The sequence below is a fragment of the Bradyrhizobium sp. URHC0002 genome (genome assembly GCF_054059515.1).
Genome location: NZ_JBSSCF010000001.1, coordinates 4,771,138 through 4,825,880, shown reverse-complemented (window position 1 = coordinate 4,825,880; position 54,743 = coordinate 4,771,138). Strand labels below are relative to the sequence as shown.

The following is a 54,743-nucleotide window of genomic DNA, read 5'->3' as shown; positions in this document are numbered from 1 at the left end:
CGAATTGATGCCGCGGGCTGCGAACGGCACGTCGTTTTCGAATGCGCGTGCCGCATCTCGGATATTGCCGGCGAAGCGGCCGACGAAATCGGCGCCAGAGCGCTGTTGTTCATGCGCGTGTTCCTGGACACGATCCGCGGCTCCGGCTGCAGCCTCCTTGGCGGCATCGGCCGCCTCCTTGAATTTGTCGCGTGCGGTGTCCGTCGACGCCTTCAGTACATCGCCGGCGCGCTGTTTGATCTCAGCGCCGGCATCAGCCACCTGGTCCTTCAGGTTCTGGGACGAGCCGGTATTCTGGTTCTGGGAAAAATTCTTGTTGCGGGTGTTAAGATCCATATCGCTCATGATGGCCTCTATTAGCTGTGCGGGTTTCGGGAAGGATCGAAGGCCGTCGTCACGACGTCGTCGGCCACCTCTTTGAGTTTTTCGGTCACGTCCTCGGTGATGCGGCTGGCGTGGCCACCGAGGTCGGCTTCGGAAACGCGTTTGGCCGCGGCGTCAGCTGCCGACAGCACCGTGTCCTTGGCCGCCTCGAAGCCGGATTGAGCCGCAGTGCCGGCCGCGCGCTTGACCTGATCGCTGGCCTTACCGACCACGCTCGCTTCGACCCTGGTGCTCGGAAGGGAAGCAGCAAGGATCGCACCGATCGCAACGCCGAGACCGCCGATCAATGCAGCGTTGTCCCGGATCACCTTGCTGGCAGTGGCGGGAGCGTTCGTAGCGGTCGAGCGAACACGCTCCATCTGCTCCCTTGCGATCTCCGAAGCGGCATCCATGCCGGACCTGACCTTGCTGGTGACGGCATCGGCGGCCTGCGTCGCGCGATCCCTCAGGTCGCCAGCCACGCCGCTCGCCGCATCTGCCATTCCTTCTGCGGTTTCCTGCGCTTCGTCGGCCATATCAGCGGCCTGACGCTCGGCGTGGGACATCGCTTTCCGCATGCTGTCGCCCAGGGACTGCGCGCGTTCCGTCGCCTCGTCGATGACCTCCCTCGCCTTCTCGATTCCCGGCGATGCCGCTTCCGCGGCGCGCTCGCGAACGGTCTTCGAAGTCAGGGCAAGGCCGGCGCCGATCATCAAAAGCGGCAGCGGAAAGCCGCGGGCCAGGCGCAGCGCGGGCACGGCGATCGCAGTGCCGGCCGCGATCGCCTGCATCGGATTGTCCATGGCCTGCTGCTTCAGCGCATCCATCCAGCCGTGGGTCTTGTGACTGATGAAGCCGCTTACCTCAGCCTTGATGTGTTCCGGCGAGACCTTGTAGCGGATGTCTTCCGCCGTGTCGGCGATCTGCTCCCTCAACCGGTCGACGGTTGCCGCAAGCTGCGCGCGGCTTTGCTCGGAGTCCCGTCGTAGCTCCTCTACGGATCGTGTCATGTCGTCAGCCCTGTGGGTTTGCGTTGTTTTGAAACGAACTCAGGCGCTGTTGAATTGTTCCTCGCGCTCCTTGCGCGCCGTAGGATTACGCGCGTCATCGATCGCCTTCGTCAGTTCGGCGCCGAACAGAAATATCTGCGCGGAGTAGTAGACCCAGAACATCAGGACGATCAGCGCACCCGCCGCGCCATAGGTCGAGCTCGGCGCTGCCTGGCCGAGGTACCATCCGATCAGCGATTTTCCGACGGTGAACAGCAGCGCTGTGACAAAAGCGCCCAGGAGAAGATGTCGCCAGTAGATCGTCGTATCCGGCAGTACCCGGTAGATCGCTGCGAACAATAGCGTGAAGATACCGAGCGACACGACGGTGTTAAGCGCGCTGAGCACGGCCGTGCCGGCAGACCACTGTTCCAGGGCTGATAGCCCGGCGCTCGCGGCCAGCGAGACGATCAGCATGAAGCCCAGTGCGGCGACGAGGCCGAGACTGGCCGCCCGGCTCCGGATCAAGGAGAAGATTGGCTCGTCCGTCGGCTTGGCCTTGAACGTTGCGTTCAATGCCGTGCGCATCTCGCCGAACACGCCGGATGCCGTTACCAGCACTGTGACGACGCCGACGAGGGTTGCGGTCGCGCCGGACGTCGGATCGGTTGATCGCGCCAGGATGGATTTAATGAAGTCGCCGCCGGTCGATCCCAACAGCCGGCCGAGCTCGTCGCTGATGGCGGCGCGAGCAGCGTCCTGACCGAACGCCAGGCCAGCGATCGCAACGACGATCAGAAGTACGGGTGCCAGGGACGTGGCGGCATAGAAGGCAATGGATGCTCCCCGGCTCAAGGCGTCGTTCGCAACGAACCCGAATACCGCCGCCTTCAGGACCCGCCACAAGAGTCCCATGGGTCGTCCCTCGCCTCCCTTGCAGCAAACAAGCCGCGCGCTGTGCCGGTAACGCGGGAGTTCATGGAAGTTTCCTCGGGCCGCTGAAAGGCATCGCACGGTCCGGCGATACGGCTGCGCGCTTTGGATTTCACCCTTCCTACGCCCGCGCTTCTCCCTCAGGCAGTCTGTCCCGGAATGACGAAACTGAACCCGTCCGCTTGCGCCGCGTGAAAGCGCGGCCGCCGGCCCATGCTATCCAGTGAATCGGAAGGCGTGCCCGCCGAATCGGTCGCCCCGAGGGCGGGACCTTGCCGGGTCGCTCGTTATCTTCGGAATTACGCTAAGTATTTGATTTAGCTGGCAGGAGTGGCAGGGCTCGAACCTGCGACCCCCGGTTTTGGAGTTCGGCAACTGCCGTCCATTCGCGTCCCGTTCAATCCATAATAGCACTGATCTATATGATGTTTCCCTAATTGCGGTCCCAAGCGTTCCTGCTCCTTCCCGCCCATTTGGGTAGCAAAATGGTAGCAAGCGGCTTACGACGCAGATTAATCTTTCAAGTCGGATCTGCCCACCCGATCCTAGTCCATGCCAAGCATTCGGTACCGCCGGGCTCCACGTCTTACCGTTGTAAGGCCCGCCGGGACAATCCCGCCTTCGACGGCGCGCTAGCCGTCGCCTTGAGGCTTGTTGAGAACGTAGCGGTTGCCCTGCGCCTTCTCGGCGTAACAATTTCACTGTGTCCTTCGAGTTACAGCAATTTATGCGAATCCTTATTTCTCTGGTGGCTACACCGAGGCTCATCGCACCGGCTTCGGTAGCTACCTGACCACTGCGAACCTTCCGACCGGCGTCGGCCTCTCAGGTGGCACGAACAAGGGCTGGTTTCTCGGTTCTGGTATCGAACACACGGTTAGATGGATTCCGGGCCTGACCTGGAAGACCGAGTACCGATTCTCCGAATTCGACCGCCGCGATAACGCCGAGTTTGTCACTGTGACGGGTGTGCTCACCGGAAACGTGAGCCGCGACAGGATGTTCACGCAAACTATCACATCGACCCTGTCCTACCGTTTCAACTGGGGTGGCACGCCGGTCGGCGCGAATTACTGATCTCTGCTAAATCAGCAAGCTCAAAAGCCCCGGCATCGTCCGGGGCTTTTTGTTGGCGTGAGCAAAACTCGCCTGCCGGGGTTAACCAAGCGTCCTAGATGCTCTAGAGCCATCCGCTTTGTTGACGCACAGCCATATCCAAATCTCCCGAGCGGACCTGGGACATACGCGCTCGTATCCTTCGTAGGTGAGTCCGGCCGCCGGTCGATCGGCGCCAGCGCATGGGCGAGTCTGGGCCGCTGGTGCGTACGAGCTTGTGCCACGCAGTGCCCGCAAGCACTGAAACCTACGGGTGGCTGTGTCCGTAACTCGATCGGCAGGTGGCAGGAATTGCCCAATCTCCGCACGTCACCTGTTAACGGCCTCAGCTCCAGCGCGCTGGGGCCGTTTCTTCGACGCTCGGGGAGTGCGCTGAGATCGGTTTGCCGGATCTTGGTTTAAGCAACGCGGATCTCAGCGAAAATTTCATCGCAATACTCGCTCAGTCGCCTGACTCTCTGCTGTTCCGGTCGAAACTTGGCGATCACTGCCGCAATATCTGCACGGCCAGAGGCGGCAACTTCTTGAAGCAACATAAGGGCATCTAAGGTTACGCGTTCGAGACCGGACTCCATTTTAGACCCTCCCGTTGGTTCTTAATCCTTTCATTGATTGGGACGTCTGAGGGCGTGTTCGAGGCGCTTTCTAGAGTATTCATGGTAAAAAATGGCCAAGACTAAGGCCGTCGGGCGTTTCGGGCGATGCACCAGGTGCCCAACACGAAAAACGCGGGGTCTCGCCCCGCGTCCTCATTCTATCGCTTGAGCCGGCGGCGGTGGCTCATCAGTCACTGCCGGTTGCGTTTCCTGTGCGATCGGCGCCGGCGCACGGCTCCCCCCCTGCGGTGATGTTTAGGCGGCGGTCGGACGAAACCATTTTTCAATCGCTGCGAAGCCGCCCGGAAATAAACACCAGCTAGTATTGGAGCGGTTCCGCGTTGCGTGAGTGGTGATTTATGTCGAGTTCTTTTCACAGCGCAGACAGACGCACCTACCGGAAAGTTATGCTGGTAGGCTTGTTATTTTGCGCGGCGTTTGTGGTGTTCAGTTTTTATGCCAGAGAACAGCCGGAAAATACCTACGTACTGAAAAAGGCGGACAAGTTGGTTCGCACCGCTGGCTCAGGGGCCCCTGCCAATTAATGCCGAAGAGAAAGCCCGCCAGCGTGAACCGGCGGGCCTCGATTTCGTGAGCAATCAAACGTCCAAGGCGGCCGCTTACTAGCGAGTAGCACACATGTACATGTTGATTTCCATCTCCAGTCAATTCTTTTGAGACAAATGTGGCCGGCCGAGATCCGCAGGAGCGGGCGCGCGCCCAGGTCGAAAAAAGCCCCGCCTGGGTGGGACGGGGCTCAGGTACCTTGCTCTACTGGATATGATCCCTCCGCGTGTGGGATCAACCGGAGGCTATCATGCCGGACGGTCCCATCAAACAACGCCTAGGTGCGTTCTTCGCGATGATTTCGGCTCACCGACACCGTCAGTTGCCCGGAAATTCCTGATAGCTGAAATCTGAGCCGGCGTCCCACTGGACGCTTACGCGCCCTCCATTCGCGTCGATTGTCCGCGTCGCTGGGCAGGTAGCGGGCGCGTCCGTGGACTCGATGAAACGGCTTGAAAGCCGGCTGTTGTCGCGGCGGAATATCCTGACGATAGCCGTCGGCCTCCATGAAAAAGCCCGGCGCCGTTCTCCGCCGCAATCACCTCAGCGGCTTCGCTGCCCTCCAACTCCAGACGGCTGAGGAGCTCGCCGTGCAGCGGGCGTGCGCGGTAGATCTGCAAACTCTGACGAATGGTAGTCTCGGCCTTCGGGAGTGGTGATGTGGATGTCGTAGCAGCCCGTTTGCGACATCTCGCGAGCCTTCTTCAGCGCAGCCTCGGGGGTCTTCCTCCGATGCAGGATTTCGCCGTCCTTGCACTTCGCCTTTATCGAGAATCTCATTTCTTGTTTTTCTTGTTCTTTTTGTTCTTCTTCATGATTTCGGCCTGAACTCTGAAGGCCTGGGCCAAAGACTTCATCTGATCGACCACAATCGCGTCAGCCGAGCTCGCCGCTACCCGTTCTGCGGTGACTGCCTGCTGCCGGATTGCTTTGGCCATCTTCATGAAAAGTCCAATTGCTAGCCCAGCGCGTAGTTCCAAGCAGAAGCGGCTTTCGGTCCCCGGAACGACGGTCGAATGAGGCCGAGCCGGCTCACGGGAGTTGCATCGAATGCCAGCCTAACTCTCAAAGGTACAAATGATGAGCGCAGGTTGAACGCTCGAACCATTTCCTATCGCATGGCGGCAACATCTCCGCGGTTTCCATCGCGGAACAGAAAACTGGACTCCTCATGCATTAAGGTTTGGATCAGTCTTTAGAAACCGGAGCCGGCGGTTCGTCATTTCATCATCGATGCATTTACCCGGCTAAAGCCGCAGCGCGCCAATGCCTGCGGCTATTTATTGCCTGAGCGTTACTGTCCTCGCTTCAGAAATCAAAACGGCCCCAGCGCCCTGCTCGCCTCTTGTAATCAAAGCGTCACGAACCTGCGACAGACTTAGTGAGCCGGCATTTTAGGAGCCGGCCAGGGAAATGCCACTGCCGCCGAGCGAAGATGTTCCGCTCTGGCCAGCCTTGTGGCCTTAAGCAAGAAAATAAACCCACTCGTCAAAGGACGACGATAGATGATTGATCAACAGTTGGCTCGCTTGCGTACCCATCGCAGTAATATTCAACGCTATCGCAACCTATTGCAGACCAGCCTGACAGAACTTGAACGGCAGTTTGTCCAAAAGCGCCTGACCGAAGAGCAATCAAATCTGGAGAGCTTGGCTACCTCCGTCCCCGATCAGTTTCGCGGGTCGAAAGCCGGTCCTCCGGACAGCCGCTTGGCTTAGGCGGTCTGGGCCCGTGCCTTGCAACCAGTATTCCTGGTTGGGGTCAGCAAATTGTACTGGAACTTTGGTTCCCCAAAAAGCGTTATGGCCAGCGAGGCAGGACCCTCTGGAGGAATCCTCATGCTGCGGCGTCATCAGGTGAAGCACACAGCTTCATTGGAAGAGCGGATCGCGGAACGGATCGACGAGATTAGAGCAAAGGCCGAAGCCCTTCCTTTGGATAGCAGCGAACGTGCACGCATGGAGCGTAGGGCAAGGCAGGCCGACACAGCCAACCACATCACCGAGTGGCTGACATCCCCGGGATTGAGGCCGCCAGATTAAAAGGCGAACAATGCGTTTGAAACGCGACAACGCGCTTAGGAAATACTGGGGTCGAAGCGGTTTGAAGGCAGGAAGTATTGAGTTTCGCGGGCTGAGGATCGCCTGTCTCGTCCGGAACCAATCCGAGACTGGAGCCACGTTGGAGGTAGTCAGCGCGAACGAGCTTCCGGCACAATTTACATTGCTGGTAGCCACTGACGGCACCAGGCATAGGTGCATAATTATCTGGCGAACGGGAAAGATGATCGGCGTCAAATTCCTTTGAAAGAAAAGCCAATAAACGGCCCTGGCGCACTCCACACACGCCAGAGCCGCCAACCCGGGCTCGGTCACGGGTTTTCTTCCGGTCGCATATCTACCGGAAGCCTGAATCGACTCCAGCAAGGCTACATCGTTCCAGCAGTAGGGCTCAGTCGAGACTGGTAAGCCCGCCGGTGGGGGTTTGGTTTGCGGGCTGCAATGTGCCGGTCGGTCGGCGCCAGCGCATGGGCGAGTCCGCAGGCAATAGGAACGCGAGAACATTTGGCAAGTTCTTCCACCAGTTCACCCGCCTGAGGCTGAAAGTATGACCGCCCTGTCATCGATCGAATACCCCCACTGGCTGATGATAGCTGGCGCCCTTTTGCTAATGCTGGGCTTCATCGGACTCGCATCGCGCCGACGAGGCGTTGACGCTGAACCGGACGCCATCGCGAGTGAAGAGTCATCCGAGCCGGAAGCCGACCTGAACGACGTAGAGGTTTACAATCGCACGGCGAAGGCGAAGCGCAGGGATCGGTGGGCTGAACGGCTCGCCGACGAGGAACCGATCGATGCCAAGTCGGAATCCAGGGCTTAAAATGACCGTGCTGATCTACGTGGATACGAGCAAGCAGGTCGGAGACCTTAATCACCTCAAGGTTTTTGCGAATGCTGACGCGGCGGAAACGTGGTTCGAGGAAAACGACCCGGAGGGCGTCGCATTCGAGTATGAAGTTCTGGAATGAACCGCATCGGATACGGACGACCTGTGGCTGGCACTCTCGACTATGCGGAAGTACGCTGGATGGACTCCTAAACTGCTGCGGTAGTACACTCTGCCCTCCCTCCATGAGGGCATCGCAACAATGGCCGCTGCCGGTTTCAGATATCGTCTGTGGAGACTTGCCAGTGCAGCAATGCCTCTGCCAACGTTCATTCGCGGCCGGACTTCCGACTACTGGCAATCTCACTGGCGGGAGAAGTCTGGACGCGGCCACGAAAGCTTTCTGCCGAGAACAGAGCTTAAGAAGTGGCTCGCTAAGCAGATCGTGGAGATCGCGCCTAAATCAGTGCTGGAACTCGGATGCAACGTGGGCGGCAATCTTCGGGAGATCGCCGACATTGATCCTTCCATCAAACTTTACGGCATTGAACTGAACGAAGAGGCGATTGCCGCTGGCAAGCGCGAGGTGCTGCCCCCTGGTGCAAAAGTGATCCAGGGGTCTATGGCCGACGCCGCCACCCTTTTTGATGAGCAAGCTGATGTTGTTTTCTCTTCAGCAGCCGCCATGCACTGCGACGACGAGATTTTCGCAAAGGCAAAAGCCGCTGCGCTTTCGGTTGCTCAGAAAGCCATCGTCCATCTTGAGTATCACGCATGGACACCAGCCGATCTCTACAACGGCCGGCAGTGGCGCTCATCCTTCCTTAGCGACAGGTGGATCCGTGACTATGTTGGTGAGTACGAAGGCCATCCAAGGGTAGCCGGGATCGAGACCCGTGCAGTTCCCCTCAAGATTAACCGGTCGGATATGATCGGACGCATTATGATTAGCGACGCCACTGGCCTTATTGTCGTGCATTTGAGGCCTTCCTAAAGCCCACCCCCGCGAGAGTTTTTGGTCGCTCTGAATTGACCCGCCAGCGTGAACCGGCGGGCTTTGATTTCGTGAACAATCAAATCTCAGGCAGTGCGTTAGCCGACGCCGTAAGGCTTGTTGAGAACGTAATCGCGGTTGCCCAGCTCCAGTGTGCCGGCATGGCGGCCTTACTCGTCGATCTCGCGGAGCTTCCGTTCAAATTCGGCGATCTTTTCTCTCGCTATCCTTTTGAAGGCATCGTCGGCAATCAGCAGTACGAATTGCCGATACTTCATGATCTGCGTTTCCAGTTCCACGCACTCGTTTTTGTTACGCATGACATCATTCCAACGTCTTTTGATTAAGACGATGGAACCGCGTTTTTGTTCAGCGGTATTTTGTTTTGGTGCTCCCCGGCGCATGGGTAAGCGTGCGATCTGCCCGAAGGAAGCCGCCAACTGAGGCAGGGCTACGCTGTCTTTGGCCCATTCATAGCTCGCTCAACTTCGTCCGCAAGCCCATCTAAGTGCCGGTGCAATCGGTCGTACATCTCGAACTTGGCCTTGTCCGTGGCCATGTCCCGGATCAGGGCGGCGTCTGCCGCATCCTTGCGGAGTTTATCGATTGAAGCCCGATAGTCTTTCACGGTCTTGCTCCATGCCCGTGTGAGTAAGGGCGGGAACGCAACCGGCGGTCTCATCACAGATATAAGCCAGGATCCGGGTTGTGATGGTAGGATGATGCGCTGTTCAATGCAGGAAGAACAGTCCACCAGTGCACACAACGCAAAATTAAACAGGCACGGGACCGAAAGCCGCCCATTTGCTGTCCTTTCTAACTGGGTGAACTTTTAGCCCCTGAGACAAAGTAGTGCGGAGAGAAAAGTTCACCAATTCTTTTGAGACAAATGTGGCCGGCCGAAATCCGCATGAGCAGGCGCCCGCCCAAGTCGAAAAAAGCCCCGCCTGGGTGGGACGGGGCTCAGGTACCTTGCTCTACTGGATATGATCCCTCCGCGTGGGGGATCAACCGGAGGCTATCATGCCGGACGGTCTCATCAAACAACGCCTAGGTGCGTTCTTCGCGATGATTTCGGCTCACAGACCCCGTTTTGTCGCGAGGGAATGCGGAATGCAAAAAAGGCGCGGCAGACCGCGCCTCTACTGGCAGTGCTTGCCCAGAGAGGGACATTCAGGCGACAGTCCCGCCGTGGTCAGCTATGTTTCGCTGGCTGCCCGGAAGCAATCATGATCAGGAATGGGCTCTATTCCTTAGCTGCCGTTTCAATCGATGGAGTGGACGTTGAGGTTAGCGGCGTCCTGATCCTGCGCAACGGCACGATCCTTGGCGGCGATTCCTATGTCTATTACACAGGGACCTACGAATGTGCCGATGGCAGATGGACCGGTGAAATGCTGAGCCAGGAGCATACGCCAACAAACCGCCCTGTGGTCGAGCGGGTCCAGCGCATCGGGTTTAGCGGCACCTATGACGATGCTGGCGCGGAAGCCGACGCCACAGCCGTCGTTGGGAAGCCTATCCGATATGATGCCATCTTGCGGTGGTTGGCAGCGGCCTAAGCTGAGGACAACCCGTTGGCGTCGGAATTGAGTCCGGTTCGGACGCCTGGGGTACGGTCAGAGAAGCCTCCAAAGCTGGCGAGATAAGCGCGTCTAAAGCACCCGGTTGGCGCTCCATCCGCATCGATTGTCTGCGGCCGGTGGGTGGGGTGCGGCCATTCCCCGTGCCGCGATGAATTGACCAGAAACGGCCCGTTTGTCGCGGCGGAATAACCTGACAATAGGTGCGCCTTCCAAGAAAAAGCCCGGCGCGAAGGCCGGGCTTGAAGTTCAAAGGGTAGGCGGCGCGTCATGCTGGGTTTTCGGGACAGTAGCCCATGCGATCGAGCGTGAGGAAGCTGCGCGCGAGCGCCACGTTCAATAGCTCGACTAGACCCTCGAAGTCCTTGCGGCACAGAATAAGACTTTCAATCAAATCCAGCGCGTTATCTTTATCCTCATCCGTTTCGGTTAGCCGTTCCCATGTTTGTTTCAGCTCTTCTGGATTGTCCTCCAGTAAAAGCACTGCCATGCGAACGTAGGGAAGGTGCGCAAACGCCCATTTTTTATTTGTGCCAATCTTCACGCCGGTGATCGGCTCAAACGTGATCGCGTCGCGCTCTGCCTGAGTGGTGGGGCGGCCTTTCGCGGTGGCTGCCTTCGGTCGGCGGCGATGTCGGGTGCTCATGCCGCGCTCCCGATCTGTGCCGCGAGAATCTTCTCGGCATTGGCGAGGATGTCGCAGAGAGACTCTGGTTCTTCAAAAGTGTTGTCTGCCTTGCCGGAGGGCGAAAGTGGTCCGTTGGTCACGCCAACGACGTAGGTCACCACCGCCAATAGGCCATGCAGGGTCGTCGGCACGGTCGACACCAACTGGTCTCGGGCATCCAACTCGCGATTGCTGAACTTCTTTTCTTTCTTGGGATCAGGACTGAGGGTGCCGGGCACTTCCTCAAGCGCCTTATCAAGCTCCCTCATCGCCTTCCGATGCTTTTCGATCGCGGCGAACACCGGGTCTTTTGTGATATTCTGATTCTTAGCTCTGGCCATATGGCTTACCCCTTGGGTTGGAGTTAGAGCCGGTGGCGAGGTAGCCGCCTTGCCCCGGCTTGCCTTTTCTGTTATCAGTTAGTAATGGCTAAGTCAAATGTTTCTGATAACAGAAAGAAGCGGATTGGTCGCCCTCCGGTGGGGGCGACCCTCGTGGGCGTGCGTCTGCCGCCTCACGACCTGCAGGCCTTGGATAAATGGATTGCCAAACAGCCAGGGGAGATGACCCGGCCAGAAGCTCTACGCGCAATGATGGCGATGGTGTTCGAGTTGGGGCTGAAGGCGAAGGCAAAGTGAAGGATTGGAAGTGGACCCAAAATCCTAAGGTCCTCCTTTGGATTATTGGTGCTCTGATTTTTCTGATCTGGATTTTCTTGCAGAGGCCGATTTACTAGGCTCCGGTCCGTCGAGAGGCTAAAGACGCACTGGCGAAACTGGCTCAACTGGCAGATGCTTGCCATTCCCGAGGTAGCCGCCAAAGACATGTCGGGTGCAATAATTGGGCTGTCGACCCTTCGCGCCGAGGCAGACAAAACACCCTGACGGACCATCAGATCGGCCTAGAGCAAGGGCTGAGGGCGGAGCGAAAAGGACTGATCCGCGAATAGCGAACGGAGGGCCTCGAAATGAGCGGCACGAAAAGTTCGAAGATCAAAGAGCATGTCTGCCCAGCCTGCAATGGGACGGGCTACCCAGTCGTGAGGCAACCTGTGCAGCCAGGTCATAAAATCTATCCCCTCAAGTGCAAATCCTGCGACGGTAAGGGAAAGGTCACGGACGCCAACTGATGCCGCCGGCTTGTCGAGCTAGAATTGAGGCGAAGGTCAAATGACGTCAATCGAGCTCAAGCTGGGCGATCGGGTGCGATTGACCGACCTAGTAGGCGCATCTCGCAGCCCTTGGGAGCCGGTCGGCGAATCGGAGAGAGCTTGTCATGAACCACCATCATCGCCAGTTTATGCAGTACCTTCGAGCCGGTGCCTGGGTGAAGGTCGCGGCGGTGCCGCCCGCGCCGAGGGTCAAGATAAAACTTCTTGCTCTCGGCTGGATCGAGCGCCGCGGCACTGGTTCGGACATCTCCTATCGGATAACCGACCTGGGTCTGTCGGCTCTGAGAACGCCCGTATCTTTGAAAAAGTGACGCCCCAGAAAATGTGGCCGGGCCCTCACCTCTCCTCGTCCGGATGCACCCACTTGTAAGGCGTGATCGCACGCGCCTCGGTCAGTTTGATCATCCGTACCGGCGGCGCCGAGCGACCCTTCCGACACGATCGGCACTTCAGTGAGGCTTCCAGCTTCCATATGGGCGTGTCCCGCGGCCGACGGATGGCATCGAGCGGCAGGCTCGCGCGGGTCTTGCAGCGATTGCACTCGACCTCAAGCCAGCTCAGTCCGCCGTTGAGGCATTGTGCGATCGTCGGTGACGGCTGCGCGGGCCCGCCGTAGCCCTCCATGCGCATCGACCAGGCTTCGGCTTCTGCCTTTTCCGCCTCCCGACTGGCCTTCTGCAGGCGAAAACGACGCGGACAATCGGCGTAGTTTTGTTTCCCATGCAAAAGGCAACCTCAGCGCGGTATGGAGCGATAGCACACCCGCGCGATTGATTCTGCAAGCGGTAACCCGCGGCGATGGGCGGCAATTTCTGATTGGTTGTCGCGGTTTTCCAGTTGTGAAACCATCGTCACTACGCAACCACTCTTATGGTCGAAAATGCCAAACGGTGAGAGCGAGCCCAAAGGTTTAGGCAAAGATTTAGATTGCATAAAATGTGGCTCCAAGATGCGTTTTTCCTGCATCGAGCCTCATAAGCCCGGTTTCGTCCATCACGTTTACGAATGCAGAAATTGCCGAAGTACGCAAAGCTTTGTCACCGCCGTCTAAGGTTTCGAGCCCTCGAACTGAATCGGGCTCAGTAACAAAGACGCTCAAACATTGATTGAGGAAAGATGGAAGCATTTACGATCCACGCATCCAAGGACGGCAATTGGGTTGAAACGCAGAATACCAGCCCGACGCTGACTGTGGCAAAGGCGAATACACTTCATAAAACCGGATGGGACGTGCACATCACGGACTCCGACGGCAGACGGTATGGACCGACCAGGTTCAATGAGATTCTATCGTTCGATCGAAAATCGCCGATCAAGTTCTAGCTTTGCTCCCGCCAGGAAAACATCCGGTGGCTGAGACGGGCTGGCAGCGCAAATTCGAGGATCCGATTCCACTGCCGAACGGTCGCCAGCTTGTCACACTCAAGGACGCTGCCGACTACATCATGAAGTTGCCGAAAACGGAATCCGACCTGCCGGACTGGCAAGTCGCGATCGAAGCGCTGATGCTGTGTAGCCGCGGTGGTGACCCTATGCTGGCGCGGATCGGGGTCATGAAGGCGCTGAACCGTCACGTCGTCCGGGAACTCAATCCGGACCGAAAGGACTGCCCCGTGGGGCTGGCGAAATCGAGAAGGTGATGGCGGAGAGGACCCGCCCACGGCACGGTGAGAATTACATTCTTCAGGCCCGCAAGCCGACGTTGACCAGCGGTCAGCTACGCAATCGTTCGCGAGGCGATCCCGCGGGACGCGGTGTGAAGTCGCATCCCCTGCGCGCGTTCAAATAGTATAGCCTGCGTTTGGCTCAGCTACCCCAGAAGCACGAAATAGGAAACGTGATTTGGCTAGTGAGGAGACATCATGACGAATCCGGACAAACCAAAAGGCTCTCGTCGCGATCACCTGACAAAGACCACAAACGATGGCAAGATCGAACTTGCCGAGGAAGAGCTAAACAGGGCTGTTGGTGGAGTAAAGATAAGGTTTAGCCCTTCTCCCCTTGACGTCAAAGCTCCCAGCCGCTGACTGTAAATAGGCTCAGCCCAGCTTTGAGCGGGTGCTCGCCGATCTGCAATTGGGCAAGGACGCGCGCGCGGCGCTTGATGAGCGGCCCGCATTCGCGATCAGGCGAAGGCCGAACGCGACGCGTAAGTGGACAAGCTTCTTAAGCACGTTTCCAGCGTCAAGGAAGATACGCGGCGAGGATCTCAGGAACTGTTCCGGACAGCCGCCATTCGCGCGGTTGAGCTGGGTTCGCGGGAGCGAACGATGGTCGTTCAATTCAAGGGGTATGTTGCGGATGTTCCGTATGTGCGCGCTTTCATTCACGAACTAGCGCCGGCCTGGCTCGATCACGTGGCTGTCATATCGGGCCTGGTGCCGCCGGCGCGCGAAGGCGGATTTGCGTGGTGCGATCTTGGTTGTGGCCAAGGAGTGACGGCCGCCATGCTGGCGGCGATGCACCCGAGCGGCCAGTTTCACGCCATCGATGCAATGCCGGAGCATGTTGACCACGGCCGGAGTTTTGCCGATGAGGCCGGCGTCGCCAATGTCAGCTTTCATGCCGCGGATTTCGCCGTCGCGTCCGATCTGCCGCTTCCGAAATTTGACTATATCGTGGCGCACGGCGTCTATTCGTGGGTCGCACCACTAATTCGCGCCGATATGCGTTCGTTTATCGATCGCCACATCAAGCCCGGCGGACTTGTCTACATCAGCTATAACGCCATGCCAGGACGCGCCGCTGATCTACCGTTCCAGCGCCTGGTGCGGGCAGTCGGAGAGACGTGCGCAGGCGACAGCACCGAACGTGTTGCTGACGCGCTGAAAATCGTCGATTCCCTTCTCGCGCTGAAAGCGCCGGCCTTGGTCGCAAGCCCCATGCTCACGCTGCTCAAAGAGCAGAAATCTCGCTTTGCTCCCGCTTATCTCGCACATGAATACATGGGACAGCATTGGAGTCCGCTGTTTGTCACCGAAGTACGTTCCGAAATGGCGGAAATCGGGCTTAAGCCGGTGGGTTCTGCCACGCTGGTCGAGAACCACGATTCCTTTGTGCTCGGACAAGCCGCACGCGAGACACTCGCGGTGATCGGAGATGAGGACGTCCGCGAGTTGGCCCGCGACTTCCTCATCGATCAATTCTTCCGCCGCGATCTGTTCGTTCGCGACGGCAACGCGCTGGATGAGCACGGGCAACGTCAGCGGCTGCTCGCCAATACGTTCACGCTCGCCCGCGGAGCCGGCAAGATCGAATACGCGCTGCGCACGGCGGCGGGTCGCCTCAATTTCGACAACGCGGCCGCGCGCGCGATCATCGCCGGGCTTGCGGCCGGACCATGCCGGCTCGGCGCTATTGCCGACCATAGCGATGCGACCGCCGAGGACGTTGTTGCCAATGCGATCGCTTTGTGTGCGTCCGGCCAGATCCTGCCGGTGGAATCGAGACGAGCATCGGTTGCCGCAATGAACGCCGCGATTTCGCGCCGGCTGGGTGGCCCGGAAGAGATTGCCTACGTGGCTCTCCCGTGTGGCACAGCGCTACCTGTCAATGACCCGGTGCGGTTGCTTCTGCGCGGCGACACGGGTGGTGACGTTGAATACAACGAGTGGCGAGACTTCCTTGCCGCACACGGTATCTGGACCGGCTTCCGCGGCGGATCGCCATAATCGTCAGCGCAGCGTCCCGAGAGGTGACGGCGGTGATCACAGTCACCCCTCGTCATCGACGACGCTAAGAATTGATAAAAACGGTCTCAGTCCTCACTTTCAGAGCAGCCTGATACTTCAAATGGACGCCGCCGCCGGCCCGGCTCAATTGTTCCTCGGTCAACTCGATCTTGCCGTCCTTGGTCGTGGAGGTCAGGTGGTCGGATCGTGATGACTTTTGTTCGTAGCTCATAGATCTCTCCCGGTCTGAGCAGCACGCGAACATAACGTGGGGCCGCCGAACGCCGCTGTGACCTTCGTCACAATCGAGAAGTTCAGCGCTGGCCGATCCGAACGCTTGCCGGATTTCATCTCCGTGAACTCGGCGACAATCGACCAATATCCGCCACGCGACGTCGACGGCGCAGCTCTTCGCTCGATTATCCGCGTGATCTGCATCACGGTATCGGTGAGCCAGATGGAGCACGTTCACCCGCACCTTCACCCAGGAGCAACCATGAGCAACGCCGAGAGCAAGCCCTCCGTTTGCGAACTGACCGAGGAACAACTCGATTTTGTCATCGGTGGCGGTACGAAGAGCGCGACGAAAGATCACCTTCCAACGGAATCGCTCTCGCTCGACTACAGTAAGATAATTTTTTCGTACTAACAAACCTGAGAAACGGCTTGCGTGATGAGCAGCCTCTTTCGGTCAGGACCAAAGACACCGGCTTGCCGTTTTTTGTGCGTTAAAATCATGTTCGATGGTCATAGGGCGGCGCCCAGATGCGATTTGAAGGGCTGCCTGCAACTCAGCAAGCCTCAGCGCTAAGGAGCGTCAGTGCGTCCCCGGATGGCCTCTAGGAGATCAGGCTCGCTTGGGCGGACCCGGTTGAAGGTGTGGCCCTTAGCCAGATTTCAAAGCCTTCTTTTCTCCCGGTCTTTTGAAATAGACGCCGAGGTTATCACCGTTCACCCAGGCTAGTTCGCAACGTCGAAATGCCGTTCCGGTAGACGATAGTACTAGAAAAAATTCCTTTAAAGGCAGACCTTCGATCGAACTCTCTACACTGAGTTTCGCTCCGGTCTCCGAGATGTCCTGGATCTGGCAAGCTCGGTGCCAAGTGCCGTCGATAGCCATCATGTGAGCGTCATACCCTCGCTCGAACACCACACGCCGTGACTTGCGCAGCTCCATTTGGTTATCCCGTCACCGAATTGAACGGCCCCAGTGCGCCGAGGTCAGTCAGCGTCCGAGGCAGCTCCGGACGCAAGCCACAGAATAGGGTCTAGGCATGACGACCGTAATCTCAATTGTTGAAGGGTGCCCTAATCAACTTATCGGAATTCGGCACAGCCCGGGGTATGGTGGGCGGCGGGCAGAAACGGGCGGATTGAATAGCTATTCGCTGTCGCACCATGTCGGGTAATAGGCCAGACGTCCTCGCGTGCGGTATATCTGCAATTTCAGCCGGCGCGTTCACCGGACCCACCCGTACCGGGTCACCATCAAATCGCCCGAGCCGGCGCACCTCAATCTCAAATCACGATCCCATCACGCTGCCCTTGGTTAGCCCTTTCCTCGCTATCCTGATTTTGCGCCTTGGATGGCTGCACAGGTCGAGACCTTAGCAGAGAAGAATTAATTTGAACCCTAAAACGATTGAGTGTACGCCTGATCTGCATTTAGCAATTCGGGCGCGAATGCCTCTCTTCAATTGGAACTCCGATTTGGCTCGGCCCGGATATGGGGCGGGAACGATACTCTATGTCTGTAATTAGAAGAGTGTTTAGCTCATGCAAGCCCCCAACAAGATTGCGCTATTCATCGACGGCGCCAACCTCTACGCAACGGCCAAGACGCTCGGCTTCGACATCGATTACAAACGCCTTCTCAAGGAGTTTCAGAGCCGAGGGACGCTGTTGCGTGCGTTCTACTACACGGCGGTCATCGAGAATCAGGAATACTCCTCGATCCGTCCGCTGATCGATTGGCTCGACTACAACGGCTACACCGTCGTCACCAAGGCGACCAAGGAATTCATCGGCGCCAGTGGCCGTCGCAACGTGAAGGGCAACATGGACATCGAACTCGCCGTCGATGCCATGGAACTCGCACCACATGTCGACCAGATCGTGCTGTTCTCCGGTGATGGCGATTTCCGCCCCCTGGTAGAGGCGTTGCAGCGCCGCGGGGTTCGGGTGACCGTCGTTTCGACGATTTCGTGTCAACCGGCGTTGGTCGCCGACGAATTGCGGCGCCAGGCCGACGTCTTCACCGACCTCGTCGAACTGCAATCAAAACTCGGCCGCGATCCGTCCGAACGCCCTGCCCCGCGCGAGCCGCGGCATCATTCCCCGCAATTCCTGCAGCGCGCCACCACCATGGCGGCGCCAACCGCGCCCCACGATGACTAACTTGCCAGAGTTAAGACTGGCCGCGGTTATTTCTTCTTAAAGCAGTCCGCGCTGTGCGAGCGCGCGCGGATGATTTCGGCGCCGGTTACGCGCTCGCCGGCTATAATTCTATCCTCGAACTTGCGACGCTGCGTCTCGGACGTTGCCGTTGATGCCATCTCCTTCAGAACGCGCCAGCCGACCTTGGAGTAAATCTCGGTCCGGTCTCCGTAGCGCCTGGCCACGCGCGCCATCTCCGCCACTTCCAGTGGATTGTCGTGACCGAGCTTGCGAACCGCCGCGCCGAATTTCCTGTTACTCGGCATGGTGTCCCGTAGCTCTGCCAGCCGGCGTCCCAGGGCTATGTTCCGTTCAACGATCCGTCTGTTGGCCTCAGCGGTCGCCTGCTTGTCCGCGGCGCGTCGCTCCAATGTGCTCGGCGCCTTCACCGGTTCAGGCTGTGGCGGGGAAAGGATCCGCCCCAGTTTGTTCCGTACAATTTGGCACAGAGCGCTTGGCACATCAGATAGGTAGAAGAGCTCCAGCGCCCGCATTTGTTCGAGGATGCCGACGAGGTTGATCTGATCGAACGCCTCGACGAGCTCCAAGCCTCGATCTGCAAACTCGCCGACCGATGACAGCACCGCAGACACGAACGGTTGGCGGAATGCGTCTTGGTTGCCTTCAGATTCAAGAATGCAGCGAGATGCGAGAACGATCTGCCCCCGGCCGTCCTCATTGAACAGCCGTGCCCAGTACAGAATTTTTTGAAACTTGGTGATCACCTCGGCGTGGGCCGGTGGTGCTTCAATTGCATCAAGGATGCCGCGCACTTCGGCTTCCAGTTCGACGGATTCCCAGCGACGGCGTTCCGGCAGCAGCAAGGTCGCGTCGTCCATGAGGCCCTCCAAATGGAATGCAGCCCCGGCCGCGCGTACATCTAGCGACCACCAAGGCTGCCGAGAGCTGCGCGCGAGGGGCGGCCCTCCGTTTCTTAGAACTAAGAGGCGTGAATGGTTTACACAACCGCCCCCACTCTAGTGGCGCGTCCTGTCCGTGGCTTACTGCAAACGTGCGAGATGCCCGATCTGATCCTTGCGCTAGAGTGGCGAATTGCCAGCCGAGCCAACGTCCCGGCATCGGGCCTTCTCGACGGTCTTTGCGAGGTTGATGTACCCAGCAGCAGAAAGCGCAGCGTGCCTATCTAACCATCCTCGCGTCTCGCGCTCGTTCAGAAATTGCGCTGCGCGCGAAGCTCGAGTTGGAACGTATCTTGGTCCTTGAACTCGTAGAGCGCGACCGGTTTCGGCGCGGTTGCAGCGAAGATCGAGCTGCCCGACATTTTCTGGTCGAGGTGGGTCCACATCACTTCGGCCGAGAACGTCAAGTTGTTGACGGGAGTCCAGCGGGTGACCACGCCGAGTTGCGCGACGTTGAAGTCGGGATTGCAGATGTAGTTGCCGATCGCTGCCTGACCCGGATGGCTGGCGGCGAAGGCAGCACACTAAGCGCCCTTGGCGGTGATGGTACCGAGGCCATTGATATTGTCGTTGGAGCCGCCATCAAAGCGGACGGATGAGTAGCTGCCGAACAGGCTGGTGCTCCAGTACGCATCCCAGTTGTGATTGAACGCGCCGCGAATGCCCCAGGCTTGCGTCAGGGCGATGCCGCCGGTGCCGAGCGCGCCCGGCATGTAAACACCGTCCGTGGTGGCGCCAAATCCGACGCTCTGATAGCCAAAACCGCTACCGCCGAACATCGCAAAGCTCGGCGAGGTCGCATCAGTCGAGATAATGTATTTCGTGGCACCCTTGGCGAAACTCGCATCAACCTTGACGTCGTCGCCGGCACCCGTCGGCAGATTCTTGACCTGCAACGCCGCCATCACCGCGCCGCCCCACTTGGTCTCGGGGTGCCCGCTGATTTCGGAAAAGTTCGTCGGCACGCCGCCGGCGCCCAGAATGTTGTAGGCGCCATTGACCTCATGCGCCGCAGCCGAGATCTGGAATAGACCCCAAGCCTGATTGACCCGGATGTTACCGACGATATCGGGCGCGTGCGTGCCGGCATAGGCGTTCGATCCAGTGCCGTTGGCGCCGATCGCACCGGGGATGCTCAGATTGTAGATCGCAGTGCGATCCCAGACGGTCGGATCATCGAGGCCGATCGTGCCCGATACGCCGTTGCCGAATTCCGCCATGTACTGGATGTTGTTCGGCCCGCTGTTATCGCCACTATAGCCACCCAGCAGGAACGACGTGAGGTTGCCCGGATTACCCTGCCAGGGCGATGCGAAGGCCGAAGCTGACTTGCCGAAGGTGAACCCCGCAAACTGGATAAACAAATCATAGACCGCGACATAGCCGCCGCCGGGAGTGGAAAGCGAGTTTGAGACGCCGCCCGGGAACGCCTGGAGCGTGGTCGGATTGGAGCTGGCGAAGTTGTTGAACTGGAATTTGGCCGAACCGAAGGTGCGGACCACGCCGTATTCGGTGGCGGTACGGGTATCGACCGTAAGCACTATGCGCGAGCGGTCAATGAAATAATCGCGAAAGCGGTTCTGCTGCCCGGGATCGCTGCTCCACGCCGGCTGGCCGTGGGCGCCCCCGGCGTTGAAGGTCACGTCGGCACGCACATAGCCGCCGATCTTGATGCAGGTGTCGGTGCCCGGAATGTAGTAGAAGCCGGCGCCGTACAGCGAACAGACCCTCACATATTCGACTGCCTTGGCCTTGACCGGAAGGTCGGCCGCCTGTGCGCCGCCCGAGGGCCAATGATGGGACGTACCGGACGAGGCCGTTATCAAGGAGCCGAACCGCGCTGGCCGCACGATGGTCTGGCCCTTCTACAATTGGACGCTCGGCAAGGCGCTGCAGATCGACATCCGTTGTTTCATCCCGAAACCATGATGTGATCGGTATTCGCCCCAGGCAAGCGCGCAAGCCCCCGCTTTCTCACGCGATAAGTTACAAAGTGTACAGAGTTTCCCAAAGCGCGGCTCAGAAGCTCAGCAGCGCATAGAGCGAATTTGATGTCGCCACGGCTAGTTGTCGGCCACTACCAGCGGACCAATTCCTTATGGCTGCAAAATTCCCAGGTGGACGGCGCAATGCTCAGGAAGGAGCGCGCCATGGAAAGACGCCGCGTCAAGCAAACCATGCATTAGATCGGCGGCTCGCGCAGCATGCTCGGAAGCTGCGTAAGGAAGCGCAGGGCCTCCCCCTGGGCGGTGAGCGCGAGAAGCTGATCCGTAAGGCCAGGCAGTTAGAGGCAGCCTCGGGTATCAGCCATTGGCTGGATAAAGGGCACCCTCCGCTTTAGGAGGCCACACTATGCAGGATTACCGCGCATACATCATGGGGCCAGACGGCCACGTTCAAAATCGCGTTGATGCGCAGTGTAACGATGAGGCCGAAGCTATCTGGCTCGCCAAGCAGCTCGTTGATGGTCACGACGTGGAGCTATGGCAACTGGATCGACACATCGAGACATTCAGGCACACGTCTGAGCCGCCAATACGGAAGCACTGATCATTGCGAACGGAGCTCGCTGATCTCGGACTCGGCTTGCAGCCAGAACTCCAGGTCGCGGCCTGCTGGCCGTCCGTTCTGTTCCCAAAGCTCGTGGGCGCGCGCTCTAATCTCTTCCCGCATTCGGCGGGCGGCCAGACGTTGCTCGAGCCTCTGTCTCAGTTCCTCGACCCACGCGCTAAGCCGCTCATAAGTCGTCTGGTCCGTGATGCGCGAAGAGATGCGGCTCGCTTGTGCAATCTTGCGTTCTAGTTCGAGGGGATCCTCAGCTTCATCCATAGGCCTCCTCCGCCAAATATGACGGTTAAGGACGCAGAATGGTTCAGCGGATTATGCCGGATGACGAGTAGATCGTTTCTAAACGCCGCCCCCCTGAGGGCCCGATGGCCGAGGAAATTGATTCCCTTCCAGGGGGCCGGGTGGGTCCCTGCTAACCGTTGGTGCAACACCGTCTCCGACGCACCCATGCCCCCAAAAACTTTTTGCGGCTTGCTTGAAACCAAAACCGATTTTCCTAATTTCTTCGTCGCCACCTTACGGTGGCGTCCCGGGTGCCTGATGGACCCGGGCTAGGAGACGGGCACCGGTCGTGTCCGGTGCCGCTCGTAACCAACTTGCTCACTGGAGGATTTGGCTATGCGCACTTACGACTTTTCACCCCTCTGGCGCTCGACCATCGGCTTCGACCGCCTCTTCGATCTCGCGGAAGCGGCCGCCCAACACGCGGGCGAGGAGCACTATCCACCCTATAACATCGAACGGCTTGGCGAAGATCACTATCAGATCTCGCTGGCTCTCGCCGGTTTTTCGCCCGACGAGATCTTGGTGACCGCAGAGCAGAACGTGGTTACCGTCGAGGGCGACAAGGCCGAGAAGACTGAGCGGGAGTTCATGTATCAGGGCATCTCGACCCGGCGCTTCAAGCGGCAGTTCAACCTTGCCGATTATGTGCAGGTGAAGAACGCCGCCTTTGACAATGGCCTGCTCAAGATCGAACTGGTCCGGCAAATCCCCGAGGCCATGAAGCCTCGCCGCATCGCCGTCAACGGCGTAGCCGGCGGCAATGTCAAGCAGATCGATTCCAAAGCGGCCTAGCGTCGCTCCGTGATCTCACCGCGCGCCGGCACCCGGCGCGCGGCATCGCAACCTCGTCTGGAATAGGAGGGTACCATGCGGCCGACGACCGCTATCAACGACAATGTCTTCAACATCAACGCCCTGATTCATCCCGGCACGGTGTTCAATGACCCGCGAGACGTCGTAAGCCACCCCACGCTGACATTGGCCGAGAAGCGCGCCATTCTCGCTTCCTGGGCGTCTGTTATTGCTTCGACGGCAAGCCCTGGAATCCGCCGGGAGGCAGACCCGTTCGGTTGCGGTCCACCGAGCGTGTACTTGCGGCTTAGTGCCAAATCCACCGTGAGGCGCGTACCATCAACACCACGGATCAGGACACGGTATTACGAGCTTTGGAAGATGCCAGGCGCATCCTCGGAGAATACACCGCGCCAAGCCCGCATGACGCCGCGCGTACAGTGCACCGGCTCATCGCCGTCCTCGATAGAGATGAGGTTGTCCACGCTCTCGATCGAATGAAGCGGCTACGAAGCCTTCGCCTTGTGGAATAGACAAGGTAAAGGTCGATGCAGGACATGAAGGCTAGCGCAGAGAAGCTGCGCGCCGAAGCCGACTATGCGGATCAGATCGCCAGAAGCGCGACGCCTGTGCAGAAGCGTGAGCTTTACGAGCGCCTCGCCGTCCATTTCAGGAAGCTCGCTAGCGCTTTCGAGAGGGTGATCGCGGGCAGGACGGAGTAAGGCGGCCCGGCGCAAGAACGACCAGTGCCCCGGTGGCGAGAATAAGGCCGAGCCCCAATTGCCGCCGACAAGCTGTCAGAGATTCATCACCCGCAGGACTAATTGTCGCCTTAACCCGAATGGACCCTACCCCAGTTGATCGGGGTCGGCGTCATGGACCTGTTTCAGGCCGAGAGAATTGCCACTGTCAACGACCAATCCGCCGAGACCTGCCCTCTCTGCGGGGCCAAGCTCGTTCTCGTCAGAATGATCGTTGATTCCGACACCGGGTCTACCTATCGAATGTTCGAATGCGATTGCGGAGAACGCATTTGGAACGACTAGGCCAGAAGTCCGCCCAGACGGGTAGCGGCCCAACACACGACGGAACCAACGACATGCCGGCCTTACCGGCATGAGGAACGTCCCCTCGCCCGACTTGTTGAGGCTGATGGAGCGTTCTGCTTTGAAGCATTTTGCGCGTTCTCACCGCTATCTCAGTGCTCACGCTCCTGTCGTACGTACTATTCGGGACCCTCGATCTGGCGAATTTGTTGCGGCCCGCCGCACAGGCTCCTACGACGCGCACGAAGCATCGGCTGAGGGCATGATGCCATCGTTAGAACTGCCGCACTGGCTGATGATCGCAGGGACTGCGCTGGTGGTCGTTGGCTTTATTGGTGTCCTAGTCAGCGGTAAGAAGCCGGAGGAAGTTGAACCACCTCCCGACGAGCCGACCGATACTCCTCGCCAGCAAATGCCGCCGTTGCCAAGCCTTCTCGACTCCAAGCCAAAGAACAACGTCTAGTCACTAATCGAAATTCTCAACAGCCACAATCCACCAGCTCTTCGCGCATTCAGCGCACGTTCGGTGAACTACAAAGCGCCGCCCTCTTGTAGTCAAAGCTTCACAAATCTGCGGAGCGACGACGACATTTCGATAAGCTACCCAGAGACAGGGGCTCGCCTGATTTGGCAAACCATCACCTTTTGGGGCCGCCTCGGCGCGCGCCTTGTCCCAAAGCCCGCTGCTGACCGTGTCGCCCCCGGGGTCGGTGTCCCGCCGTCAAACATGACGCCGCCAGATTGTATTCCGCCATTGAAACAAGGCCACGCTAATCCGCGTTATCGTTGGAAACGTGGTATTTCTTGCAAAGAGTAAGCGCTTTTTGATCTCCAACTGGCAGCGGCAATGTCCTTGTCCGATGGTAAAAATGAGACCAGTGACGCAGGCCGCCGTCAGCGGAGAAGGAGCAATACCTTACTGCTGGTCTTGGCGGTTGGACTTCTGATTTTTTGCGGCGCAGCGGGCGCACTGTATTATGCGTTGCAGCCGGTCACGCTCCGGATCGCCGTCGGACCGCACGGAAGCGACGATCAGAAAGTGATTCAGGCGATGTCCGAGGCCTTCGCCAGCGAAAGCAGGACGGTCAGGCTGTCTCCGGTCAGGACCGACGGCGCAGCCGAAGCCCTCGCCCTGCTTGGTGCTCGCAAGGCCGATCTTGCAGTCGGTCGCAGCGATCTGGAGATGCCGGCTGACGCGCAGACCGTCGCCATCGTGCGCAACAACTTCGTTGTGCTGTGGTCGCTTTCCGGACTTGCGGGCAAGAGCTCCAAACGAAAGCCCCCGCCGAAAATCAAGGAGATCGCCGATCTCGCAGGGCACAGGGTCGGCGTGATCGGCCGGACGCCGGCGAACGCTGTGTTGCTGCGGGTCATCCTGAGCGCCTCCGGCGTGGAGGCGGACAAGGTTGCGGTTACGCAATTTGGCACGGACCAAATCGAGGAACTCGCGCGCGACCCGACCCTCGATGCATTCATGGCGGTCGGTCCGCTCGACAGCAAAATCACCTCCGACGCCGTAGCCGCGACGGCCCGGGCTCGAGGGGAGCCGAAGTTTCTCGCGATCGAGGCATCGGAAGCCATCGCCCTGAAGTACCCGCGTTATGAATCCGAGGAAATTCCACCCAGCGTCTTCAATGCGAATCCGGCCTGGCCGGATGACAAGGTCGAGACGGTCAGCGTCAGCCACCTGATCGTAGCGCGAAAGGCTTTGTCTGAAACGACGGTCGCGGCATTCTTCCGGCAACTATTCGCCATCCGTCAGGCGCTTGCCCGGCAAGTGCCTGGCGCTGCACACATCACCAAGCCGGACACCGAGAAGAACGCCGAGCTGCCGGTACATCGCGGAGCCGCAGCCGTCATCGATGGCACCGAACGCACTTTCCTTGACAAGTACGGCGATTACTTCTGGTTTGCGCTCCTGCTTCTCTCCGGAATCGGTTCCGCCGGCGCTTGGTTGCGTCACTATTTGAATCGGGATGAAAGGGGCGAAAACACCAGCCATCGCAAAAGAATCCTGGCCATGGTTTCCAGCGCACGAACCGCGAAATCCAACCAGGAGCTGCTGGCGATGCAGCGCGAGGTCGACGCCATCATAAGTGAAACGCTCGAATGTTACGATGACGGCGCCATCGAGGAAGAAGAACTGGCGGCCTTTGGTCTGGTACTCGAACTGTTCAATCACGCCACAGTTGAAAGGCGCGCGGCGCTGCAAGCGAGCAACCTCGAACCGGCTCGCGGCGCGGCGGGAGGCCACAGCCTCACGTCTCGACGATGACACAGCTATGTGAAACGTGCCACTACGATTGGCGCCAGGCGGGTTCGTTTGACTCGCCGGCAGCTTGATTTCCGAGCAGAGCAAAAGGAACGATCTTCGCGGCCCTAATGTTCACTCGCACACTCAAGACAACGAGTATTGGGCTATGATGAAAACTTCGCAAGGATGCGGCTGACGCCGCACTGATCCGGGACCCTCAACGGACCATAACAAGCGCAGGATTTACGACCGATTGCACCGGCACTTTAGTGGGCTTGCGGACGAAGTTGGGAGAGCTATGAACACGCCAAAGACAACGTGAGGCCGCCTCAGTTGCCGCGCCTCCTGACCTCACCACCCTCCCTGCAGGACGGCCCGAGTGCGGTGACGGCCAAAGCGATCTTGCTTGCAAACGCCATCATTCGGCCGAGATCTCGACGAGTGAGGAAGTTTGATTGGACATGAAGGAACCAATGCGACTCGTAAAGCGGATTCAATAACGCTGATCGGCCGAGTGTCGCTTGTAGAGGAATGAAACTGAGAGACTGCGAGAAGGCGTCCTCCGCAGCGCAGATGTCAATTTTTTCAGCACGTGCCAGGCGAATAATCCGGCCACGTAGCCTAGCTGCGGCGCGAGCACCGAGACGAAAATAAACGCAATTGTGACCGCTAGCGAAGCTCCCGCCAAGAGGCTGGCAACGCCTGAAACAACTGCCGTGATGAATACGAAGGGGACAAGTATCCAAACGCGGAGGCTGCCGGCAAGCACCGCGCCGATCAGGAAGAGCAACATCGCGAGCGGGATCACAGATTTCTCCAATGTTCCACTTTTGCCCGAGGCTGTTTAACAATCAGTGAATGCACAATCTATCCAAGCCAGTGCCGGGTTCCCCTCGCTCAGAGATGCTTCGGCTGAGTCGTAAAGCTAATGTTGCTCAATGTGCCAGCTAATCGCCCAATATTCAATCAGGCGACGATAAGCGGCGGCGCTGATCTGACTCTGAATTCACTTGTTCCGAATTTCATTAATCATTAGCCATACTTGACTTGACTAGCTAATTGCCGCAAGGAATCTCGCTGCAGTGCAACGTGAGATTTCTATCCAACAATTGATTCTTGGAGGCGACTTTGCCCCCCACTCGATTGGACGCTAGGCGCTCCTTCGGTCCTTCGAACCGGTCGATATTGGAGTTGTCCCCTTCGCGAATTGCCACTGTTTCCCAGTCGGAGCCGTTTGCACCTATCGATCTCGGAATTCGTAGCGTCAAAGTTCCACAATTTTTGCTCAGATACGTTCTGATCTTTCTTGATGCTAGCGTCATCGTCCTGACCGGTGCGGCCAGCATTTTTTTTGCGGCCTCCATGACTGAGGTCGTCTTACGACTTCATCAGTTGCTCGGCATCGGATTTATCGCTGCGCTTCTGTACGTCTTGCTAGGCGAAGCGGTCGGTCTGTACGATCTGCAATCCGTCCGTTCGAAGCGGAAGGATACCGGCCAGATCATCGGCCTCTGGCTTCTTGTCAGCATTTTGTTGACGGCCGTGGCTGTTCTGATGAAAGACCGCGAGGTCGTCTTCCACAGCTTTGCTTTTAAGTCTTCGTTGCTAATCTTGTTGCTGCTTCTTATAAGCCGGCGACTTTCTAAGCAGTTTGTCCAGGCTGTTGTCGCTCGCGGTCGGGTACGAGTTCGACGTGCCATACTTGTGGGGACCCACGAGGAACTCTCTTCGCTCGACGCTGCCGGATTGTTTGCGTCATTTGGCGCAAAAGAAACGGATCGGATCGTTCTCCCTGGAGACGATTGCCGGCCTGCTGTCGGCGGCAGTCGATCGTTTCCGATTGAGTATGCAATCTCCGCCGCGTGCGCCAAAGGTGCCGACGAAATCGTCCTTGCGCTCCCATGGAGCGACACGCGCAAACTTGCGATGGTTCGGGACCGGTTGAGAATCATACCGCTTCCTATCCGGCTGCTTCCCGACCACCAAATTCGCTCACTAGCAACGAGCCTTTCGTCCCTGCCGCAGTGTCCTCTCCCTCTTGAGGTTCAATGCGCGCCGCCACTATCGGCAACGGTTCACATCTCAAAACGTGCCACTGACATCGTGGGGGCGACAATTGGCTTGATTATCCTTTCGCCGCTCATGTTTCTAACCGCCGTCGCGATTAAGATCGATTCACCCGGTCCGATTTTTTTCCGCCAACGGCGCAATGGATTCAATTCTAGGCAGTTTTATATCTACAAGTTTCGAAGCATGGCGGTGATGGAGGATGGGCCGGCCATTACGCAAGCCAAGCGCTTTGATCCGCGTGTGACGAAGGTCGGCAGGGTTCTACGTCGGACGAGCATCGATGAGATACCGCAACTTCTTAACGTTCTCCGAGGCGAGATGTCATTGGTGGGTCCTCGACCACACGCGATTGCCCATGACAATCATTATGAAGAACTAGTCTCCGACTACGCGCTTCGGTATCGCGTTAAACCCGGCATGACGGGATGGGCTCAGATCAAGGGCCATAGAGGTGAAACGGCTAACGTTGAACAGATGGAAGCAAGGGTTGATTGCGACCTGTGGTATATCGACAATTGGAGTATAGCCCTCGATTGGAAGATCCTCCTGCTGACTAGCCTAGAATTAATCCGTAGACGTAACGCTTATTGAGCATTCGAGGCGGCCAGTCGCGGCCAGCGCGACAATCGCTTTCGTTTGCACCAGAGCATTGCGGGTACGCCAATCGGCGTTGACAGTTCTGTCCCAAAAATTGCACAACCACCTCGAGCGTGCATGTGGTGGAACTAAAGTGATTTCGCTTCCGACGAGAGTCGAAAGCCTTGCGCGCCAGTTTCGTTGCTCAAGCGTCCGTTGGAGGACGCTTCAGGATGCTTCGGCTTGTTTTCCCTGAGATCGCGCTGAAGGTATGAACGTTTCCTTGTCGTCAACGTCGGCAAAGTTATCGCCCTACGCGATCGCCATCGTAGGTCCCGTAAGCGTTGCGGCCGTCCATCTGCTGCTCTCGCTAATAATGTTGCGCGCCTTGTCGCCTGCCGAATTCGGCACATTTACATTTCTTTTGGTGGCTGCTCAATTCAGCTGGGGGATTTGGAGCGCCTTATTTTGTGCACCTCTCCCGGTACTCCTTCTGCAGAAATCAACCGAAGAGCAGCATGTCGGGTTGAACATTCTTCGATGCATCAATTGGATCGCCGCAGCACTGTCGATTTTCATTTTTCTCGTTGCTGCGACCTGCCTTCAACTGAGCGCGCCAGCGGCGATCTTCTACTCCCTGTATGGCGCAGCTGCGCTGGTTCGCTGGTTCGGCCGTTCATACGCTTATGTTCAAAATCAACAGTTCCGGTCGGCAGCTTCGGATCTCACCTATAGTATAGGACTTCTTGTGATGCTTGCCGTAGCGACCAAAAGTTTCGGTTGGCCCGTCCAGATGAGCTGCTACTTTTCGATGCTTGTTGGCGCCGCCCTTGGCATTTTGCCAATTGGGAGCGCCTATTTCTCGGTGAAGGTTAGCGGAGGATGGGCCGATGCGTTCGAGCGCTACCGGAGGATCTGGCGAGATCAAGCCAGCTGGGCTTTGTTGGGAGTGCTCACTACTGAAGCTACTGCAAATGCCCATGTTTATATCGTAACGTTTCTGCAAGGACCATCTGCATTCGCACCAATTGCTGCAAGCTCTCTGCTAATTCGACCGATAAATGTTGCTCAAAATGCGCTAACTGATTTCGAACGCCCTCAGATGGCGAGATTGATTGCCGGACGACAGTTTGCGGCGATCAGACATTCACTTGTGACGTTTCGCGGCGTGCTCGCGGCGATCTGGTTGGCGACAATCCTCCTGAGCGTCATCATTTTTTTATGGACACCGCGGCTGCTTTTTCCGCCAACCTACGATTTAAGCTACATCGCCTACGCAACGGCGCTTTGGAGCGTGTTTGCTGCACTCCGCTTTTTGCAAACGCCAGAAAGCGTGCTCCTGCAAGCCGCAGGCGAATTTAAAAACCTCGCTCTAGCCAGCGTTTGTTCCTCGGTAGTAAGTGTTGCAGCGGTCGCCATACTTGTTCTGTTCGCAGGCACTCTATGGTCTGTGGTGGGCCTTAGCATCGGAGCAATTGTTTACCTCGGAGCAACATACCATTTTGCTCGTAGCTGGTTAAAGGATTTCGATCGAATGGAAAGAGATGTCGAATGACGCGGATAGTTATGATTGGCCCGCACCACCCCGAATATTGTTACTTGCTGTCCAGGGCGCTGGCAGAACTTTCTGATGTCCGATTGTTTACTGATCAAGATGCCCTGAATTCGGAGTATGCAGGTCGAGCACACCCCCCTGCGCCTCGTGTCGAGGTTCGGCACAACGATCTCGTCTCGCCCACAGATTTGTGGAAACTCGTTATTGAGATCGTTCGGTTTCGTCCCGCCATCATTCACTGGCAGGAGCCGAGCGGTTTTAGGAAGGCGTTCTTAGCCGCCGCTATCACTACGTTATTTAAACGATTTACGGTTCTCGCGCTCACAATTCATGACCCGGTACCCCACGCCGGCAGCGACACGAGCATAGCTAAGCGCCTCGCCGCTCTTCGCCGTTATACGCGCAAAAACGTTCATCACATCTTCGTTCACGGACCTTCCTGTCGAGAGCAATATCTCAGAGAGTATCTGCCAGCCCCCCATCGCGACAATCGGGTTCGTCTCACGGAACATGGTATTATTCTTGCGGAAGAAAAGGACGCCGGCCCTCCACCGGAATCATTTTCGATGCTCATGTTCGGCAGAATGGAGGCATACAAGGGATTGGAAGTGCTGTGCGAGGCGATGGAGATTTTCCATCATGAAGGCGGGGAAGGTACCTTGCATATCGCCGGCGCTGGACCGGAACTGGACCGCCTAGAAGGGCGATTCCGCTCGCTGCCGTCCGTTACAATCGCCAATCGTTTTCTTCCGACCACGGAGATAATTGATAAGATAAGAGCGTCGGACGGTCTCGTTTTGCCATATCTGAGTGCGACGCAAAGCGGCGTACTGTCGGCTGCGTTTGCCAATGGCAGGTTCGTGATAGCAAGTCGTATCGGCGGCATAGTCGACGTAGTTCAGGATGGCGTCAATGGATTGCTCGTTGAACCAGATGACGCAGGCTCCTTGGCCAAAGCATTGGCCCGGGTCTCGAGTGATCGTCAATTGCGGGAGCGTTTGCGCGCAGGAGCAACGGAAACCGCTCACGCCCGTCTCGATTGGTCCAAGATCGCCGCGAAGATGATTACAGACTACAAGCAGGCCGCAGGCTCATAAAGCTCCGGGCGGCCCGCTTGAGGCACAATTGCCTGCGTTCATGCGCTCTCCCCCCGATCAGATGATTTGGTGGCTTCCAAGGCTTCTATCAGTAGGGTTCCTGCCGTTGACCATGCGAAATCTGTTCGCACGCGCGCGACCTGTGCCACGCCGCGCGATCTTATATCCTGCAAGCCGCAGTTCATTAAGTGCGCGACGGCTTCTTCGACGGGTTCATAACGGCTTACGAGCAGTCCATCATAGTCTTGAACAATTGAACGGACGCCGGCTAGATCGAGCGCCAGCGGCAATGTTCCCGAAGCCAGAGCCTCGAGAACGATGAGCGGATATGAATCCGCAAGCGAGAGGTGAATGAGTACGTCCGCGCCACGGAGATGATCGATCATTCGCTCGGGAGATGCCCAATCAAGCAGTTGGACCTGGTTGGAAAGGTTGCGGTCTTTGATGCGCTCGCGCAACGCGGAGCGAGTTTGCTCATCGGCGCTGCCAATTATTTGCGCTGAGAAGGGCACGCCGGCCTCTCGAAGACGCGAACAGACATCGACGACCAAAAACGACCCTTTCGCAACGGAGAGTCGGCTTGCATGGATAAGTCGGAGTTCAGCCGGCGGTACAGCCTTAGAGTGGTCGGCGCTGCTGGGGTGCGAGATGGGCTCAAGTACTTCTGAAGGCAAGAATGTTCGAATAAGTAATCGCTCGACGGACGTGGGGAGCAATATTTCCCATTCCTGAGTTCGGGACAGCAATGCGATGCGGTCCGCTCTCGACAGCATCAATTGTGACAGGGTGCGTAGTGCCAAGTTGCGTTGCGACTTCCAGTTCAAACCTAGATGCGGCGTGACAACGACGTCATAGCCGATTGCCTTGGCAACGATGACGTACATCAAATCTGGGAGGTTGACATACTGGATCCAGGCGATGGCGCGTCCACGAGTGCGGGAAGCGACTAGTCTGAATAGTCCGTTCAGAAACCCCGGAAGTCGACGCAGTGATAGATATGCCGTGCCTGTCCATAAACGTTCGACCTGAAGGCCAGGCCGAATTTTCTCCATTGATACTCGTGCTCGATCACAGAATGCTTCAACTCCTCCCAAATGATCACGCGTGCCGCCGATTACGAGAACTCTCATGGAACCAAGCCCCTTTATCGATCATTGACAGAAGAATTCCAAAACAAACGATCTCTGCGTGCATCGTCTCAGAGCTGATTGCTCAATAAAGGTCTATGGCTGCTAAAGCTTAGTGCAACGCCGATGTTGACGCCCGATGAGCGCGTTGATATCAAAATTTTAACCATAACTATTCTTTGCTTTCACTCGAATGGTGAAATTTTGAGCCCGATAGATCTGCTGGAAAAAGTACGCGTTTTCGATGACCGCAAAGACGGCGTAGATTGGCTGAATTCCATCGGTTCCAGGCCAGCAATTGTCTCGTTTTTGAACGCTCACGCGGTCAACCTTAGTAGTAAGGACCATTCATTCCATAGCGCCTTGTTAGCTTCAGAAGTTTTGCTGCGAGATGGCGTCGGTCTCGAAGTGATGATGCATGCCGCTGGATTGCGGCCAGGCATCAACACCAATGGCACTGATCTCATTCCCCGGCTCCTGCAATCTCGGCCCGGAGCGAGAGTTGCGGTTATTGGAACCGAAGAGCCGTGGCTTTCGGCAGCTTGCGCGCGCATTGAGCAGAGTGGTGCAACAGTCGTCGTTCGTATCGACGGGTTCCAGCCGATGGAAACCTACGTGGAGAAGATCCAGGGAACCACTCTGGACCTTATTGTTCTAGGTATGGGAATGCCGAAGCAGGAGCTTCTTGCTGCTAGGCTGATCAAGCATCTAGATCAGCGCGCGTGTTTGATTTTGAATGGCGGAGCTATACTCGATTTTCTTGCCGACCGCTTTCCGCGCGCGCCAGACTCTTTGAGACGGCTTCGCTTGGAATGGATGTTCAGGCTGCTTATGGAACCTCAGAGATTGTGGCGGCGATACATTCTAGGCGGTTTGATTTTCTCGATGAAGATAGTCCAAGTCGCGTGGATCTGCCGAAGGGGCGGCAGGGTCTGGGCCCACGGCGCTCTCGATGTCGCAAACGACAACGCCAAATATGCTGAGCGTGCGCCTACCAAGAAGGCTATCGTATCAAATTGAGAAGTTCGGAGGGCCATGCGGAATGTGCGATGTCAACAAACGTACCCAGCGCTAGTTCGGGTAGTTCTATACAATCCGTTCAGGTCATGCGCGGGTTGGCCGCCATCAGCGTAGTGGCCTTTCATACCAGCCTGATCATGGCTCATCCCCAGTATGGCGGGTTACATGCATTCGAATGGATCACGAGTCGCGGATGGTTTGGCGTCAACTTCTTTTTCGTACTGAGCGGCTTCATCATTTTTTTTGCGCATGCAAAGGACATCGGTAGACCCGGGAAATTGACGGCTTATCTCGGGCGACGCTTTTCGCGCGTGTACCCGGTGTACTGGGTATTCCTGACGCTATTCATTATTGCGGCGCTCGCCGGTGTCGGCAAGATCGACTTCGTCATCTCCTGGGGCGACCTTCTATCTTCCTACACGCTTCTTCGATGGGTGAAAGACCCGTCGTTGCCGTTGAAGGTCGCTTGGACGCTTTTCTTTGAGGTTCTATTCTACTGCATCTTCGCATTCTCGATTTTAAATCGAGCTGTGGGGATCTCAGTATTCGCCTGCTGGTTTGCCGCAATCATGGTGTCTTCCTTCGTGCTGCACAGCCTTGAAATGGGCTGGATGAGCATGTGGAACATCAATTTCTTTTTCGGTATGCTGGCGTATCTTGCGTACCGGCGCTTCCCGAATTGGTCAGGGTTGCCCGTCGCGGCGCTCGGCGTCGGCCTGCTTGTCGCGCTCGCTCCAAGAGCAGCATACGACTCCATCGAAGCGCAGCAAGCTTTGCCCTGGGATTTATTGGTCCTGGGGATTCCGTTCTTCCTGATCCTTCTCGGGTTTGCGCTCGCCGAGCAAAGGTACAAGTTTATCCCGACAAAGCACCTGTTGTTGATCGGCGAAGCATCTTACGCAATCTATCTTGTTCATTCGGCCGCAATCTCGCTGCTGTGTCAGACATTGCTCCGATTTCAGATCGGACAATCATCACCCAATGTCATCTTCTGTTTTATCTTTGCAGCCGCCACGATTGCCGGCCTGCTAGCGCATCTCTTGATTGAGCGTCCCTTGACGCGGCTCGTTCGCAATAATCGTTTTCAAGGTTCCCGGCTATCTCCTGGATTCAGGTGATGTGTCTCGCCGATAACTGGTTGGCTTCCGCAATCCCTTGTGTCTTGACTATATCCGTATCCGTCAAAGGCAGATTAAAGCGACGCAGCAAAGCATGGGCCTAGTTCGAAAAATTCACCACCTCCAAACGCTTCGTGCGATCGCGGCTTCGCTCGTCGTTGCTGATCATGCTTTGGAGTATTCGATACGCCGGCAGATGTTGGGTGAAGATTGTTTGGCATTAGCGTGGGCATTGGGGTGGGTCGGCGTGGCCGTCTTCTTCGTCATCAGCGGACTTATCATGGTCCGGAGCTCATACAATTCTTTTGGCGATTTTGAGCAGGCGCGCAGATTTGGGACTCGAAGAATCCTGAGGATCGTACCGCTTTACTGGTTAGTGTTGCTGGTTTTCCTGATGATACTGCTGGCGCGAACTAATGCCGTCGACCTCGTGGATCTCGTCAAGAGCCTGCTTTTTATTCCATATCAATCGCCAGGATTGTCTGGCATGAGACCGATCGCAAGCCAGGGATGGACCTTGAACTACGAGATGATGTTCTATGCTATATTCACACTGTCTTTGACGCTCAAACGGATCTGGGGGCTTGCCTTCATTTTTGCCGTCCTGACGGGATTGGTGGGCTACCATCTAGTCTCTTGGCCAGCAACTCCTTATTCTGATCCAACAACTCCCCTTCAATTCTGGACCGATCCTATCATCCTCCTCTTTGCTCTGGGAATGGTCGTTGGGCTCCTGGAGCAGCGCGCCCAACGCTGGCATTCGTTTCCTTATCCCGTCGTTTTTTCCCTTTTTCTTATTATCTCGTCTGTGTGTGTGTTCGTTTCGCTCGGCGGGAGTTTTCCATTGCAGATTCCTTGGCAAGCCTTCTTCGCAGTGATTGCTATGTGTGTTGTATACGCGTGTACCAGCGGTACCGGCACCGCTGTCAGCAGGGCTGGTCGGATGCTCGAGAATGCAGGTGATGCTTCCTACAGCACTTACCTTATCCACCCGATCGTTTTGATGATTTTCGTGATGGGCTGGGTCGCATTGCCGCGCTGGATGCAAGATCCTATCGTCTTCGTGGTTATCTCCATCCTGCTATGCAATTTCGCTGGGTATTTTTTCAACATCTCAATTGAACGGCCCCTCGGCGAAAAGCTTCGTAAATTTGCGGAAGGCGAGAGGATGCTGGCCAAGCGCGCCCAACCTATAGTTTGAAAATGAAGCGCTCACGATCAGCGGGCCCGTGTGGCATCTTTAACACAGGCGTGCTAGGCTTAGGCGGGGTTGGAAGGCACCCGAGAGATACCGATTTAGGCCTGGTTATGACGACGAAATGGGGGCTAGTGTTCCGAAACTTTCGGCGAAGGGCGTAAAATGGATACAGGTCAATTTGATCGAATGATCGGCCAGCACACGATGGGTTTGCTCCGGCTAGTTCGGCGCAATATCTTTCTATTTGCCGCCATATCGATCTCCTTTTTCGTCGCCCTTTTGTCCGGCATCTTCGCCCTGGAACCAAGATACGAAGGCATTGCGCTCGTTTTCGCCGGCCAAAGCAACGCGCAGGATGCGAACGGGACACCACAAAAGGTCTCCGCAAAAGGAGCGTCTCTCGTTCGGATAGCCGAAAGCGATGAGGTCATCCATGCTGCCATCAATGCGATCGGATTGGACAAACTCTTTGCCGAGACGCCGACGATGCCGATTTCCATTTTTGGCAATTTAAGACAGCTCTTCGTGGCTGAAGATGCTGCTAACCCTGCCCCCACCGATACGATTGATGCGGCTTCATTCCTGCTCAGAAATGGTCTCTCCGTCCAGTCGGAACCCAACAGCGACGTGCTGCGTATCTCATTTCGGGATCGTCGACCGGCCGTGGCGGCCATGTTCGCAAATGCAATAGCTCGTTCGCTGATTGATCGCTATCTGGAACTATATAGCAGCCACGGTGCGTCGGAATTCTTTACTCGTCAGAAGCAGAGATTTGATGATCAGCTGAATGAGGCGGCATCGGCCGTAAACTATTTTGCGGAGCAAACTCAAACCTACTCAGCCGAAGATCAGCGCAAGTTGCTCCTGCAGCGTCAAAGCGACTTGCTGAATGTGATGGCCAACACGCGTGGATTGATCGCGCAAAAGAACGGCGAACGTCAAGACTTAGTCGCTCAGCTGGAAAAGCTGGCTCCTGTCACGCGTTCTCCGTATCTTTCGTCCTTGGTTGACAGCTTCAGAACGGATCGCTCGCCAAACGCGCCGACGCCGCCGTCCGCAACGGACAAGAAGGAACCGCCTCGCTTGAGTTTCGGGGCCAGCGAAACTCCTCCCCTTCTTATGATTCAGGTCTATCAGCAATCGATGGTCAACCTTTTCAAGATAACCGCGGAGCTTGCCGGTGCACAGAGCCTTGAGAAACAGCAGGCGGCGGAAGCTGCAGCGTTAACCGACCAATTAAACAGAATGTCCGACAATGAGCGGGAGTTTTTGCTCAGGCGACGCGCCCTCGATCAGGCGGTCGCCAATTCAGATCTTTATTCGCGCAGGATGGTAGAAGAACAGATCAATGCTGAACTCTCGGCCGCCAAGATTTCGCCGTTGAAGGTTCTGCAATTGGCAACCGTCCCGATCCGACCGGTATTCCCGAAATATCCTCTGGCAATTGCGTCGGCGGCACTCGCCGCGCTTTTGTTCGGGTTCGTTGGCACGCTTCTCGTGGGTAGAACAGATCGCGGACCGAGGCCTTCAGGCACGAATGTTGGTCGTCCCCTCGCGCCTGGCACTTCCGATGATTTCAGCCTGGCTTCTTTGGATCGCGTGCGAGGCAGAGTTTCTTGAACCCGCCGCCCGCACGACGTTTCGAGGAACGTTCTCCCCTCAGGCATCAATGGGTTTTATGCGCCGCATTGTTCGTGGCTTGGATCGGATTCAGCCCGGTTTTTATCTTTGGCGAAGGCGACGTCCAGTTCACAAACCTTGAGTCCGGAGGCGGCGACTTTGCCAAGCAATGCGCCTTTGCTTCGCTTTTTGCTATTGTCATGTGGTGGGAGTGGCGCGAAGAGGGGATCGGATTTCTAGGCAAATTGCCGGTTTGGCTGGCTGTCGTTCTGTTGTGGTGCTCGGCGAGCGTGGTCTGGGCAGTTGATCCAGTGATCGCTGTCAGACGTGTCATGTTGTTGGTCATGGTCACAGTTTCCATATCGCTTGTTGTTCAACGCATGAAATCCGAAGAATTCCTAAATGCACTCTTCATAATCTCGATCGTGATTCTCTTCCTCGATTGGATTGCACTGTTCGTGTCTCCTGACGGCGTTCACACGGCGGCAGGGGCCGACCCGGAACTGGCGGGAGATTGGAGAGGCGCACATATTCACAAAAACGAGACGGGTGCTTTCGCCGCTATTGCCACCATAGTGTTCGTTGACAGAGCAATACGTGACCGATCGTTTCTCATCTGCCCAATTCTCGCGTTGCTGTCGGTCTGCCTACTAATCGGGACCGGATCGAAGACGTCACTTGGCCTGCTGTTCGTTGCGTTCACGTTCGGAGTTCTTGCTACAACGACATGGAGATATCGTCGATTTCGACTGGTAGTCTGCTCCGTAGCTATCGTCGGCATTCTCATGGCATTAAACTTCTACAGTCGCGAGATATCCGATATTTTGAGCAAGCTGGACGATCCTGGCGCCCTTACCGGTCGAACTCAGATATGGTCTATCGCCTCATCGTATTTTATCGATCACCCGTTTTTCGGAGCTGGTTACGGATCGTTCTGGGGAATCGGAAAGGCCAGCCCGGTTTTTCAATACGCAGACGGCTGGGTGGCTGAGCAGATTGATCACACGCACAATGGTTATCTTAATATTGCCCTTCAGGTCGGCTCTGCAGGTCTTGTGCTGGCAGTCATCGCTGCAGTGCTGGCGCCAGCGACAGAGCTCTTTTCCGCCGCCCGCTTTGGCAGAGAACGAACTGTTCTTGCTGCCCTGTTGTTCTTCATAGTCCTCCGTGACTTTCTCGAGGACACGATCGTCGATCGCTCGAACCCATGTTGGATAGTCCTTGTTGGCGTTGTGTCTATCGTAAACCGGGAAACCGTCGCCGACGCTTTCCGAGCCATGCAGGCGCGCTACCGCAACTTTGCTGTTTCCGCGACTGGTAATTCATAGTGCGGAAGGTTGCATCACCTGGTGTATGTGACGCTGATCGACTGAAAACGCGCGGAGGCTGAATTCTTTATTGGCTCCACGCCTGTCGCCATTCCATTGAAATATTCTTCACCGTTCAGGTAAACCTGCCCATGGCGATGCGGATGTAGAAATTTGGAAAAGCATCCAGCGAAAGCCTCGAGGTACCTGTTTCGAGCGCAACCGCGAGCCGCTCGAGTGCGAGAATATCCAAGGATACCGGTTCGACCGCTTCATTGTGATTGCCGGAATGCAGCGCTGAAATCGGAGTAGCCGTCGACCCCACGTACAAATGGCCTCGCCTCGATGACGAAATGCTTTTGCCGGTTTCGACGATCCAGGGTCGATGCTATCGTCAATACAAGTTTCCTATGATCCAAGGCTAGGTCGCTTTTCAGCGATGATCAGTTGCGACACGCCAAGAGCCCGAACGATCGGAACGTGCTCCGCGATCGAAAAGCACTTCCGGAACAGAGGCAGCATCGTTGCAACACCTCTAGGTTGATAGCCACTGTTGTTTTCGAGGGTCTGCCATACGAAGCTTTGTGAGAGAACCTTGAAGCCGGAGTTGGACACGAGATCGCGCAACTCGTGAGGCCAGTAGTTTCGTGCCCAAGGCTCGAGCGATGATGGCAGAAAGCTTAGAGGAAGGTAGGGCAATAGGAAGGTCTTCAGCGCTCCCGTACCTTGGCCCGTCTTCTTGGAGATGAAGCCGTGCGTTTCGAAAGGATGGAAGCGATTGGGGGTGAAGAGAAAAAGTCTACCGTCGGCGTTCAGGACGCGGCGAAGTTCGGATAAGGTGCCGTGCTCGTCGGGAACATGCTCCAAAACCTCGTTGCAGAGAATGGCATCGAAGGTCTTGTCTTCGTAGTCCAGCCGGACGAGATCTCCTTGCCGGACGCGAGAATCCCCGGGATGGGCCTTCTTCCAACTCTCAACTTTGTCCGCATCAAATTCGACGCCTTCGGCGCGCGCACCCTGCGCGCAAAGATACTCGACGTACCCCCCGCCGCCGCAGCCCGCGTCTAAAATTCTGGCATCAGGAAGCCGAATATGTTTGGCGATAAGAGCAACTCGCTTTGCAACTGTGAGCGGTTTTACAACATCACTTCCACCCGGCGCGACCTGCATGGCCTTGAAATTCCTCTGCCAATTCTTCGTGCGACAACGATGCGACACAACCGGCCGCCGAGCAACTGAAAATTTCTGGTAAAATCAATGCACGTTCCGAGGGGGAACCTCGGCGAGGTTTTTCAACGTCGCGTTTCGGCCGCAAAGAGGTGACGACAAGGGAGGACTTTTAGTTGCGCACTGCTGGCGTTCGTTTCCACACCTCGTCAGTCGCTTCTGTGCTAGCCTTTTGGCAAGTTAAAGCCTTAAGCCGATTTCTCGGACGCCTTCAAGTGATGCTCCAACATAGCAGTGGGATGCGCTAACACTTCGCGATCAATTTCGTTCCCGATGGCGGAACGATTTCCCACCTGCTGCGTAATTTCCATCGGGGCAATAGCGTCGGAGAAGTGCGGTGCCCGCCCGACAAATCAAAATCACCACTGACGATGTCATGGACAACGTTTGTCTCTGCCTGAAAGTTACAAGCCTCTACACGCGCGTCGTCTTAGGCATGATTGTCGCATTTACGTGAAGCCACCGCTCGGCTTCCTCTTCCATTTGCTTTACAGACGGCATCCGCCAACCCGCGATCCGCTCTTTTAGCTAGAACTACAGGAAGAAAGAAGAGTCGGCCGAACATCGGCCGAACGACGGGTTCACTACGTGTTCATAGGCCGTGGGGTGGGGATCGCCCGGTATTGCCCTATCGCCTAGGTTGCGGAACACTCAGCCTGCTTCCGAGGGGCTGACGAATTTCAAAAATGACTAGTCTTACAAATTGGCCGTTGCACGTCGCCCTACTGCAAGCAGCAGTTGCCACTTTTTCCCGAACCCTATTAGAATGGTCAAAAAATGGCGCCGCAGGCCTATGGCCGGATGGGAGGATGGGAGGATGGGAGGATGCTAGGCCCCATCGACATACTTTGCGAAAGACAATACTGCGGCGAAAGAGCGCGCTGAGCATCTTCTTGGAGACACGCGATTGAGCTCTGGCAAAGCGACGAGTTGCTGGAGAGTGATTTGATCCAATGCAATAGCGGCCACCAGCCGAAGCCGGGGTTTGTCGTCATGGAAATTCAGCCGAAAAAAGAGGCGCGCACCGAGCTAAGCCATAGCCAGATCGTCGCGCCGCAGCGCGAGTCGATCCTTACTGCCGTGGAAATACAGCCAGAAAAAGAAGATCCGCGCGGGATCAAATTTCTCGCGTTTGAATCATGGGTCAGGACGCTCTTGGGCAGAATCAGTGTCGGCAGGACTGAAGAGGAAGATATTGTACGCGACTCTATCCGGCGGATTGGCGCGGCTGATCCGGCAAACGTTCAAATGATCGCTGCTGCGCAGATGGAGTTACCCGCCGTTGCCCTCCAGCAGCGGCGGGCTTTTTGTGAGTTGCGTTATTGCCAAAGCGTACACAGCAGACCATGCCGGGGTTCATTAAACCCCAGCTTGCGACCTTGAAGTCCAAAGCGCCGAAGGGCGAGCAGTGGCTTCACCAAATCAAGTTCGACGGCTATCGCGTCCAGGACCACAGCAACAGGGGCAGATGGCGCGATTCCTGCAAGTTTATCCGAAACGGAGCGCGCGCGATTGTCACAGCCGAATTGGCGAACGACGTTGAAGCAGTGAACAATAGGCTGCGGTTATGCAAAGGCCGACCGCATAAGGAATGGCGGTGGGAGTCCGAGCGGCGCAGCCGGAGATAGTGAGCAGTAGGCTGAAGGTAGCGATGCCCGAACGCGAGGAAAAGGTTGCCACTTTTTCCCGCGGAGAAGCTTCCAAGGGAACGTTTGGTTCTCGTGGATGTTGGGCAGCGTCGCACTCAAGCGATGGGGAACCTTTTGTGATGCCGATTTGGTCAAAAGAGAAGACCGTCGTTGCGGAAGCCATTTCGTTCGGACCCGCATCCTGGCCAATTCCGTTCTGGGGCGTCGAGCCTTTGGTATTTGCTCTAGATTGCTTCATTATCGTGGGTTCGAGCATTCTCAGCGGGTTCGCATACCACCGATGGGCGCTCGGCAGCAGCGGCGATCTCGAAACGTCGCTCGCTGTTGGTCTGCTGGTTGCCGGGAATTTCACGACCATTCTGGCATCCCGCGGCAGCTACAAGCCACTCAATCTGATCTCGCTCCCGGGACGCATCCAGGAAACGACTGCGATCTGGCTTATCGTCTTCTCGCTTCTCCTCGCGGTCGTGTTCTCGCTCAAGGTCGGTGCCAATCTTTCACGCGGCGCCACGGCGACCTTCATGGTTGTCGGATTGACGTTACTGATCAGTTGGCGCGCGGTATTAAGCTCGTATCTGGCAAAGGCCCTCGCACGCGGAAGTTTTGCAGAACGTCGAGTGGTTCTCATCGGGGAACCCGACGAAATCGACACTTCGGAGGGCCTCCGTCGGCTGCGCCGGTGCGGCTATCGACCGATCGAAAGCTTCCCCGTTCTGGAGACCGACTTTGAGGCCGACAAGGAGATGTCGCCTCGGCTTCTCAGCGTGCTGGATCAAGTCATCCGCACGGCACAATCCGGCAGGGTGGAAGAGATACTGCTGGCGATACGCTGGGATCAGCGCCGCCTGGTCGATGCCATCGTCACGGCGCTGCGGGTCGTCCCGATCCCGATCCGTCTGGCGCCCGATCGCACGATTGCAGGACTGCTCGACAAACCCAGAACAGAGATCGGCTCGACGTGGGTCGTCGATCTGCACCGCGGTCCGCTGACCTGGAGCGAATGCGCCATCAAGCGAGCGTTCGATTTTACATTTGCCAGTCTGGCGTTGGTCATATTGGCGCCAACCATGCTAATCGCCGCCATCATGATCGGGCTCGACTCGCGTGGGCCTGTCTTTTTCTCGCAGCTTCGCAATGGGTTCAACACCAAGGAATTCTGGATCTTCAAATTCCGAACGATGACGGTCATGGAGGAGGGGCCGGACGTAAAACAGGCGACCCGCAATGATAAACGGGTCACGCGCGTCGGCCGCTGGCTGCGCCGGTCGAGCATCGATGAGCTTCCGCAATTCCTCAATGTCCTGCGGGGGGAGATGTCGCTGGTCGGCCCGCGGCCGCATGCGACGATCCACAACAACGAATACGAAAAGCTGATCTGGAAATATGCTTTCCGCCATCACGTGAAACCGGGCATTACCGGCTGGGCTCAGATCAACGGATTGCGAGGAGAAACCGCCACGATAGACTTGATGGAGAAGCGCGTTGAGCTCGACCTCTGGTACATAAATAATTGGAGCCTGTGGCTCGACATCAAGATACTCCTGAAGACGTTTACGACCGTGATTGGGCAGAAGGAGGCCTATTGATCTTTCGTTTTCGCGGACTTGCCGAAGCCCAAGTAAGCGTGCCGGCTTGATCGGCCGCCCTGCGGCTAGTGACCACAGGCGTCGCTTTGGAACAGTGCGAAGCTGCGGTTAGGCCTCCAGGCCCTCAGAGGAGCAGAAGAACGAGAGACAGTCAGTTTGATCGGCAGCGACAAGGTCGAGGGCACTTCGGTCTTTGGAGCGGATGAAACGCCGATCGGTTCGATCGAGCGCGTCATGATTGACAAGCGATCCGGCAAAGTCTCGTACGCGGTGCTAAGCTTTGGCGGGTTTCTCGGTATCGGAGACGATCATCACCCCTACCGTGGGAGTCGCTCAAGTATGACACCAATATTGGCGGCTACCGCACCGGCATTACCGAGAAGCAGCTGCAAGGCGCGCCGAAGTACCGCAGCGACAACGATTGGAGTTGGGAAGATCGAACACGGGGCTGCCCTGCCGTTCGCCTGCAGTGCGACGTTACCGCGTTTGGCGGATGCACGGTGCCCGCGGTGGCGCACCGGCTGGAAAAAGAACGGGGCGACGAGGAGCTTGGGTGAGCAACGCGACCGACAGCGATCAACGAGGTGTTGCCGTTGTGATTGCTAGGGCCAAGATGATCAAGGCTGAGTGAGTGGGGCTGCCGAAGGGGCATTACATCGACGGCCCCTGCCGACCGCTAGGAGTCAGGAGACTGTCATATAGAATACGCGAGGCTGATCGATCGAAAGCGAGCCGAGCCGGATTTCTTTATCGGTTCGACGCCAGTTGCCAACCCGTTGAAATACTCTTCGCCGGTAAGATAGACCTGCCCGGTTTTTCGATTCATCGACCGGAGCCAACTTAGGAGCGCCCTGACGTCGATGGTCGAGGCTAACTGGTCTGATCCGTCACTCGGACAAAATAGGTAGTAAGGCGTTTTGAAGAAATTCGACTGCTGACGGGTAACTGCCCATTTGATGGGAGAGCTACGGCCAACGGCCGACGATTCATAGACTCCCAGCGATTGCAAGCTGCTCATGAAACGCTTCGCAGCCGATGTCGCATGGAGAAAAACCTGAATTTCACAGAGCATTGTAGCTTCAGTTGACGAGTCGGAGGAATACAGAAAGAAATCCAGAGTTACATTTGCGCTATCTGACGGCGCCTCGTACTCGATATCGACCTCATGAAGCAAAGACGATATGGCGTTGATCTTGCTTGAAACAACGGGAACGGGTGTGATCGTATTAAGATAATTGCCGTAATCGATCCCGTTCCAGCTTTTTACTCGATCGTCCGCATCGTCGGGCCAATTCCATTTCAGCAACGTCTTTTGCGGGAATGTAGCAGGAAAGACTGTTACGGTTTGATGTCGATCAGCGGCCGGATCGTTCACAGCTTGAAACGCCAAGAACTGTCCGGAGGAATAGTCCTGCTTGCTCGTCCCCCTGACATCGGTCAGCACGACTTCCGCCGGACGCAGCCCACCGGTATCCCGAGGGGACGCCTCTGCGAGCGCGGCAGCCGGGCGCCCCAGAAATAGACCTGCGCCGGCCGTCAGGATCAGAGATCGTCTATTAAGCAACTGATGCACTTGTAGGTTCCTTGAATGACGCCTTAATCTATTTCGATCGTAACTATCAATCCCGCGGCTGCAAATTCGGTTGCGCCCGTTGTGTTTCAATCCTCTGATTCAACGCTCGCGCAGTAAGGTCTCTACCAGCTTTGCCAATCGGCACGGCTGAAATTTATCGGGTTGCCTTACAGATCGGAGATCGGAATGGTCTACTCACTTCAGATATTGCGCGCACTTAGCGCGATCTCGGTTCTCATATATCACGTGTTGGTAAATCAGTACGGGGAACTACCGGCGGTGCGCGTTTTCAGCGCAGGCATCGTGGTGTTTTTCATCATCAGCGGCTATATCATCGCCCGTTCTACGGAGAAAACGTCGGATCCTCTGCTGTTCTTCGTGCGACGCGTCCTCAGGATTTATCCGGTCTGGTGGGCGGCGCTCGCCATGTGGCTGCTGGGCGAACAATTAATTCTGGGCCAGACGGCAACTGTCAGTCAGATGGCTCTGTCAGGCGCTCTCGTGTTTTTCTGGAACGACCAATATCAAGCATACGTTCCATCTTATCATATCGGCTGGACGCTGTGCTATGAGATGACTTTCTACGCAATTTGGTGTACAAGCCTAGCTCTTGCCAAGCGCATCCTGGTAGAGCCGACGTTCTTGGCCGGCGCATTCATTATTGCTCTTGTTGCAACCGCAGCCATCTTGAGTCGGACCACACCAGCAGCGCATTGGATGAAGCCCTACGGAACGCCGCTCATGCTCGATTTCCTGGCCGGTGTGGCCCTTCGCTGGATAGAAAAGCGAGACCTGCTCAACTTCAGGACAGAATTGGCGCGACGCGGATTTGCTGCCTCATGCGCCGTGGGTGCATTGTTAGGCTTCGCAGCCGTCGCATTTGGCGTGCTGCCTTACTGGTCTGCAGCCATTCCTTCAGTGCTCCTGTTTATGGCTTTTCTTCAAGGCAACTTCGCCAGCGATTCAGCCGGTAATCAAGCGGGGCTGTATCTAGGTGATGCATCATATTCGATATATCTGTTTCACGCGCTTCTCCTGGATCTCGCGTTCGTACATAGCGGGATGCTTCATCTCGGTGATCGGAATTTTACGTATGCAATTCTGGCGTTCTGCGCGTGTCTGGTTTTCTCACTGTGCATGTATCATTTGATGGAGAAGCCCAGCACTTCTCTGGGCCGCCTTCTCACCGCGAGATTGAGCCGGCCTCCATCAACCAAGGGCGCCGGACCCTGCGCCACAGCGTCCAGACGTTGAAAGGTTTCGACCGCGTCCTCGGCAGGGACCGATCGCATTGGCCCGCGGTCGGTTTCAACACACTTCTGGCTAGCAACAGATCCTTCGGCTTGTAGAATTGGGACTGAGAACTACTGATAAAGTGATGGCCAAGCCCTCCAAGGGTGATGCGCATTTGAGAACGTTCGTCATTTGGCTGACCGGCATATCAGCTTCCGCTATCATCGGAGGGCGGTATAGGCGGTTAAGGATGGGGCTGGACGGGAGCGCCCGCCAGTTCACGGTGGCGGGCCATTTCGTTCTCATGTCTTGGTTTGGTATCCATTTTGGGCGTTGGCCCCTATTGGCTTAATTTGATTTCGCAGTGGCCTGTCTTGAAAAGGGACTTAGTTTAGCGGGCGATTGAACCGGCCATGCCGTCGCCCTGCACCATCAGGTAAAATGTTCCTGTCGCTGCGCCACCGTGCTGGCATCCTCCTCAGCCTGCAGCTTGTGCATCATCCTCTCCCCGCTTCGCCCTCGGAAGGCGCATTCCCATCCGTCTGGTCAGCAAGCTACCCTCCAGGACGTAGTACCCGATCGTTATTTGACCGGCCGGACCAACGAACCGCATCCATACGACTATATGCAATTCGGCGACCGCCGGTTTAACCTTTTGTCTTTGGCTCCGTTGTCTTGGGGCCTCCGCGATCGCGCCTGATTACTGTAAGAAGCGGTTGGCCATTCTGGGTTTGCAAACTCCAGTTCAGATCTACGGTGCCGGCTCGTTGTGAAAATGCACCGTATTTTGCGGCGTTGGTCGCGAGTTCATGGAAAACCAGTCCGAACGGGGTTGCCAACTCAGCAGGCAGGAACAACGGTTCGGCCGTGATCCTTACGCGGTCAGGATTACCGCCGACGTGTGGCTCGAATTGCTTGCGCGCCAGCGTGGCGAGATCGCGCCCCTCCAGTCGGCGTCCACCAGCAAAGAATGGGCCGCGGCGAGCGCTGCGATACGACCATCCAGGCTGTCGGTGAATTCTTCATAGGATTTGCTGAAGCCCCGCGTTTGGTGCGATCGACTGTACGACTGTAAGCGCGTTTTTGACGCGGTGTGTTAGTTCGCCAAGCAGCAGTTTCTGTTGCCTCTCCCACGCTTTGCGCTCGGTCACCTCCCGCGTGCTCTCAAGCGCGATCTGTTGGCCTCCGACAGTCTCTAGATGATGCGGCTTTCTACCGTCAATTCCTGACCGTCTTTGGTCTTGTGCCTCCGTAAGGGCGTTAATAAGAAGGCTTCTGCTGCGTAGGGCGGATGTACCCCTAAAGGGATCCCGGCGTGCAGGTCGCCCGGCCCCTCGCTCGCTACAAACGAAAAGGCCCGAACAGCGCTCGGGACCTTTTCTTGCTCTGAACTCTTCGAAACGCGCACGAACGTTATTGGAACGATCTCACAGCACATTTCTTTTCTTCGGAATGAGAGGCACGTGAAATGGCTAGAAGTCGGACGTTTTGCTGCGGCGTTGTCTTCGCCATCGCGACCTTCTATCCCCCGATATCGCCGGCGCAAACGCAGGTTGATGACGAGGCCCGGTCGGTGACCGCAGGCTGCCATGAAGCAATTAGAAGCCCAGGACAGCAGTCCTTTGACGCGGGCATGTGTCTCGGCATCATCAAAGGCCTTCACTATCTCAGCCGGGACGTATGCATTCCGCCTGCAACGAGCCTCGCGGAAATCGCAGACATCGTCTCAAGATATGTCGACAGCCACAAAGGCAATACACAGGATGACTTCCGCGAAACGTCGCTGGAAGCAATGCGATCTGCTTGGCCCTGCGGTCGAAGACGCGGCATTTAATTGTGGCCCGTCCAGAGGGGTCACGGCCCGGCGGAATCTTCCTGACTCTCCCGGGCGCCAATCCGGATTGTCCCATCCGTAAGGGGGCCGCTGCAGCTTCGGGTCCCGACACAGCCTGCCGCCGAAAGTTCCGAAACCTCGTCTATGTGCCCGACCTTCACATCGACCATAAAGTTGAAAACGCGGGATTTCGATAAGCCCCGGCGCAGCCGCGCCGACCGCCGTCGCGCCCACTGCCGCCGCACCGGCCCAGCGGTAGCCGTAGCCGAAGCGCCCACCGCGCACAGCGACAGCGCCGACCCCGGTATCCGCGAGCCGCGACCGCGCCCCGCGGTAGCCTCCTGCTCGCACGGCACCGCCGCCGTGGAAACCTCGCGGGATTGCGATCGGAGATGTTGCGACGTCACTCCGCAACTTTAATTTTGTTGATCTGCCCGAGGGACCAAACCGCCGGCGATGGACTCGGCGCCTGCTGTGATGAACTCTTATTTCGCCTAAACGCCGTCGATGCTGAAGCAAGAGATTTCGGCTCTGATCCGGATTGCTCACATCCTTACATAGGCGGTAGCATTCATCGCCGGGTCGGTAGCTGAGCAACATTGCTCATGACTTGCGCCGCAATCGCCAGCTTAGCGCTGGAACCAAGCTACTCGCATCCACGTTGGCAATCGTGCGGTTCAGATAATTTGTTGCCGATTTGGCCGCGATCCTGAGGAATTAACATGTGAGGAATTAACATGTCAGCTCAGATCATCAAGTTATCCGACCGCCGCAGGACGCGTCCCACGCCATCTTTAAGCTTGATAGACTTGCCGCTTTCGGTTTTCGCTGCATACACCGACATAAGCCTCGCTGTCTATCTGTCGGTGGTCAAGGCTGCTGAGCACGGTTTGAAGGCAGCTTGGGCGCTTGGAAACGTTGCGCCAGATTTACATCGGCGAAAATGCGGACCATATTTTTCCTGTTGGTAGGTCTGGAATGTCCGGCTTGCCGGCGCGGCCTGACGGACGAGTTGCTCCAGGCATTTTATCCCGCCCCTGAACGCCGTCCGCGCCTTTGCCACCCGACGTTGTTGGGACTCATTCCGGATCGGTCCGGATTTGCATTTTGCTAGCTCGCCGCTGCCCTGTGGCGAGACCAGGGCATCGAGCCGCTCCAAGCGGACTCATCTTGTCCCGTGCAACCACCATTCTTTGCATTAGTAAAACACTGTCAGGCGAAACTCGTCGGCTTCGGCGGGTGCGCCGTTTTTGGGTGATGATCGTGAAGTATCGTGGCCACTTCGGTTCTATTTGGTCTCTACAGGGAGAGCCGTTTCAAACAGCAACTGTTGAACCTCTTTCGGGAGCTGAGACCAGAGTTTAAAAGTGGCTTGGCCCAAAAGGGGTTGAACTTCGATCGGTGTCACTTTTCTTCCCTTCTCAAAGTCTCCAGCATGTCTCTCGCGTGCTGGCATAGCTACCTAACCGACGGACAGGCCAAAGTTTCCTGAGACCTTGCTTAAGCCCGCTTCAACTTCCGCATCTCATGGGTTCGTTGGTTGTGCCACGCGAGTGGTGTGGCTACGGACATAAGCATCGTGGTGCGCTGCTCAGCCGGAGCGCTTAGGTGGCAAAGAAACGGCCGCCCGGAGCCGGCTAAGTTCTTGGTCTTCTCGCTTGCTTATTTTTTTTAAGGCGTCAGCGGCATCCCGCGCTGCATCCTTCACCGATAACAGCAGACGTCGCGCCATGGCCGTGTGCGCCAAACTCAGAAGTCGTCGTGTGCAAGACCGGCGCTTGTTCTCCGAGGAACCTCCTCAACTCCTCTGACGGTGTTTAGAAAGCCATACTTCGCCCCGTCGGGACTGGCTGAACAAAAGCGCTCGCTAACCACGCGCGCATATGCGCCGGGAACGTTTTCTGCGAACCGTGATTGATCCAGGCGCCGCGAGCATCAAGCGCGGCGCAACCCGAAGGCCCCCAGTCATCGTCACAGCTGGCTGGGGGTCAGTCGGCGCCGCCGCCCCGCTCTGCCCTGGATGGCCATCAGAGTACGTTCGAGAGTCTCTTCCGCCCTCTTGCGTTCGGATATGTCCCGGGTGATTTTGGCGAAGCCGATAAGCACCCCTCGCTGCGATATCGGCCAGATCACCGTGGTGATCGAGCACGTGTTCGCAGCAAACTCCGATGCAAATTTTTTTGATATCGAATTGGCGTTTCGCGACGCCGCCTGCGCTGCCTACTGATCGCCGGCCCTAGCAAAGCGTTGCACGTGGTCACCGGCGGTCTGTCGGCGATGCTGGCGGCGCTCACCGCGGCCGAAAGGTCGTCGCTAGAAACCGGGCATCGGCTGGTTCCTTGATCAACAAGTAGGCGTGCGTCGCCTCAAATGGCGGCAGGCGTTGCGCGCACTTGGTGCTATCCTCGCCGCCATGCTCACCGCTGGCCAGCGCCACCAACTATTGCGCGCCGATCGCAGCCGCGATGCCGGCGTGATCCGCCGCAGCATCGCCGAGGTGCTGGCGGCGAACCCGGAAACCAGTTTGCTTGAAATCGAGACGGCGCTGCGCGATGGCGCGGCGCAGGCCTATTTGATCGCCAGCGGCGCTGGCCTCTCGATCGTGTTTGGCCTCTCGGCCTGGCGCGCCGCGCTCGTTGCGGGCGGCATGACACCAGCAGCAAACCGCGCGATGCTGACGGCGCGGTGAACTCCGTTCCGATATAGGTTGCTGCCAGGCTGCCGCAGGAAAGTGTCCGGTTCCGGGCGGTTCGGTGCCGGTTCGTTTCAATGAATTGATCCTAGACAAAGACGGTATTCCTTCGGCGTGGGCCGCCTTGTCTGACGTGGCGGGAAGGTGAAGACATAGGCGTATGACTGGTCATACGCCTATGTTGTCGCGCGGCTCGATGTGATTTCGTCGGGGGCGCGGCGCCGTTGGGCGCTGGATGAGAAGCAACGGATCGTGGCAGAGAGTCAACGCGCCGTTAAATCCAGCGTTCCTACCGTTGATGAGCTGTCACGAATGGCAGACCGCTGTCGAGGCACTGATGTTGGTGGTCGAACTCCGCGGGCACACGATGATGGCGCGCATCGGCGTCATGCGAGCGCTGAACCGTCATGTCGAGCAATTCCGACCGAAAGACCACCATTGGGACAAGCGCAAGCTGAAGACAGATCAGTGATAACCTTGGCGAAATTTCTTTACCGTGCAGTTCCACTTGCGCAGGAACCCGGCGCGTTGCTCAAAACTTCGTCTTGTCTCGTTGCATCCGTTTCGATTCACTTCCTGCAGGCCATTGCGAGCGACATCGGCCATGGACATAGGCTACCCTTGCTCCATACCCTGTTCGCCCCCGTCGTCTCTCTCCAAGTTGCGGCGGGGGCGACCTCCTCAGGCAATCCCCAACGGTTGATAGTTGAGCGGGCGATTGAAGTCCGTGCTTGGGCATCCAACACGGCGTCGGCCCGTTCAAGCGCGATGCTAGCCCGAGTTTTGGTTGCATCGACGCGTTGATTAGTTTGTTTAAAAGGAGAATTGAATCTACCAAGCGCGGTCTACCAAAGCGCTTAGCCAGCATGCTCTTTATCACGCTCCTCGCGGGCCTTTAGCTCTTGGGCAATTTGATCCACGGAAGTTTCTCCGGCTAGCTCGTCTTCCGGGTAGTCTTCGGCGTCTCCAATATCCAGTCTTTCTGCTATTTTCTGCAATATGCGAAGCGAGCGGGTAGCTTCCCGTTCCGCGAGCAGGTTTATTTGAAGTTCGAGGTGGTCGCGCCGTTCGAGTGTCTGGTCAACCAAGTTCTGGCGTATCAATACGCATGAAGTGAGAAGCACGGCTTCGAGAGCAAGGACGGTGGCTAGCAGCGGAAACGGATAATCATCCAACGGTTTCGGTAGAGACAGGTTGAATGCAACCCAACAGACCACGGCGAGGCACTGCAAGACAATGAAGTGCGAGGTGCCTACGAAGCCTCCAATTGTGTGGAAAATGCGATGGTGAAGCGCGAGCTTCTGTTCCTCCTGCTTTTCAAGACGCAGGATGGCGTCTATGTTTTCCGCGGCGCCCGCTCCGTTTTCGCCTTTCATGGCCATTGTCAACTTGAGACCTGTTCGGCGGCACGCCGTGCTGATTTCCGCGTCCTGCTGAGCGTTTCTTTTCCTGTCTTCTCAGCGTGGGCACGTGCTTCACACTTGGTCCGCAAGTCTTCTATCTCGTCATCGGTAAGATGTTCGATTCCTACGAGCGAATTGCGGGCTGCGCTCACCCGAATGAGCTCGTCGAGTTTGACCTGAATAGCGGCGCTATCCCGGTTCTGAGAGTTTTGAATCAGAAACACCATCAGAAACGTGACGATGGTCGTTCCGGTGTTAATGACCAACTGCCATGTATCGGAAAACCGGAACAGGGGCCCACTAATGGCCCAAGCTACGATGACGCTCGCAGCCAGCAGGAAGGTCGATGCCCGGCCCGCTGCTAGCGAGGTGCGGTTGGCGAGATCGCCAAAGAATTGTGCGGCGCCCGAAGGCTCCTTCTTTTTCTTTTCGTTGCTCAAGACGACCTCCCCAGGAACATGCGGGAAACCGACAAGAACGGTGAAAGTTCCGCGTCCCGGGAACTAACCTGCCTCTGCCCTGGAGATAGTGATCAGCGGCATATCCTGAAACCGGCGATAGAACGGCATGTGATCGGCAAGATCCTGCCGGCCGTGAAGCGTCGTCACGGTCCGTCTCGCCTCTGATCGGAATACCGGAAAGTGCACGTAGTCAACGTGAAGTGCAGGATGTCGAAATCATTCGCACGCTCCCGCACCTTGTCCAGCATCAGCATGTGATGCGGAAGCGGGTCGCGGACATGCGGAGAAAGGCGCAAGGCCCGGGCGTGCACGGAACGAGTTCCGCGGAGGTGATGGAATCCTCGCTCGCGAACAGGGTGACCTGATGACCTGCCTAATCAGCTCCTAGGTCAAAAATGAAACGAAACGACGCGCTCCGTTCCGCCATACAGCCGTGGCGGCACGCTCTCGAAGAGCGGCGCGATTTGTGCAATCCTCATTCTGCCTCCGTCGCAGCCAGTAAAGCGAATCAAACCGCCGACGCTTGAGCTGGGGATCCGGTCCGACTGCTTGCCATGAACTTTCCCGGGCGCCTGAATTGGCGTTCGGCATGTAAAGAACGTCAAGGGGCGGCGCTCGTTCCAGAGCTGCGCCGCCGGAGAGCTTGGTAGGTCCTTGCCTTAAGCTGGGCTAAGCCTTCGGCAGGTACCCGTGAGCATCGTGCTGAGCTTCGGCTGCTGCATTGGTGTCCGAGGACTACGCGCAAGCAGGTGCTCGGCCGGCAGGATCCGACCCGCGAGCGCAGTCCGCTATTCCGGGTTTCGGCCCCGTCTCCTTTAGGCTCAGCGAAGACGCCGGGCACCGGAACAAGTCACCAGGAACTAACGTTGAGGAGCGGATTGGCCCGAAGGGCGGGAAGAGCTCGAAATTGATGGGCGCAGCGCCAGCTCAAGGAAGGGCGATTCAGCCACGAGCTAGTGAGGCGCCAACACCATGGCTTGCAGGATGGGCGACGACCAACCTTTTGGCCTTCCTCCAGAACTGATTCTCAACTGAACGCCCTGGCGAATACCTCTTTCGAGATCAGAATGCGCATTGGTGCACCGGCCGCCTACATCCTTCTTTATGCGGCCTTGTACGCCGCCTTTGGCGTTGCGTCGCCGTTCTGGCCTAGATTTTTTGAAACGAGAGCCCTAAGCCCGCAGCAGATCGGCATTGTTCTCGCTGCCGCGATGTTGACGCGTCTTCTCGCCGGACCAATGGTTGGGATGGTTGCAGATCGAGCAGCTTCGTTGCGCTCTGCTCTCGCAATTTGTACTGCATTGGCCGCCGCATCGTCAGTCGCTTTATTGTGGGCGTACTCCTTTGCGTTGCTGCTCTTCATAACTGTGGTCCAGGCCGCTTCTCTTGCTCCCACAACTTCCCTGGCTGATGCCTTGTCGGTCAACGCAGCAAGACCGCAGTCAGCCGGGAAGGAATTTGAGTACGGCTGGATCCGGGGCTCGGCGTCGTTGGCCTTTATATTTGGCACACTCACGGTCGGGCAGCTCATCAGCCGAAATGATGTTACGCCTATCATCTGGATGAACTTGGCTTTCCTCGTCGTCGCAACTGCCTCAACTGCATTATTACCGCCTGTCGTGCCCCGCTCTTCGCCACTCACCGGAGGGTCTTCAGTGATCGGCGAGCTCGGTGATCTCCTTCGGATCCCCCGCTTTCGGATGATGATCCTGGTTACATCCTTCATCTATGGCAGCCATGCGATGCACGACGCGTTCGCCGTCATTTGGTGGAGTGCTGCCGGGATGGATCCTTCAGCCATAAGCATCCTCTGGTCGGAAGCCGTAGCCGCGGAAGTTGTCGTGTTCTTTTTGATCGGCCCAGCTCTACTCAACCGGCTCGGTGCCCGGGGCGCGGCCGTCCTGGCCGCTGCGGCCGGCTTTGTGCGCTGGTCTGTCGCCGGCGAGACGACCTCCATTTTGGCGCTTTCAATCATCCAGCCGCTGCACGGCTTAACCTTTGCCCTGCTTCATCTTGCCTCGATGCGCATGATGCAGACGCTTATACCAGCCGGTCTGGCAGGCACCGGCCAATCCATTTACGCGTTTGGCTCAGGTTGCTTGACGGCCGTGCTGACCCTGTTATCGGGAATACTCTACGCCAAGTTTGGAGGAAGAGCATTCCTTCCGATGGCGGCTCTATGTGCCGTGGCACTCCCGCTTGCGTGGCTTGGTTTCGCTGACGAGCGGGATCGTTCGGTCGACTTTTGATCTTCCTGCGCGCAGCTGTTCTTGCTCGCGCTTGCCAAAATGACGCCGCGCGCAGTTTGGGAATCACGGATCGTGGCGTTGGCCCAGGTTCGCGTGGAGGTGCTTTAGCTTGCGTTTGGTAAAAACCGCAGCATCGACTGATAATGCGATAGATGCTCAGCATCATCGAGACCAGGCTATCGCGAAGCAGCCGGCCTCGATAAGCGCTTCTCTTGTGAACCCGTCCGGTGAGTACGCAAAGACAAGCAGTCTCGGCTCCAGCCCTGTTGACTGTTTAAAGCTGACTCATGTCGATCCGTCATATTCTTTAC

The 54,743-nt window shown here is 57.1% G+C and carries 57 protein-coding genes and 4 pseudogenes (1 of these 61 running past the window's edge); 37 read left to right on the top strand and 24 right to left on the bottom strand.

The genetic code is table 11. From position 1 onward, the window contains the following. The 5 genes from ACVWVY_RS23390 to ACVWVY_RS23370 form a co-directional block, all read right to left on the bottom strand. On the bottom strand, positions 1-345 hold the 5' portion of the coding sequence (locus ACVWVY_RS23390; protein WP_456628596.1) for a hypothetical protein. Its footprint begins 324 nt before the window's first position; the window shows 345 of its 669 coding nt (coding positions 1-345); its start codon is at positions 343-345; the stop codon falls past the left edge of the window. Positions 346-356: 11 nt separating this feature from the next. Continuing rightward, positions 357-1,373, bottom strand: a complete 1,017-nt coding sequence (locus ACVWVY_RS23385; RefSeq protein ID WP_456628595.1) for a DUF3618 domain-containing protein — start codon at positions 1,371-1,373, stop codon at positions 357-359. 39 nt (positions 1,374-1,412) lie between these two features. Next, entirely contained in the window at positions 1,413-2,267 is an 855-nt protein-coding gene (locus ACVWVY_RS23380) for a YihY/virulence factor BrkB family protein (protein WP_456628594.1), read from the bottom strand. A gap of 1,532 nt (positions 2,268-3,799) precedes the next feature. Continuing rightward, entirely contained in the window at positions 3,800-3,976 is a 177-nt protein-coding gene (locus ACVWVY_RS23375) for a hypothetical protein (protein WP_456628593.1), read from the bottom strand. A 1,364-nt stretch (positions 3,977-5,340) separates the two neighbouring features. Then, on the bottom strand, positions 5,341-5,508 hold the full coding sequence (locus ACVWVY_RS23370) for a hypothetical protein (protein ID WP_456628592.1): 168 nt from the start codon (positions 5,506-5,508) through the stop codon (positions 5,341-5,343). Between the two features lie 561 nt (positions 5,509-6,069). Here ACVWVY_RS23370 and ACVWVY_RS23365 point away from each other — a divergent pair. The 5 genes from ACVWVY_RS23365 to ACVWVY_RS23345 all read left to right on the top strand — a co-directional run bounded on the left by ACVWVY_RS23365 (position 6,070) and on the right by ACVWVY_RS23345 (position 8,791). Further along, positions 6,070-6,282, top strand: coding sequence for a hypothetical protein (locus ACVWVY_RS23365; protein ID WP_456628591.1), 213 nt, complete (start codon positions 6,070-6,072; stop codon positions 6,280-6,282). An 889-nt stretch (positions 6,283-7,171) separates the two neighbouring features. Continuing rightward, complete coding sequence (locus ACVWVY_RS23360; RefSeq protein WP_456628590.1) at positions 7,172-7,444, top strand: hypothetical protein; 273 nt, start codon at positions 7,172-7,174, stop codon at positions 7,442-7,444. A gap of 1 nt (position 7,445) precedes the next feature. Then, positions 7,446-7,592: a hypothetical protein gene (locus ACVWVY_RS23355; RefSeq protein WP_456628589.1), complete on the top strand. Its 147-nt coding sequence runs from the start codon at positions 7,446-7,448 to the stop codon at positions 7,590-7,592. A 120-nt stretch (positions 7,593-7,712) separates the two neighbouring features. Next, the gene (locus ACVWVY_RS23350; protein ID WP_456628588.1) at positions 7,713-8,444 is read left to right on the top strand and encodes a class I SAM-dependent methyltransferase; all 732 of its coding nucleotides are present in this window, start codon (positions 7,713-7,715) and stop codon (positions 8,442-8,444) included. A 35-nt stretch (positions 8,445-8,479) separates the two neighbouring features. Further along, a complete protein-coding gene (locus ACVWVY_RS23345; protein ID WP_456628587.1) occupies positions 8,480-8,791 on the top strand; it encodes a hypothetical protein in 312 nt (103 codons plus the stop codon). Positions 8,792-8,895: 104 nt separating this feature from the next. Here ACVWVY_RS23345 and ACVWVY_RS23340 read toward each other — a convergent pair whose 3' ends face one another. Beyond that, complete coding sequence (locus ACVWVY_RS23340; protein ID WP_456628586.1) at positions 8,896-9,072, bottom strand: hypothetical protein; 177 nt, start codon at positions 9,070-9,072, stop codon at positions 8,896-8,898. A 601-nt stretch (positions 9,073-9,673) separates the two neighbouring features. On the opposite strand from ACVWVY_RS23340, the gene ACVWVY_RS23335 reads away from it, so the two are divergent. Next, a complete protein-coding gene (locus ACVWVY_RS23335) occupies positions 9,674-10,006 on the top strand; it encodes a hypothetical protein (RefSeq protein ID WP_456628585.1) in 333 nt (110 codons plus the stop codon). Positions 10,007-10,295: 289 nt separating this feature from the next. Here ACVWVY_RS23335 and ACVWVY_RS23330 read toward each other — a convergent pair whose 3' ends face one another. Beyond that, positions 10,296-10,673 carry a hypothetical protein gene (locus ACVWVY_RS23330; RefSeq protein WP_456628584.1) on the bottom strand — a complete coding sequence of 126 codons (378 nt, stop codon included), beginning with the start codon at positions 10,671-10,673 and terminating at the stop codon, positions 10,296-10,298. After that, positions 10,670-11,035: a hypothetical protein gene (locus ACVWVY_RS23325; protein WP_456628583.1), complete on the bottom strand. Its 366-nt coding sequence runs from the start codon at positions 11,033-11,035 to the stop codon at positions 10,670-10,672. Before ACVWVY_RS23325 ends, ACVWVY_RS23330 begins: the two co-directional genes overlap by 4 nt. Positions 11,036-11,188: 153 nt before the next feature. Between ACVWVY_RS23325 and ACVWVY_RS23320 the strand changes: the two genes are divergently transcribed. The 3 genes from ACVWVY_RS23320 (at position 11,189) to ACVWVY_RS23310 (ending at position 12,176) form a co-directional block, all read left to right on the top strand. Continuing rightward, the gene (locus tag ACVWVY_RS23320) at positions 11,189-11,332 is read left to right on the top strand and encodes a hypothetical protein (protein WP_456628582.1); all 144 of its coding nucleotides are present in this window, start codon (positions 11,189-11,191) and stop codon (positions 11,330-11,332) included. A gap of 329 nt (positions 11,333-11,661) precedes the next feature. Next, positions 11,662-11,823, top strand: a complete 162-nt coding sequence (locus ACVWVY_RS23315; RefSeq protein ID WP_456628581.1) for a zinc finger domain-containing protein — start codon at positions 11,662-11,664, stop codon at positions 11,821-11,823. Between the two features lie 146 nt (positions 11,824-11,969). Next, positions 11,970-12,176 carry a hypothetical protein gene (locus ACVWVY_RS23310; RefSeq protein ID WP_456628580.1) on the top strand — a complete coding sequence of 69 codons (207 nt, stop codon included), beginning with the start codon at positions 11,970-11,972 and terminating at the stop codon, positions 12,174-12,176. 25 nt (positions 12,177-12,201) lie between these two features. On the opposite strand, the gene ACVWVY_RS23305 is transcribed toward ACVWVY_RS23310, so the two are convergent. Then, the gene (locus tag ACVWVY_RS23305) at positions 12,202-12,591 is read right to left on the bottom strand and encodes a hypothetical protein (protein ID WP_456628579.1); all 390 of its coding nucleotides are present in this window, start codon (positions 12,589-12,591) and stop codon (positions 12,202-12,204) included. 9 nt (positions 12,592-12,600) lie between these two features. Continuing rightward, a complete protein-coding gene (locus tag ACVWVY_RS23300; protein ID WP_456628578.1) occupies positions 12,601-12,831 on the bottom strand; it encodes a hypothetical protein in 231 nt (76 codons plus the stop codon). Positions 12,832-13,214: 383 nt separating this feature from the next. Between ACVWVY_RS23300 and ACVWVY_RS23295 the strand changes: the two genes are divergently transcribed. The 3 genes from ACVWVY_RS23295 (at position 13,215) to ACVWVY_RS23285 (ending at position 15,536) form a co-directional block, all read left to right on the top strand. Further along, positions 13,215-13,505 (top strand): hypothetical protein, encoded by a 291-nt coding sequence (locus ACVWVY_RS23295; RefSeq protein ID WP_456628577.1) that lies wholly within the window; start codon positions 13,215-13,217, stop codon positions 13,503-13,505. Positions 13,506-13,727: 222 nt separating this feature from the next. Next, the gene (locus ACVWVY_RS23290; protein ID WP_456628576.1) at positions 13,728-13,892 is read left to right on the top strand and encodes a hypothetical protein; all 165 of its coding nucleotides are present in this window, start codon (positions 13,728-13,730) and stop codon (positions 13,890-13,892) included. 243 nt (positions 13,893-14,135) lie between these two features. Beyond that, the gene (locus tag ACVWVY_RS23285) at positions 14,136-15,536 is read left to right on the top strand and encodes a class I SAM-dependent methyltransferase (RefSeq protein WP_456628575.1); all 1,401 of its coding nucleotides are present in this window, start codon (positions 14,136-14,138) and stop codon (positions 15,534-15,536) included. A gap of 64 nt (positions 15,537-15,600) precedes the next feature. Here ACVWVY_RS23285 and ACVWVY_RS23280 read toward each other — a convergent pair whose 3' ends face one another. Continuing rightward, the gene (locus ACVWVY_RS23280; RefSeq protein WP_456628574.1) at positions 15,601-15,768 is read right to left on the bottom strand and encodes a hypothetical protein; all 168 of its coding nucleotides are present in this window, start codon (positions 15,766-15,768) and stop codon (positions 15,601-15,603) included. 57 nt (positions 15,769-15,825) lie between these two features. Here ACVWVY_RS23280 and ACVWVY_RS23275 point away from each other — a divergent pair, with 57 nt between their 5' ends. Next, entirely contained in the window at positions 15,826-16,185 is a 360-nt protein-coding gene (locus ACVWVY_RS23275; protein WP_456628573.1) for a hypothetical protein, read from the top strand. A gap of 237 nt (positions 16,186-16,422) precedes the next feature. On the opposite strand, the gene ACVWVY_RS23270 is transcribed toward ACVWVY_RS23275, so the two are convergent. Next, positions 16,423-16,713, bottom strand: a complete 291-nt coding sequence (locus tag ACVWVY_RS23270; RefSeq protein ID WP_456628572.1) for a PilZ domain-containing protein — start codon at positions 16,711-16,713, stop codon at positions 16,423-16,425. A 599-nt stretch (positions 16,714-17,312) separates the two neighbouring features. On the opposite strand from ACVWVY_RS23270, the gene ACVWVY_RS23265 reads away from it, so the two are divergent. Further along, on the top strand, positions 17,313-17,933 hold the full coding sequence (locus ACVWVY_RS23265; RefSeq protein WP_456628571.1) for a LabA-like NYN domain-containing protein: 621 nt from the start codon (positions 17,313-17,315) through the stop codon (positions 17,931-17,933). 26 nt (positions 17,934-17,959) lie between these two features. Here ACVWVY_RS23265 and ACVWVY_RS23260 read toward each other — a convergent pair whose 3' ends face one another. Together ACVWVY_RS23260 and ACVWVY_RS23255 are read right to left on the bottom strand one after the other, a co-directional pair. Next, positions 17,960-18,811, bottom strand: coding sequence for a hypothetical protein (locus ACVWVY_RS23260; RefSeq protein WP_456628570.1), 852 nt, complete (start codon positions 18,809-18,811; stop codon positions 17,960-17,962). A 332-nt stretch (positions 18,812-19,143) separates the two neighbouring features. Continuing rightward, positions 19,144-20,718 (bottom strand): annotated as a pseudogene (locus tag ACVWVY_RS23255) (porin). A 526-nt stretch (positions 20,719-21,244) separates the two neighbouring features. On the opposite strand from ACVWVY_RS23255, the gene ACVWVY_RS23250 reads away from it, so the two are divergent. Beyond that, the gene (locus ACVWVY_RS23250; protein WP_456628569.1) at positions 21,245-21,442 is read left to right on the top strand and encodes a hypothetical protein; all 198 of its coding nucleotides are present in this window, start codon (positions 21,245-21,247) and stop codon (positions 21,440-21,442) included. Here ACVWVY_RS23250 and ACVWVY_RS23245 read toward each other — a convergent pair whose 3' ends face one another. Beyond that, positions 21,443-21,721, bottom strand: a complete 279-nt coding sequence (locus tag ACVWVY_RS23245) for a DUF2934 domain-containing protein (protein ID WP_456628568.1) — start codon at positions 21,719-21,721, stop codon at positions 21,443-21,445. Positions 21,722-22,078: 357 nt separating this feature from the next. Here ACVWVY_RS23245 and hspD point away from each other — a divergent pair, with 357 nt between their 5' ends. The 5 genes from hspD (at position 22,079) to ACVWVY_RS23220 (ending at position 25,858) form a co-directional block, all read left to right on the top strand. Then, on the top strand, positions 22,079-22,537 hold the full coding sequence (hspD, locus tag ACVWVY_RS23240; RefSeq protein ID WP_456628567.1) for a small heat shock protein HspD: 459 nt from the start codon (positions 22,079-22,081) through the stop codon (positions 22,535-22,537). A gap of 75 nt (positions 22,538-22,612) precedes the next feature. After that, complete coding sequence (locus ACVWVY_RS23235) at positions 22,613-23,038, top strand: hypothetical protein (protein WP_456628566.1); 426 nt, start codon at positions 22,613-22,615, stop codon at positions 23,036-23,038. A gap of 56 nt (positions 23,039-23,094) precedes the next feature. Further along, positions 23,095-23,259, top strand: coding sequence for a hypothetical protein (locus tag ACVWVY_RS23230; protein WP_456628565.1), 165 nt, complete (start codon positions 23,095-23,097; stop codon positions 23,257-23,259). Between the two features lie 430 nt (positions 23,260-23,689). Continuing rightward, positions 23,690-24,046 (top strand): hypothetical protein, encoded by a 357-nt coding sequence (locus tag ACVWVY_RS23225; protein WP_456628564.1) that lies wholly within the window; start codon positions 23,690-23,692, stop codon positions 24,044-24,046. Between the two features lie 384 nt (positions 24,047-24,430). After that, positions 24,431-25,858, top strand: a complete 1,428-nt coding sequence (locus ACVWVY_RS23220; protein WP_456628563.1) for a TAXI family TRAP transporter solute-binding subunit — start codon at positions 24,431-24,433, stop codon at positions 25,856-25,858. Positions 25,859-26,330: 472 nt separating this feature from the next. On the opposite strand, the gene ACVWVY_RS23215 is transcribed toward ACVWVY_RS23220, so the two are convergent. After that, positions 26,331-26,645, bottom strand: a complete 315-nt coding sequence (locus ACVWVY_RS23215) for a hypothetical protein (RefSeq protein ID WP_456628562.1) — start codon at positions 26,643-26,645, stop codon at positions 26,331-26,333. 383 nt (positions 26,646-27,028) lie between these two features. Between ACVWVY_RS23215 and ACVWVY_RS23210 the strand changes: the two genes are divergently transcribed. From ACVWVY_RS23210 to ACVWVY_RS23200, 3 genes are all read left to right on the top strand, one after another. Then, on the top strand, positions 27,029-28,498 hold the full coding sequence (locus ACVWVY_RS23210) for an exopolysaccharide biosynthesis polyprenyl glycosylphosphotransferase (protein WP_456628561.1): 1,470 nt from the start codon (positions 27,029-27,031) through the stop codon (positions 28,496-28,498). Positions 28,499-28,754: 256 nt separating this feature from the next. Beyond that, positions 28,755-30,038 (top strand): hypothetical protein, encoded by a 1,284-nt coding sequence (locus ACVWVY_RS23205; RefSeq protein ID WP_456628560.1) that lies wholly within the window; start codon positions 28,755-28,757, stop codon positions 30,036-30,038. Beyond that, entirely contained in the window at positions 30,035-31,135 is a 1,101-nt protein-coding gene (locus tag ACVWVY_RS23200) for a glycosyltransferase family 4 protein (RefSeq protein WP_456628559.1), read from the top strand. Before ACVWVY_RS23205 ends, ACVWVY_RS23200 begins: the two co-directional genes overlap by 4 nt. Before the next feature lie 38 nt (positions 31,136-31,173). On the opposite strand, the gene ACVWVY_RS23195 is transcribed toward ACVWVY_RS23200, so the two are convergent. After that, positions 31,174-32,019, bottom strand: coding sequence for a glycosyltransferase family 4 protein (locus tag ACVWVY_RS23195; RefSeq protein WP_456628558.1), 846 nt, complete (start codon positions 32,017-32,019; stop codon positions 31,174-31,176). Positions 32,020-32,388: 369 nt separating this feature from the next. Here ACVWVY_RS23195 and ACVWVY_RS23190 point away from each other — a divergent pair, with 369 nt between their 5' ends. From ACVWVY_RS23190 to ACVWVY_RS23170, 5 genes are all read left to right on the top strand, one after another. Continuing rightward, a complete protein-coding gene (locus ACVWVY_RS23190; RefSeq protein WP_456628557.1) occupies positions 32,389-33,282 on the top strand; it encodes a WecB/TagA/CpsF family glycosyltransferase in 894 nt (297 codons plus the stop codon). 29 nt (positions 33,283-33,311) lie between these two features. Then, the gene (locus ACVWVY_RS23185; RefSeq protein WP_456628556.1) at positions 33,312-34,400 is read left to right on the top strand and encodes an acyltransferase family protein; all 1,089 of its coding nucleotides are present in this window, start codon (positions 33,312-33,314) and stop codon (positions 34,398-34,400) included. 94 nt (positions 34,401-34,494) lie between these two features. Continuing rightward, a complete protein-coding gene (locus ACVWVY_RS23180; protein WP_456628555.1) occupies positions 34,495-35,601 on the top strand; it encodes an acyltransferase family protein in 1,107 nt (368 codons plus the stop codon). Positions 35,602-35,760: 159 nt separating this feature from the next. After that, positions 35,761-37,218: a hypothetical protein gene (locus ACVWVY_RS23175; RefSeq protein ID WP_456628554.1), complete on the top strand. Its 1,458-nt coding sequence runs from the start codon at positions 35,761-35,763 to the stop codon at positions 37,216-37,218. Beyond that, positions 37,215-38,546: an O-antigen ligase family protein gene (locus tag ACVWVY_RS23170; RefSeq protein WP_456628553.1), complete on the top strand. Its 1,332-nt coding sequence runs from the start codon at positions 37,215-37,217 to the stop codon at positions 38,544-38,546. The genes ACVWVY_RS23175 and ACVWVY_RS23170 overlap by 4 nt, the downstream gene beginning before the upstream one ends. 387 nt (positions 38,547-38,933) lie before the next feature. On the opposite strand, the gene ACVWVY_RS23165 is transcribed toward ACVWVY_RS23170, so the two are convergent. Continuing rightward, positions 38,934-39,695: a class I SAM-dependent methyltransferase gene (locus ACVWVY_RS23165; RefSeq protein ID WP_456628552.1), complete on the bottom strand. Its 762-nt coding sequence runs from the start codon at positions 39,693-39,695 to the stop codon at positions 38,934-38,936. Between the two features lie 1,002 nt (positions 39,696-40,697). Here ACVWVY_RS23165 and ACVWVY_RS23160 point away from each other — a divergent pair. From ACVWVY_RS23160 to ACVWVY_RS23150, 3 genes and pseudogenes are all read left to right on the top strand, one after another. Continuing rightward, on the top strand, positions 40,698-41,135 hold the full coding sequence (locus ACVWVY_RS23160; protein ID WP_456628551.1) for a hypothetical protein: 438 nt from the start codon (positions 40,698-40,700) through the stop codon (positions 41,133-41,135). A gap of 268 nt (positions 41,136-41,403) precedes the next feature. Further along, entirely contained in the window at positions 41,404-42,987 is a 1,584-nt protein-coding gene (locus tag ACVWVY_RS23155; protein WP_456628550.1) for an undecaprenyl-phosphate glucose phosphotransferase, read from the top strand. 102 nt (positions 42,988-43,089) lie between these two features. Beyond that, positions 43,090-43,544, top strand: a pseudogene (locus ACVWVY_RS23150) (PRC-barrel domain-containing protein). Positions 43,545-43,681: 137 nt separating this feature from the next. Here the strand turns inward: ACVWVY_RS23150 and ACVWVY_RS23145 are convergent. Beyond that, positions 43,682-44,560: a hypothetical protein gene (locus tag ACVWVY_RS23145; protein ID WP_456628549.1), complete on the bottom strand. Its 879-nt coding sequence runs from the start codon at positions 44,558-44,560 to the stop codon at positions 43,682-43,684. A gap of 186 nt (positions 44,561-44,746) precedes the next feature. Between ACVWVY_RS23145 and ACVWVY_RS23140 the strand changes: the two genes are divergently transcribed. Further along, positions 44,747-45,814 carry an acyltransferase family protein gene (locus ACVWVY_RS23140; protein WP_456628548.1) on the top strand — a complete coding sequence of 356 codons (1,068 nt, stop codon included), beginning with the start codon at positions 44,747-44,749 and terminating at the stop codon, positions 45,812-45,814. Positions 45,815-46,667: 853 nt separating this feature from the next. Here the strand turns inward: ACVWVY_RS23140 and ACVWVY_RS23135 are convergent. Beyond that, a pseudogene (locus ACVWVY_RS23135) lies at positions 46,668-46,944 on the bottom strand (HWE histidine kinase domain-containing protein). Between the two features lie 44 nt (positions 46,945-46,988). After that, a complete protein-coding gene (locus ACVWVY_RS23130) occupies positions 46,989-47,456 on the bottom strand; it encodes a hypothetical protein (protein ID WP_456632494.1) in 468 nt (155 codons plus the stop codon). Here ACVWVY_RS23130 and ACVWVY_RS23125 point away from each other — a divergent pair. The 4 genes from ACVWVY_RS23125 (at position 47,427) to ACVWVY_RS23110 (ending at position 50,791) form a co-directional block, all read left to right on the top strand. Beyond that, positions 47,427-47,627, top strand: coding sequence for a Rap1a/Tai family immunity protein (locus tag ACVWVY_RS23125; RefSeq protein ID WP_456632291.1), 201 nt, complete (start codon positions 47,427-47,429; stop codon positions 47,625-47,627). The two genes, ACVWVY_RS23130 and ACVWVY_RS23125, sit on opposite strands and share 30 nt — an antisense overlap. A 2,071-nt stretch (positions 47,628-49,698) precedes the next feature. Further along, positions 49,699-49,854, top strand: coding sequence for a hypothetical protein (locus ACVWVY_RS23120; RefSeq protein WP_456628547.1), 156 nt, complete (start codon positions 49,699-49,701; stop codon positions 49,852-49,854). Positions 49,855-49,983: 129 nt separating this feature from the next. Continuing rightward, the gene (locus ACVWVY_RS23115) at positions 49,984-50,316 is read left to right on the top strand and encodes a hypothetical protein (protein ID WP_456628546.1); all 333 of its coding nucleotides are present in this window, start codon (positions 49,984-49,986) and stop codon (positions 50,314-50,316) included. Between the two features lie 340 nt (positions 50,317-50,656). After that, positions 50,657-50,791 carry a hypothetical protein gene (locus tag ACVWVY_RS23110; protein WP_456628545.1) on the top strand — a complete coding sequence of 45 codons (135 nt, stop codon included), beginning with the start codon at positions 50,657-50,659 and terminating at the stop codon, positions 50,789-50,791. 385 nt (positions 50,792-51,176) lie between these two features. Here ACVWVY_RS23110 and ACVWVY_RS23105 read toward each other — a convergent pair whose 3' ends face one another. The 3 genes and pseudogenes from ACVWVY_RS23105 to ACVWVY_RS23095 form a co-directional block, all read right to left on the bottom strand. After that, positions 51,177-51,701 carry a DUF1003 domain-containing protein gene (locus ACVWVY_RS23105; protein WP_456628544.1) on the bottom strand — a complete coding sequence of 175 codons (525 nt, stop codon included), beginning with the start codon at positions 51,699-51,701 and terminating at the stop codon, positions 51,177-51,179. Positions 51,702-51,703: 2 nt separating this feature from the next. Beyond that, positions 51,704-52,162 (bottom strand): low affinity iron permease family protein, encoded by a 459-nt coding sequence (locus tag ACVWVY_RS23100; RefSeq protein ID WP_456628543.1) that lies wholly within the window; start codon positions 52,160-52,162, stop codon positions 51,704-51,706. A gap of 81 nt (positions 52,163-52,243) precedes the next feature. After that, positions 52,244-52,662: pseudogene (locus ACVWVY_RS23095) on the bottom strand (glycosyltransferase); the annotation flags it as partial. Between the two features lie 588 nt (positions 52,663-53,250). Between ACVWVY_RS23095 and ACVWVY_RS23090 the strand changes: the two are divergent. Further along, on the top strand, positions 53,251-54,432 hold the full coding sequence (locus ACVWVY_RS23090; protein ID WP_456628542.1) for an MFS transporter: 1,182 nt from the start codon (positions 53,251-53,253) through the stop codon (positions 54,430-54,432). Positions 54,433-54,743: the final 311 nt, after the last annotated feature.

What these genes read in the sequence shown, in the direction of transcription:
- ACVWVY_RS23225 (WP_456628564.1), top strand. Translation starts at nt 23,690, where the DNA reads ATGGAGCGTTCTGCTTTGAAGCATTTTGCGCGTTCTCACCGCTATCTC.
- hspD (WP_456628567.1), top strand. Translation starts at nt 22,079, where the DNA reads ATGCGCACTTACGACTTTTCACCCCTCTGGCGCTCGACCATCGGCTTC.
- ACVWVY_RS23265 (WP_456628571.1), top strand. Translation starts at nt 17,313, where the DNA reads ATGCAAGCCCCCAACAAGATTGCGCTATTCATCGACGGCGCCAACCTC.
- ACVWVY_RS23330 (WP_456628584.1), bottom strand. Translation starts at nt 10,673, where the DNA reads ATGAGCACCCGACATCGCCGCCGACCGAAGGCAGCCACCGCGAAAGGC.
- ACVWVY_RS23280 (WP_456628574.1), bottom strand. Translation starts at nt 15,768, where the DNA reads ATGAGCTACGAACAAAAGTCATCACGATCCGACCACCTGACCTCCACG.
- ACVWVY_RS23165 (WP_456628552.1), bottom strand. Translation starts at nt 39,695, where the DNA reads ATGCAGGTCGCGCCGGGTGGAAGTGATGTTGTAAAACCGCTCACAGTT.
- ACVWVY_RS23140 (WP_456628548.1), top strand. Translation starts at nt 44,747, where the DNA reads ATGGTCTACTCACTTCAGATATTGCGCGCACTTAGCGCGATCTCGGTT.
- ACVWVY_RS23335 (WP_456628585.1), top strand. Translation starts at nt 9,674, where the DNA reads ATGATCAGGAATGGGCTCTATTCCTTAGCTGCCGTTTCAATCGATGGA.
- ACVWVY_RS23175 (WP_456628554.1), top strand. Translation starts at nt 35,761, where the DNA reads ATGGATACAGGTCAATTTGATCGAATGATCGGCCAGCACACGATGGGT.
- ACVWVY_RS23310 (WP_456628580.1), top strand. Translation starts at nt 11,970, where the DNA reads ATGAACCACCATCATCGCCAGTTTATGCAGTACCTTCGAGCCGGTGCC.
- ACVWVY_RS23245 (WP_456628568.1), bottom strand. Translation starts at nt 21,721, where the DNA reads ATGGATGAAGCTGAGGATCCCCTCGAACTAGAACGCAAGATTGCACAA.
- ACVWVY_RS23270 (WP_456628572.1), bottom strand. Translation starts at nt 16,713, where the DNA reads ATGGAGCTGCGCAAGTCACGGCGTGTGGTGTTCGAGCGAGGGTATGAC.
- ACVWVY_RS23250 (WP_456628569.1), top strand. Translation starts at nt 21,245, where the DNA reads ATGCAGGATTACCGCGCATACATCATGGGGCCAGACGGCCACGTTCAA.
- ACVWVY_RS23155 (WP_456628550.1), top strand. Translation starts at nt 41,404, where the DNA reads ATGCCCGAACGCGAGGAAAAGGTTGCCACTTTTTCCCGCGGAGAAGCT.
- ACVWVY_RS23380 (WP_456628594.1), bottom strand. Translation starts at nt 2,267, where the DNA reads ATGGGACTCTTGTGGCGGGTCCTGAAGGCGGCGGTATTCGGGTTCGTT.
- ACVWVY_RS23315 (WP_456628581.1), top strand. Translation starts at nt 11,662, where the DNA reads ATGAGCGGCACGAAAAGTTCGAAGATCAAAGAGCATGTCTGCCCAGCC.
- ACVWVY_RS23360 (WP_456628590.1), top strand. Translation starts at nt 7,172, where the DNA reads ATGACCGCCCTGTCATCGATCGAATACCCCCACTGGCTGATGATAGCT.
- ACVWVY_RS23375 (WP_456628593.1), bottom strand. Translation starts at nt 3,976, where the DNA reads ATGGAGTCCGGTCTCGAACGCGTAACCTTAGATGCCCTTATGTTGCTT.
- ACVWVY_RS23325 (WP_456628583.1), bottom strand. Translation starts at nt 11,035, where the DNA reads ATGGCCAGAGCTAAGAATCAGAATATCACAAAAGACCCGGTGTTCGCC.
- ACVWVY_RS23185 (WP_456628556.1), top strand. Translation starts at nt 33,312, where the DNA reads ATGTCAACAAACGTACCCAGCGCTAGTTCGGGTAGTTCTATACAATCC.
- ACVWVY_RS23120 (WP_456628547.1), top strand. Translation starts at nt 49,699, where the DNA reads ATGTCCCGGGTGATTTTGGCGAAGCCGATAAGCACCCCTCGCTGCGAT.
- ACVWVY_RS23290 (WP_456628576.1), top strand. Translation starts at nt 13,728, where the DNA reads ATGACGAATCCGGACAAACCAAAAGGCTCTCGTCGCGATCACCTGACA.
- ACVWVY_RS23180 (WP_456628555.1), top strand. Translation starts at nt 34,495, where the DNA reads ATGGGCCTAGTTCGAAAAATTCACCACCTCCAAACGCTTCGTGCGATC.
- ACVWVY_RS23220 (WP_456628563.1), top strand. Translation starts at nt 24,431, where the DNA reads ATGTCCTTGTCCGATGGTAAAAATGAGACCAGTGACGCAGGCCGCCGT.
- ACVWVY_RS23205 (WP_456628560.1), top strand. Translation starts at nt 28,755, where the DNA reads ATGAACGTTTCCTTGTCGTCAACGTCGGCAAAGTTATCGCCCTACGCG.
- ACVWVY_RS23190 (WP_456628557.1), top strand. Translation starts at nt 32,389, where the DNA reads ATGTTGACGCCCGATGAGCGCGTTGATATCAAAATTTTAACCATAACT.
- ACVWVY_RS23125 (WP_456632291.1), top strand. Translation starts at nt 47,427, where the DNA reads ATGTGTCTCGGCATCATCAAAGGCCTTCACTATCTCAGCCGGGACGTA.
- ACVWVY_RS23090 (WP_456628542.1), top strand. Translation starts at nt 53,251, where the DNA reads ATGCGCATTGGTGCACCGGCCGCCTACATCCTTCTTTATGCGGCCTTG.
- ACVWVY_RS23200 (WP_456628559.1), top strand. Translation starts at nt 30,035, where the DNA reads ATGACGCGGATAGTTATGATTGGCCCGCACCACCCCGAATATTGTTAC.
- ACVWVY_RS23105 (WP_456628544.1), bottom strand. Translation starts at nt 51,701, where the DNA reads ATGGCCATGAAAGGCGAAAACGGAGCGGGCGCCGCGGAAAACATAGAC.
- ACVWVY_RS23195 (WP_456628558.1), bottom strand. Translation starts at nt 32,019, where the DNA reads ATGTACGTCATCGTTGCCAAGGCAATCGGCTATGACGTCGTTGTCACG.
- ACVWVY_RS23300 (WP_456628578.1), bottom strand. Translation starts at nt 12,831, where the DNA reads ATGCAGGAAAAACGCATCTTGGAGCCACATTTTATGCAATCTAAATCT.
- ACVWVY_RS23365 (WP_456628591.1), top strand. Translation starts at nt 6,070, where the DNA reads ATGATTGATCAACAGTTGGCTCGCTTGCGTACCCATCGCAGTAATATT.
- ACVWVY_RS23370 (WP_456628592.1), bottom strand. Translation starts at nt 5,508, where the DNA reads ATGAAGATGGCCAAAGCAATCCGGCAGCAGGCAGTCACCGCAGAACGG.
- ACVWVY_RS23285 (WP_456628575.1), top strand. Translation starts at nt 14,136, where the DNA reads ATGGTCGTTCAATTCAAGGGGTATGTTGCGGATGTTCCGTATGTGCGC.
- ACVWVY_RS23110 (WP_456628545.1), top strand. Translation starts at nt 50,657, where the DNA reads ATGTTGGTGGTCGAACTCCGCGGGCACACGATGATGGCGCGCATCGGC.
- ACVWVY_RS23230 (WP_456628565.1), top strand. Translation starts at nt 23,095, where the DNA reads ATGAAGGCTAGCGCAGAGAAGCTGCGCGCCGAAGCCGACTATGCGGAT.
- ACVWVY_RS23385 (WP_456628595.1), bottom strand. Translation starts at nt 1,373, where the DNA reads ATGACACGATCCGTAGAGGAGCTACGACGGGACTCCGAGCAAAGCCGC.
- ACVWVY_RS23235 (WP_456628566.1), top strand. Translation starts at nt 22,613, where the DNA reads ATGCGGCCGACGACCGCTATCAACGACAATGTCTTCAACATCAACGCC.
- ACVWVY_RS23355 (WP_456628589.1), top strand. Translation starts at nt 7,446, where the DNA reads ATGACCGTGCTGATCTACGTGGATACGAGCAAGCAGGTCGGAGACCTT.
- ACVWVY_RS23350 (WP_456628588.1), top strand. Translation starts at nt 7,713, where the DNA reads ATGGCCGCTGCCGGTTTCAGATATCGTCTGTGGAGACTTGCCAGTGCA.
- ACVWVY_RS23260 (WP_456628570.1), bottom strand. Translation starts at nt 18,811, where the DNA reads ATGGACGACGCGACCTTGCTGCTGCCGGAACGCCGTCGCTGGGAATCC.